A 57,076-nucleotide genomic window follows, 5' to 3' on the forward strand; every position below is an offset into this window, starting at 1 on the left:
TGCAGGACTTCATGCCGGTCACCGGCGACGACCAGGTCGAGGAGTCCCGCCACCGGCTGATCCGGCGCGTGGTCTGCGTCCGCGGCACCGTCCCGTTCCGTGTCCTGGTCGCCCCGCGCTTCGGATACGGCGCCGACCCGCATACCGTGCGCGACGACCAGGGCCGGATGCTCTTCGAGTCTCCCGGGCTGTCCCTCGCGCTCACCACCACCGTCCCGCTGGAGTGCGACGGCCGTGACGCGCGAGGCGAGTTCAAGCTCGTCGAGGGCGAGACCGCCGTGTTCGCCCTCGACCAGGCCGGCGACGAGGTCGCTCCGCGCGGCTGCGCCCACGCCGAGGCCGAGCAGGAGTTCAACGCGACCGTGGCCTACTGGCGCCGCTGGCTCGCCCAGTCCCGCTACCGGGGGCGCTGGCGCGAGATGGTCCACCGCTCCGCCCTGACCCTGAAGCTGCTCACCTACGCCCCCACCGGTGCCATCGTCGCCGCCCCCACCACCAGCCTGCCCGAACAGCTCGGCGGCGAGCGCAACTGGGACTACCGCTACGTCTGGGTGCGGGACGCCGCCTTCGCCGTCTACGCCCTGCTCCGCCTCGGCTTCACCGGCGAGGCGGAGGCGTTCATGCGGTTCCTGACCACGCACATCAGCCCCGGCGACGGAGCGGCCCGCGGCCCGCTCCAGGTCATGTACGGCATCGACGGCCGCACCCGGCTCCCCGAGCGCGAACTGCCCCACCTGGAGGGCTACCGCGGCTCCGCACCGGTGCGCGTCGGCAACGCCGCCGCCGGACAGCTCCAGCTCGACATCTACGGCGCGCTGATCGACTCCATCTACCTCTACGACAAGTGGGCCCAGCCCATCTCCAGCGCCCAGTGGGACGACGTGTGCCACCTGGTCGACTGGGTCTGCGACCACTGGGACCAGCCCGACGAGGGCGTGTGGGAGACCCGGGGCGGCCGCAAGAACTTCCTGTACTCCCGGCTGATGTGCTGGGTCGCCATCGAGCGCGCCATCCGGCTCGCCAACCGCCGCGGCCTGCCCGCCGACCACCGCCGCTGGCGTCAGGCCCGCGACGACATCTACCGCCGCATCATGGACCGGGGCTGGTCGGAGCGGCGCCGCGCCTTCGTCCAGCACGAGGCCGGCGACGTACTCGACGCCTCCGTGCTGATGATGCCGCTCGCCAAGTTCATCGCCCCCACCGACCCCAAGTGGCTCTCCACCCTGGACGTGCTCACCGAGGAGCTGGTCTCCGACTCCCTCGTCTACCGCTACGACCCCGGCGCCAGTCCCGACGGGCTGCGCGGCGACGAAGGCACCTTCTCCATCTGCTCGTTCTGGTACGTCGAGGCACTCGTGCGCGCGGGGCGCCTGGACGAAGCCCGCCTCGCCTTCGAGAAGATGCTCACCTACGCCAACCATCTCGGCCTCTACGCCGAGGAGATCGGCCGCACCGGAGAGCAACAGGGCAATTTCCCGCAGGCGTTCACCCACCTCTCCCTGATCAGCGCGGCCTTCAACCTGGACCGGGCGCTGGGATGAACCGGTTCTCCACCGACGCAAGTTGGTGGTGGACCGCCGACGTGACCCGCGCCGTGTCACCCGTCGCCAGCAGGTCCAGCAGCCCGCCCCGCAGCACCGCGAGCACCAGGGTCCGCTCCAGGCGCGCCGCCTCGGAGTCCCGCAGCGCGGCGGGCTGCGCGCCCGCGAGCAGCGTCAGCCAGTCCTCCACCGTGGCCCGCGCGAAGCCGCCCCACGGGCCGTCCGGGTCGGTGAGGGAGCGGGCGTAGCTCTCCACCCACAGGGTCAGCAGACCCCGGTGGGCGTCGTCGCGCAGCCACCGCCACAGCTCCCGCGCGACCGGCCGCAGCCCGCCGGGGTCCTCCGGCGAGTCGCGCACGTCCACGATCCGCCGCAGCGCGGCCAGTTCGTCGGCCCGCGCCCGGGCGAGCAGGGCGCGGATCAGTCCGTCCTTGCTGCCGAAGAGATAGAGCAGCACCCGCGGACTGGACCCGATCGCCTCCGCGAGCGGGCGCAGGGACAGCTCCGCGAGGCCGCCGCGCAGCGCGTAGGCGTAGGCCGCCTCCAGCAGTTCCCGGCGGCGGGGGGAGGGGTCTGGCTCGGAGCGGCTCACGGGAGCTAGTCTACTGAAACAGTCGTTTCAGTGGCGCGGAAGGATACCGGGAGGACGCGATGGCGGAGCGTACGGCGGTCGTAAGGCCCCTGGGCCGGCCCGGCGACCTGGGCTGGGTCGTGATGGCCCACGGCGAGTTCTACGCCCGGGAGTTCGGCTGGGACACCGACTTCGAGGCACTGGTCTGCCGGATCGTCACCGACTACGCCGACGGCAAGGAACCCGGACCGCAGGCGGCCTGGATCGCGGAAGTGGACGGGCGGCGGGCGGGCTGTGTCTTCTGCGTGCGAGCGGACGACCGCACCGCCAAGCTGCGGCTGCTCCTCGTCGACCCGGCGGCCCGCGGGCTCGGCGTCGGCGCCCGGCTGGTCGAGGAGTGCCTGGACTTCGCCCGCGAGGCCGGGTACGAGGCGGTCACCCTGTGGACCAACGACGTCCTCGGCTCCGCCCGCCGCCTCTACCGGCGGCACGGCTTCGAGCTGACCGCCGAGGACCCGCACCACAGCTTCGGTCACGACCTGATCGGCCAGACCTGGCAGCGCCGCCTCCTCCCGTGAACGCCCCGGCCGTGTGTCACGGAAGCGGCTGCTCCGCCCAGATGATCTTGCCGGTGGGGGTGTACCGGGTGCCCCAGCGGTCCGCGATCTGCGCCACCAGGAAGAGACCCCGGCCGCCCTCGTCGGTGCTGGCCGCGTAGCGCAGATGCGGTGAGGTCGTCGTACCGTCGGAGACCTCGCAGATCAGCGAGCGGGCGAGCAGCAGCCGTACCCCGATGGGGCCGCGTCCGTAGCGGATGGCGTTGGTGACCAGTTCGCTCAGGATCAGCTCCGTGGTGAACGTCAGCTCCTCCAGGTTCCAGTCCGCGAGCTGCCGGGTCACCTTGGCCCGGATCTCCGAGACCGCCGCCGGATCGGCGGGCACCTCCCATTCGGCCACCCGGTCCTCGCCCAGCACCCGCGTCTCCGCCACGATGAGCGCCACGTCGTCGGCGGGGCGCACCGGCAGCCGGTCGAGCACGACCCGGCAGGTGTCCTCCGGCGAGGCGTCCGGCGCGTGGCCGAGCGCGTCGCGCAGGAGGTCGAGACCCACGTCGATGTCACGGTCCCGGTCCTCCACCAGACCGTCGGTGTAGAGCACCAGACGACTGCCCTCGGGCAGTTCCAGCTCCGCCGTCTCGAAGGGCAGGCCGCCCAGACCCAGCGGGGGACCGGCGGGCACGTCCGGGAACTCCACCCGGCCGTCCGGGTAGACCACCGCCGGCGGCAGATGTCCGGCGCGCGCGATGGTGCAGCGCCGGGACACCGGGTCGTACACCGCGTACAGACAGGTCGCCCCGGTCACCGCCGCCGCGCCGTCCGCCGGGGTCTCGTCCTGGTCGATCCGGCCCACCAGTTCGTCCAGGAGACCGAGGAGTTCGTCGGGCGGCAGGTCGAGCGAGGAGAAGTTGTGCACCGCCGTGCGCAGCCGGCCCATGGTCGCCGCCGCGTGCAGCCCGTGCCCGACCACGTCACCGACGACGAGCGCGACCCGGGCGCCCGGCAGCGGCAGCACGTCGAACCAGTCGCCGCCCACCCCGGACTGCGCGGGCAGATAGCGGTAGGCGATGTCCAGGGCGTCCTGCGCGGGCAGCGAGCGGGGCAGCAGGCTGCGCTGGAGGGTCACCGCCATGCTGTGCTCGCGCGTGTAGCGGCGGGCGTTGTCGATGGACACCGCCGCCCGCGCCACCAGCTCCTCGGCGAGGGTGACGTCCTCGGCGTCGAAGGGCTGCGGCTTCTCCGAGCGCCAGAAGTTGGCCACCCCGAGGATCAGGTTGCCCGTCCTGAGCGGCACCGTGATCAGCGAGTGGATGCCGTACTCGACGATCTCCCCGGTGCGCTCGAAGTCCTGCGCGTGCCAGCCCGGCGCGTCCCGCAGGTCCGGCTCCAGCACCGACTGTCCCGTGGCGAGGCTGCGGGCCTGCGGCGAGGTCGGCACGAACCGGATGCGCTCGTCCAGCGGATACAGGGGGGCGTCCTTGCGGATGCCGCTGTACGCCGCCCGGCGCAGGTCGGTGCCGGGCTTCGGCTCCTCGCCGTTCAGCACCGCGTCGAACAGGTCCACCGTCACGAAGTCCGCGAACCGGGGCACCGCCAGCTCCGCCAGCTCCTGCGCCGTACGGCTCACGTCCAGGCTGGTGCCGATGCCCACTCCGGCGTCGTACAGCATGTTCAGCCGCTCGCGGGCCACCTCCGCCCGGCCGGAGAGGGCGCGCAGCTCGGTGGAGTCGCGCAGCGTGGTGACGCTGCCGGGCGGGCCGCCCTCCAGATCGGTGGGGCGCTGGTTGATCGCGACCAGCTTGTCCTTGACCAGGTGCACCTCGTCCGTCGCGACCCGGCCGGAGGCGAGGAGACCGGCCGTCTCGTCGTCCAGGCCGAGATCGAGGACGCTGCGCATCTCGGCGTCGTCGGGCAGGTCGAGGAGGCGGTGCGCCTCGTCGTTGGCGAGCAGCAGCCGGCCGTCGCCGCCGACGATCAGCACACCCTCCCGGACGGCGTGCAGCACCGCGTCGTGATGCTCGTACATCCGGGTCATCTCGTAGGGGCCGAGGCCGTGCGTCTGCCGCAGGAGCCGTCTGCTGACCAGTGCGGTGCCCGCCGTGGCCAGCGCGAGCGCGGCCGCGGCCGCCGCGAGCAGCAACGGCACCTGCTGGTCCGCCGCCCCGCCGACGTGCGCGGTGGTGATGCCCGCGGACACCAGCCCGATCACCTTGCCGCCGGAGTCCCGCACCGGCACCACGACCTGCACCAGCGGGCCTATGGTCCCGTTCAGGTGCTCGACGACCGTGCCGCCGTTCACCGCGGGGCCGATGGTGCCGACGAACTTCTTGCCGATGCGGTCCCGGTTGGGATGGGTGTAACGGATGCCGGCGGTGTTCATCACGACGATGAAGTCCACGTGGGACGCCTTGCGCGCGGCCTCCGCGCTCGGCTGGAGCGCCGCCGTCGGGTCCGGGGTGCGCAGCGCCGCCGCCGTGCCCGGGGCGTTGGCGAACGACCCGGCGGCGGCGAGGGAACGGTTGCGCGCCTCCAGATCGCTGTCGTGCCGCACCTGGAGCACCTGTGCCACCACGGCCGCGACGACCAGCAGCAGCACGATCACGACCTGGAGGATGAACACCTGCCCCGCGACACTGCGCGCGGACATCGCCGCCCGCAGCACGCCGGGCTGGGAGCCGGGCCCTGACGCACCGTCCGGCCGGTGCGCGCCGAAGGGCGCACGCGGATGCCCGAACGAACGGGGCGTCCGCGTGTCGGGCCGGCCGGGCAGTCGCACCATGTGCCCATGTCTACACTGCCCGGCCCCATCAGGCGAGACCGTCACAGTCGGTGGCGGCCGGCGCACTACGAGGACCGCCGCGCCGACCCGTCCGGACGCCCCCGCCGCGTCTTCACGGCGGGAACCTCGACGGGTTCCTCCGTAAGGGGGCGCGGGGGCCGCATGGAGCGCAGGGCGAGGAGCAGTACGCCGATGTCGTCCAGATAGACGGGATCGGGCAGCAGGTCGGTCGGCAGCAGCAGATAGACGACCGCGCCCCAGAACACCCAGCGCGGCCCGGTGGGCAGCCCCGCCCGCCGCAGCCCGCGCCGGGTCCGCACCAGCCGCACCAGCAGCACGACCGCGACGGCCAGCACCCCGGCCGCCACGACGGCGGCCACCAGCAGCAGGATCGTGGTGGAATCCATACGGTCTCCCTCCCCTCGTCGCCCCGGGCCGCGCCGCCGCCCGGGACCGTACGTCTTCCCTCTGCCCGCCGCGCGCCGCCCTACGGCACCGGTGGCCCGATCACTCCGGCCGGTCCGCCTCGCCGCCGGTCGACGACGCCTCCGGGGCGGCCCCGGACCTCGCGCTCTTCGGGCTGAACCTCAGCCGCTCGAAGGTCCGCGTGAGCTGCTGCAACGGCGAACCCGTCCGGACGTCCGCCCGCTGCTGGTGCGGCAGCCCGAGGGGCGCGAGCTCGCGGTAGGCGGCCAGCGCCTCGTGGGCCTCCTCGGCGGCCTGCCGGTACAGATCCCGCGACTTGGTCATCGCCTCCAGCGCCTCGGCGTACCGCGTCACCCGCTGCCGCTCGCGCTCCAGCTCCTCCTGGAGGGTCATCAGCGTCCAGTGGTCCCGCAGATCCGTCAGGGCCTGACCGAGACCCCGGGGCAGCGGTCGCGGGAGCGCCACGAAACGCCGCAGCGCCGCGACCAGTTCGGTCGGCTCGGAGCCGTCCAGGAACACGCTGCGCACGCTGAAGTCGCCGCTGTCGTAGTCCTTCGGCGCCGGGTCCGGGGGCAGCAGCACGGCACCGCCGCGCGGCACCTGGACCCCGAGGTCCTTCAGGGCCCAGTTCACCCCGCGGAACTGCTGGGGGCTCGCCCGGTGCTCCACGACGCGGTGCCGCAGACCCGCCGGAAGGAGCCCGGCCAGCGGCAGGCGGCCGCGCTCGTCCGGGGTCATCGCCTCGTGCACGACCAGGTTGACGCACCAGGCGTCCTTGGCCGCTTCCCGCAGCCTGCGCCGCATCTCCTTGTCGTCCGCCGGAAGCGGGTTGACCTGCCGGAAACGCACGCCCGCCACGGTGGGGTGGTGGTCCCAGCCGCTGTCCTGCGGGGCGCCGCCCTCGGGCCAGAACAGGGTGGCGGGCGACGGCCACGACTCGTCCCACGGCCGCTCCGCCTCCGCGACCAGCCGCCACTCGCGCCCCTCAGGGCGTCCCGTCCGGGGCAGCAGGGTCAGCCGGGCCCGCACGGTGACCGCGCCCCCGGCGCGCCAGCGGGCCTCGAAGACGTGCGGCGCGGACTCCTCGCCCCCGTGGGTGTCCCCGTCGCCGTCCCCGGGGACGGCCGGTTCGGCGAAGTCGTCTATGTCCCCGCTCTCCTTGCGCCGCCGCAGGGTGCGGCGCACGACCTCCTCGGGGGCGGGGCCGGTGTGACGGCCCCGCGCCGCCCAGAGGGTCTCGGGGACGGTGTCGCGGTCGGTGACGGAGTTCGACATGGGCCAATTCTGCTGATGGAGGCGGGTGCGTCCTCCAGTATCACCGCTCGGGTGCGCCGGGCGGCGGCCGGTCCCCTCGACGGCGCGTCGCCCGTTCGGACGCCGCCCGCTCCCTCCACGCGGGAGCACGCGGTACGACGCGCCGAGGCCCCCGGGAACCGGCTCGCGGTCCCCGGGGGCCTCGGTCTTCGGTCGGTACGGCGCCGGGTTCCGACGCCTCGTCCCTCGCGGGCCGTGCGCCGACGTGCCCTGCGCCTCGCGTCTTACGCGCCGCTCTCGCGGAGCATGTCCTCGCGCTCGACGAGCTTCACGCGGGCGCGGCCCTGCGGCTCACCGAGCGCGCGCTCGGCGGCGTCCAGCTTGTACCAGCCCTCCCAGGTGGTGAAGCGGACGCCCCGCTCGGCCAGGAACGCCTCGACGGCCTCCGGCTCGGGCGTGGCCGGCGTCTGCAGACGGCCGCCCGCGTAGTCCTCCAGCAGGTTGGCCACCGTCTCGTTGGCGTCGCCCTTGGTGTGGCCGATGAGGCCGACCGGGCCGCGCCGGATCCAGCCGGTGACGTACGTGGACTGAAGGTGGTTGCCGCTCTCCTCGATGACGCGGCCGCCCGCGTCCGGGACGGTGCCCGTCTCCAGGTCCCAGGGCAGCTTGGGCAGCTTCTCGGAGAGGTAGCCGACCGCGCGGTAGACCGCGGTGACGTCCCAGTCCTTGAACTCGCCGGTGCCCTTGACGTTGCCGGTGCCGTCGAGGGCGGTGCGCTCGGTGCGCAGGCCGACGACCTTGCCGTCCTCGCCGAGTATCTCCGCGGGGGACTCGAAGAAGTGCAGGAAGAGCTTGTGGGGGCGGTCGCCGACGTCGCGGATCGCCCAGTTCTCCAGGGTCTTGGCGACCATGTCGGACTGCTTGTTGCCGCGCCGGGTCTCGATGGAGCCCGCGTCGTAGTCGATGTCCTCGGGGTCGACGATGACCTCGATGTTCGGGGAGTGGTCCAGCTCGCGCAGTTCCATCGGGCTGAACTTCGCCTGCGCCGGGCCACGGCGGCCGAAGACGTGGATCTCCAGGGCCTTGTTGGCCTTCAGACCGTCGTAGACGTTCTGCGGGATCTCCGTCGGCAGCAGCTCGTCCGCCGTCTTGGCGAGGATGCGGGCGACGTCCAGGGCGACGTTGCCGACGCCGAGCACGGCGACCTTCTCGGCCTCCAGCGGCCAGGTGCGGGGCACGTCCGGGTGGCCGTCGTACCAGGACACGAAGTCGGCCGCGCCGTAGGAGCCGTCCAGGTCGATGCCGGGGATCGACATCTCGCGGTCGGCCATCGCGCCGGTGGAGAAGATCACCGCGTCGTAGAAGGCGCGCAGGTCGTCCAGGCTGAGGTCGGTCGGGTAGTCGACGTTGCCGAAGAGGCGGATCTGCGGCTTGTCGAGCACCTGGTGCAGGGCCGTGATGATGCCCTTGATGCGCGGGTGGTCCGGCGCCACGCCGTACCGGATCAGGCCGAACGGGGCGGGCATCCGCTCGAAGATGTCGATGGACACGCCGGGGTCGGCGGCCGTCTCGGACTTCAGCAGGGCGTCGGCGGCGTAGATCCCGGCGGGGCCGGCTCCGACGATGGCTACCCGCAGGGGGCGCGGCATGATCAGGTTCCCTTCGAGCGTGGACAGGCGACTCGATCAGGAAGCCTAAGCTGAGGCAGCCCTAAGTTAGTACACGGGTCCGGTCTATGGACTCATAAGGCTGTCTTATGGGGCGATAGGTCGGGTTATGGGGCCAGATGTGGGTTCTGGCCCCATGTGTGCCGGGTGGTCCTGGTCGGGCGGTTCCGTGTGGGTCGCCCGGGGCAGGGCGCCTTGGGGGTGGGGTGCCGTGCTCGGGTCCGGTGGATCAGGCGGGGCGGATCACGCGGTGGATGGCGGCCTCGCCCGCGCCGTAGATCGACTCCTCGCGGATGAGGGCGCCGGGGCCGGGCGCGTGGATCATCGTGCCGTTGCCGACGTAGAGACCCACGTGCCGGTCGTCCTCGAAGAACAGTACGAGGTCACCGGGCTGGATCGCGGCCAGGGTCACCGGACTGCCCCCGAGCGCCTGCTCCGCCGCGGCACGCGGCAGCGCGACCCCGGCCGCCCGCCACGCCCCCTGCGTCAGGCTGGAGCAGTCGTAGGAGTCCGGCCCGGTCGCTCCCCAGACGCACGGCTTCCCGAGCTGCGTCCGCGCGAAGGCGATGGCCTTGGCGGCGCGGACCGCGTGCGCGGACTCCCCGGCGGCGGGGGTGGCGGGTGCGGCGGTCGCGAAGCCGGTGGTGGCTTGGGCGGGCGGGGGAGTGGACGCGGGGGGCTGCTGAGGGTAGGCGGGGGCGGTGGCTGCGGAGGGCATGGTGGGGGTGGGCTGGGGGGCGGCCTGTGGGGCAGCGGCGGGCGTGGGTGCGGTCGGCGGGGCCGTGGCGGTTGCCTGGGCCTGCGGGGGCGGGAAGGTGAACGAACCGGTCTGGTACGCGGCGGGGGGCGCGGCCGGGGGTGCCGCGGGGGTGCCCATCTGCGACGTCGCCGGGTCGGCCATGGGCATCGCACCCGGGTTCGCCGCCGGGTACGCGCCGGTCGTACCGGCCTGGAGCGTCGCCGGATCGACGGCGGGGAAGCCGCTCGCGCCGCCCGCCTGCCGCATCTCGGCGGCGGCGGTGGCGAACTGGCCCGTGGCGCCCGCCTGGAGCATCCCCGGGTCCGCAGGGAAGGTGCCGGTCTGCTGGGGCGAGGCCGGGACAGCGGCAGGGAACGCTTGGGCGCTCGCGGCCTGCGTGGAGTCGGCGCGGGGCTGCTGCGGCATCGCGGCCGCAACTCCCGGGAACGAGCCCGAATCTCCCGCCTGAGGGTCGGCGGTCGCGGCCGACGGGAACGTGCCCGTGCCGCCCTGCTGGGGCATCCCTTGAGCAACTCCCGGGAAGATTCCGGTGCTTGCGGGCTGCGCCGGGTACGCCCCGGTGGCGCCGACTCCGGCGAAGGCTCCCGTGTTCGCGGCCTGCACCGAGCCGGTGTCGGCCGCCGGGTACGCACCCGTGCCGCCCTGCTGGAGCATCGCGGCCCCAACTCCCGGGTAGAACCCCGTGTCTGCGGCCTGGGGGGCGCTGGCGGGAGCCGTCGGAAACGCGCCGGTGTTCTCCGCCTGAGCCGTCGCCGGGTCGACGACGGGGAACGCACCCGTGCCGCCCTGCTGGAGCATCGCGGCCCCAACTCCCGGGTAGAACCCCGTGTCTGCGGCCTGGGGGGCGCTGGCGGGAGCCGTCGGAAACGCGCCGGTGTTCCCCGCCTGAGCCGTCGCCGGGTCGACGACCGGGAACGCACCCGTGCCACCCCCCTGGAACATCCCCGGGTCAACCGCCGGGAAGCCGCCCGTACTCGCGGCCTGGAACGCGCCCGTGTCCCCGACCGGGAACGCCCCCGTGGCTCCGCCGGGCACCGCGTCCGTACCCGGAGCCGCCGCGGGGGACGGCGTCGGCGGGAAGTAGGCGAGCGACCCCGTGTCCGTGACCGCGTCCGGGACGGCCGCGTACGCCGCCCACGCGCCGGTGTCGGTGACGGGCGCGGCGGCCGGAGCGGCGGCCTGAGGTGCGGCCGCCCACTGCTGGGGCTGCTGCCACTGTCCCGTGGCCTGCGACTGGCCCCCGGGCCGGGGGTGAGCCGGGGCCGCGGGCTGAGCGGGTCGAGCAGCCTGGACCGGTGGCCGCTCGGGCCGCGCGGAAGGCGTCGTCGGCGGCACGGGGTGCCGGGTGAGGAGCTGGTTGGCGGAGGCGAGCTTGTCCTGGTACTCGGACTTGGCCTCCGTGCCGGGCGGCGTGGCGGGCAGCCCGCCGGCCGCGCGCACCGCGGCCTCCTGTGCGACGGCCGGGGCGGGACCGGCGGGCGGCGCGGCGAGCGCGGCGCCGGCGGGCGCGCCGTACGCCATCGGCTCCGGCGGCCCCGCGGTCATGGCAGGCAGCGGGATGAGGCCGCTCGTCTCGGTCATACCCGGTCCGGCGAAGCCCGGCGGGGTGGGCGCGGGGAAGGCGGCCTGCGCGGGCGGGAGCTGAGCGGCGGAGGACCCCGCCTCCAGGGCCGCCGGGGGCCGCGCGCCCGGGAGCGCCGGCGCGGGGCCGCCGGCCGGCAGCTCAGGCGTCGCGCGCCCCCCGGAGGGCCCGGCGCCGAGTGCCGGCGGGGAGGGGGCGGTGAGTTCGGGGGCGTAGTCGGTGCGGCCGCCCGAGGTGATCTCCGGCATCCGGTCCGGCGGTAGCGCGGCCGGGACCGTCGGGCCCAGTTTCGCGCGGGCCACGTCGAACCACTGCTGGGCGAGGGCGTCCAGGGCCGGATCGGAACCGCCGCCCCGCTGCTTGGCCAGCGGCACTCCCCGCTTACGGCTGGCCGCCGCCATCGCGCGGGTGGCGTTGAAGTTGCCGGTGTCGTTCTCGGCCCGGGCGTAGAGGGAGTCGATCCGCTTCCGCACCTCTTCGGGGTTCTCCGATGCCATGCGAGACGCGCTCCTTCCTCGCCCCGCGGGGCAATCGGGCCGGCGCGCCCGCGAGTCGGTCGAAACCCCCGCTCCGGGCGCCGCGGAGGGCTCACGGGGTGGGGAGCCGGGCGGCCTTGGCGTCAACCTAGCCAACTTGTGTCACTCGTGTGAAGGTCGTCGGGTGGAATGTCCGATACGTATTTGTGATGTTCACGGCAGTGTTCGAGAGGGAAAAGGACCGGACCCCCGGCGAGCTGGTGTCCTGCGCCCCGAGAGGTGTCGCACGGCGAGGTTGTCACGCCTCATGTGACCCTTTTTTCTTATGAGTTCGTCCTGAATCCCCGGGCCCGTTGAACACATCCGCACCGCCCCGCGTATGGGGTCCGGGGCAACTCATGCCCTCGACCGAGCACGCCCCGACCGACCACGACACGCAGGGGAACGACCTTGGAACCCAACAGGCGCAGACGCCCGACCGGCGCACGACGCGTGACCTTCGCCGCCATGGCGCTGATGCTCGGCGGGGGTGGCCTCGTCGCGGCGAACGTCTACGCCTCGGCCTCCGAAGGCGGCTGGGGCGGGCAGGGCCCGGAGGCGACCGGGCAGGTCAAGTCCGCCGGCATGGCCACGATCGACTGTCCCGACGTGGGCACCCAGCTGACGAAGGTGCCGGAGGCGGCCCGCGCGGACGTGGACCGCGAACTCGCCACGCTGGACCAGCAGATCGCCGCCGCCTACCAGCAACTCCAGCAGTCGGCACCGGAGATACGCCAGGACCCGGCCGCCGCCGACGGCCCGATCATGAACCCGCTGAAGGACAAGCGGAAGGCGACCCTGGACCGCGTGGCGGACGCCATCGGCCGCGCCGGGGACCGCCCCGAGGGACTCGACGCGCTCGCCGCCTGCACCCTGCGCCCCGCCCAGAGCGCCCCGGGCGACAGCGCCTCGGCCGAGAGCACGCCTCCCGCCGACACTCAGCCCCCCGCCGGCAACGGCCAGAGCGCCGCCCCCGGCCAGGGCGGCAACGGACCCGTCGCGGCGGACTACGCCGACATCAAGTCCGTACAGCCCAACGTGCCGAACCCGGCCAAGGGCGCGGACGCCTCCACCGGCTCCTTCACCTCCGAGTGCGGTGTCAACGCGAACGGCCTGCGCAACTCCGACAACGTCATCGTGGCCCCCGGTGTCTCCAACGGCGCCCACCACTTCCACGACTACGTCGGCAACCAGTCCAACACCGCCTTCGCCGGTGACGACGACCTCGCCAAGGCCGACACCTCCTGCGTCGACAAGGGTGACAAGTCCACCTACTACTGGCCGGTGGTGCGGTTGCAGAACGGCAAGCAGGAGAAGGACGCGGGCGCCCCGGGCGGCGGCACCGAGGGCAACGCGGGCGAGATCGTCACGCCCAAGCAGGTGACCATCACCTTCGTGGGCAACCCGCGCGGCAAGGTCACCGCGATGCCGCGGCTGCTGCGCATCATCACCGGCGACGCCAAGTCCTTCGTCAACGGCCCCGCCAACGCCAACGCCTCCTGGAGCTGCACCGGATTCGAGGACCGGCAGCTCAAGGACAAGTACCCGCTGTGCCCCTCCGGTTCGGACGTGGTGCGCACCTTCCGCTTCCAGAGCTGCTGGGACGGCCGCAACACCGACAGCGCCAACCACCGTACGCACGTGGCCTTCGAGGGCCAGGACGGCGCCTGCCCCCAGGGCTTCGAGCCCATCCCGCAGCTGGTGCAGCGGATCGTCTACGACGTGGACGCACCGAGCCTGGACGACGGTGGCAAGACGGTGCCGTTGTACGCGGTGGACTCCTTCCCCGAGCAGCAGCACAAGCCCGTCACCGACCACGGCGACTTCATCAACGTCTTCGACGAGAGCCTGATGGGCCAGATGGTCGACTGCATCAACTCGGGGCGCACGTGCGGCCCCCGCGGCGACGACGGCGGTGACCAGGGCGGCGACAACGGCGGCGCGACGGCGAACCCGGGCGACGGCGGCAACGGCGGCGACCAGGGCGCCGGCGGCAAGAACGGCGACGACAAGGGCACCGCCGCGCCGTCCGAGGGCGGCAAGCCCGGCGACACCGCGACCGCGAGCAGCCCGGCCGAGCTGCCGAGGACCGACGCGACCGTCACGCCGACCGGCGGCACCAAGCACGACGGCCACGGCAAGGGAGGCAAGCAGGAGGAGCCCGGCGGCACCGCCGGTCCGACCGGGACGACCAAGCCGGCCCAGGCCCCGAAGGCGGACCGCACCACGGCCCCCGCCGAGCGCACCACCGCCCCCTCCGGCAAGGGCACCGAGCCCGCCGGGGCCACCCCCTCCGTCTCGGCCACCGACGCCACGGGCGCGGCAGCCGTCCCGCAGACCACGCCGCCGCCCGCCACCGGCACCGAGCCGCAGACGTCCGGCGGCAGCCTCGCGGAGACCGGCGCGCAGCTCTGGCCCGCCGCGATCGGTGTCCTGCTGGCGGCCTCCGGTCTGGTGATGTTCCTCCGGGCCCGGCGCCTGCGCTACTGACCCGGAACGGACAGGGCGGCGGCGGCGCGCGGGCGACGAGCCCCGCACCGCCGCCGCCGTCGTCTCAGCCGTCGCCCCGCCGGCAGTACAGGAACACCTGCGGCTCGGGGCCGCCGTCCGGATGCGCGGGCGTGAACACCACGTTCTCCTCCGCCAGCACCGACAGTCCCGCATCGGCCGCCAGCCGGGCGAAGTCCTCGGCCGCGAAGCTCGTCACCCGCACCGGCTGGCCCATGAACGTCACGTCCACGCCCTCCACGTCGACCGGCACCGTCGCCAGCACGGCGAGTCCGCCCGGCCGGAGCGCGGCCGCCAGCTTTCCCACCACGGCCCTCTGTTCGGCGCGCGTCATCTGGAGCAGCGAGAAGTACGCGCACACCGCGTCGAACGACCCCACGGCGAGCGGCAGTTCACGGATGTCCGCGAGCCGGAACTCGGCCTCCGGCACCTGCCGCGCGGCCAACTCCACCATCACGGGCGAGACGTCGACGCCGAGCACCCGGTGCCCCGCGTCCGCGAGGACCCGCGCGGTCGGCCTGCCCGTCCCGCTGCCCACGTCCAGCACCCGGCTGCCGGGTTTCAGCCGCTCCACCAGCCAGCCCAGCGAGGCGAGATGGGACGCGGAGGTGGCGAACGCCTCCTCGTAGGCGAGACCCAGCGCGTCGAACACGACCGCTGCCGGTGCCCGCTGTTCTTCCTCGGCCAAGACGGCTCCTCCCGTATCCCGTTCGACTGCCCGGCATCGTCGCACCCCGGCCGGTGCGCCACAACGACCCCGTTTGCGGCTCCCGGTGCCCGCAGGGCACGCTTCCAGGCGTGCCTACCTTGCTGATCGTCCACCACACCCCCTCGCCGAACTGCCAGGAGCTGTACGAGGCCGTGCTCTCCGGCGCGCAGACGCCCGAGATCGAGGGCGTCCGCGTCGTACGGCGCGCCGCCCTCGCGGCGACCGCCTCCGACGTGCTGGCGGCCGACGGCTATCTCCTCGGCACCCCCGCCAACCTCGGCTACCTGTCCGGCGCCCTGAAGCACTTCTTCGACCAGGTCTACTACCCCTGCCTGGACGCCACCCGAAGCCGCCCCTTCGGCGCCTGGATCCACGGTGGCAGCGACGTGACCGGCGCCCTCCGCGGCCTCGACGCGATCACCACCGGCCTGGGCTGGCGCCGCGTCGCCGAGACCGTGACCGTCACCGGCACCCCCGCGAAGACCGACACGGAGTCCTGCTGGGAGCTGGGCGCCACCGTGGCCGCCTCCCTGTCAGCCGAGGTCTGACCGGACGGCCCCGCCACCGCCCCGGTTAACCCGTTCGAGTGGTCGGCCGAAGCGGATACGGCGCGCCTCCCGCACCGGCCGGACGCCCCCTCGGCCGACCCGCCCGAGCGCCCTGCGGGCCCGGTCCCGCGCGGGCCCGACGGGACTTCCGGCGGCGCCCCCGCCGCCCCCGTCACCGTCTCACCCGCCACCCGGACGGAAGTGCGGGCACGCAGACGCTGGCCGACGATGAGACCGAGGCCGTCTCCAGGGCCTGTCGTACACAGTCGAACCGAGGGAGCGTCGGATGCGAGCGGACGGCCACGCACCCGGACGGCCCATCAAGGGCGGACAGCACGACGACGCACGCGAGACGGCGGAACTGCTGCGGCGCGCCGCGCGCGAGGTGCTCGACGCCGCCGAGGGCATACGCGCGGTGGCCGCGCGCACCACGGCCGCGCTCTCCGCGCCGGCCCCCGCGGGACCGCGCCGCCGCCGTACCCGGCTCTCCCCGGCCGCCCGCGCCGCCCTGCTGAGGGCCCTGACGGACCGCTGGGGCCTCGGCGCCCCGCCCGCCCGCGACGCGCGGGGCCTCGCCCGCGTGCTCGGCGCGGGCGCCGCCGCTCTCGGCGGGGAGAACCTGGCCGCCAGGGTGGCCGTCACCGCGCTGCGGCTGCGCACCGCCGCTCTCCTCACCGGCCACCCCGAACTCTCCCGCGAACCCGGCGTACGCAGACTCCGCCGCGCCCTCACCGCGCCTCGCGACCGCGACGCCGTACGCACCCTGCGCGGGCTGTTCCGCACCCCGGACGCCCAGCGCTCCCTGGCCGGACTCACCGCCCTGATGACCGAACTGCTCTCCGTGCGAGCCCTGTTGGACGCCGAACCGGCGGACCGCGCGGGCGACCCCGAGGGCGGACCGGCGGGCGGACCCGGTGACGCGGCGGCCGAGGGCACCGCGCTCACCGGCCAGGAACGGCAGACCATCGCCACCGAGGGCTCCTTCCTCGGCTTCCTGCGCAACATCGAGACGCTGTCCTGCGCCGGACGCGTCCTCGTCCAGAACGTGCGCGGCCCCGACGGCGTCGTCCGCTACGTCGTCCAGGCCCCCGGCACCGCGCCGGGCCGCCCCCGCGACGACGCGCCCCCCGACGTGCTCGGCGCCTGGCAGGAGCAGTTCACCCCCGGCTCGCCCTACACCCGCGCCCTGCTGCCCGCCATCGAGGACCACGGCATCCCCCGCGGCGCCGACCTCGCCCTGATCGGCCACGGCGAGGGCGGCACCGCGCTGCTCAACCTCGCCCAGGACCCCGAGTTCTGCGCCACCTACCGGGTCACCCACGTCATCGCCGTCGGCTCCCCGCCGCACCGCGGCAAACCCGCCGACCCGCGCACCTGGGTCGCCCGCGTCACCGACGAACACGACATCGTGCCCGCCCCCGAGGGCCGGGGCGGCGCCGCCGAGGCGCACCCGAACCGCTACGAAGCCGAATTCACCGGTACGGCAAGGGAGTTCCCCCGCTCCCACACGCTGCGCGGCTATCTGGAGCATCTGCGCACCACCGCCCCCGCCGTACGCGAGGACATCGACCGCGCGCTCGCGCCGTACCGGGGACCCGTCGTGCGCACCCAGGCGTACCGCCTCAAGAACCGCGCCCACCCGCCGGACGGCCACCCCTTCCTCACCCTGCCCACCACGTCCCTCGCCACCACCCGGGGTCCGGTCTCCCTGCCGGTGCGCTACCACGACTCCTCCTCGGCCCACCTGTGCTTCCCGGCCGACGCCGAGGCCGTACGCGCGCTGCTGCCCCACGTCGCCTGGATGCGGCCGAGCACACCGGCACGGCGGGCGCTCGCGGTGCTCTCCCTGTACGAACACCGCAGCTCCACCATCGGCCCCTACACCGAGGTCGTCCTGTCGGTGCTGGTCGACGACCTGTGGCGGCCCCGCCCCCTCGACCTCGCCACCGACCTGCTGCGCCGCGCCGACCTGCGCCGCACCGGCCGGTACGTCCTCTCGCTCGCCGTCACCAGCGAGGAGGCCCAGGTCGTCGCGCGGGAGATCTGGGGACTGCCCGCACTGCTCGCCCCCGCCGAGGCCGACCTGATGAACCGTCACATCCGGTTCTCCGCACCGGACATCGGTGTCGCCGTCGACGGCCGGCTCGGTCCCGGCATTCGCTGCCCCGAGGCCGACTGGGTCCTCTACGGCAGGCGCGGCGAGAGCACCGTCCGCACCCTGGTCCGCACCAGCGGCCGCCCCCGGCTGCACCTCGGCGCGGGCGTGCGGCTGAGCCTGGACACCTCCGCCGCCCAGCCCATGTCCGGGCAACTGCGCAAGCTCGGCGCCGACGGAGCGCGACCGCTGTTCGTGCTGTCCTGCCCGCAGTCCATGGTCCACCGCAGTGCCGGGGCGGTGCTGCCGCGCTGAGACCGCCCCGCACGACCGAGACCGCGACCGACCCCACGCGACCGGGAGCAGCCATGGTGACCGAGTCCCCCCGTACGACGCCGCGCGCCGCCGAACTCCTCGACCGTGCAGCCGGGTTGCGCGCCGACGCCGAGCTGATGGACGGCTACGCCCGCCGCCTCGTCGCCACCGCCAAGTCGCTGGCCGCCTGCCCCGCCACCCCGGCCCACACCCGTCCCGCGCTGACCCGCCAGGCGGCGGCCTGCCGCCGGAGCGCCCGCCAACTGCGCGCCGCGGCCGCCATGTTGCTCACCTCGCACCCGGGGACGGACCCCGTGCCGCTCGGCCGCACGGGACGGTCGAGCGGGCGCGCCGGCCAGTCGAGCGGCCCGGCGGGACGGCCGTCCGCCGCCGTACCCGGTTCGTACGACGGCATCGGCTGAGCCACGCCGCGTTCGCGCATACGGGTGGTAGCGGACCCGGTCCTCGGCCGAACGAGTGTGGCGCGGCGGGCCGGGCGCCACGGGTCCGCATAATCACGGCACATGCAGCTCGTGAAATCAGGTGACATGAACCGGCGTCCCCCCGTGGCCGTCACCGGACTCGGACTGGTCACGCCGGCCGGGATCGGCAGGGAGGCGGCCTGGGAGGGGCTGTGCGCCGGGCTCTCCACGGCGGCCCCCGACCCGGGCCTCGACGGGCTGCCGGTGGCGTTCTCCTGCCGGGTGCCCGAGCTGGACGCGGCGGGGCTCCTCGGCCACCGGCTCAGCCGCCGCCTCGACCGCTTCACCACCTTCGCGCTGCTCGCCGCGCGCGAGGCCGTGGCCGACGCCGGGGTCGGCGCCGACGGCTGGGAGGCCGCCCGGGTCGGCGTCGTCATGGGGGTGGGCACCGGCTCCATGCAGGGCTGGCAGGCAGAGTTCGACCGGCTCGCGGACCAGGTGCCCGACCGGGTCTCCCCGCTCGCGCTGCCGCGCAGCGTGCCCAACATGGCGGCCGCCGAGATCGCCCTCGACCTAGGCGTCACCGGCCCCAACATGGTCGTCAGCACCGCCTGCGCCTCCGGCACCAGCGCGATCGGGCTCGCCCGCGACTGGCTGCTGTCCGGCGCCTGCGACCTGGTCCTCGCCGGGGGCAGCGAGTCGGCCCGGCTCCCCATGACCGCCGCCTGCTTCGCCCAGATGCGCGCGCTGTCCCGCCGTGCGGACGCCCCGCACGAGGCGTCCCGCCCCTTCGACCGCGACCGCGACGGATTCGTCCTCGGCGAGGGCGCCGCCGTCCTCGTCCTGGAGCGCACCGAGGACGCCCGCACCCGGGGTGGTCGCCCCGCCGCCTACGTCTCCGGGTTCGGCGCCTCCTGCGACGCCCACCACTTCACCGCCCCGCACCCCGGCGGCGACGGAGCCGCCCGCGCCATCCGGGGCGCCCTCGCGGACGCGGGCCTCGCCCCCGAGGACGTCGACCACGTCAACGCCCACGGCACCTCCACCCCCCAGGGCGACCTCGCCGAACACAACGCCCTGCACCAGGTGTTCCGCAGGCCGCCGCCCGTCACCGCCGTCAAGGGCACCATCGGCCACGCCATCGGCGGCGCGGGCGCCATCGAGGCCGCCTGCACGGTCCTCACCCTGCGCCACCAGCTCATCCCGCCCACCGCCAACCTCCACACCCTGGACCCGGCGATCGACCTCGACGTCGTCGCCAAGGCGCCCCGCGCGCACGAGATGCGGGCGGCCCTCAGCAGCTCGTTCGGCTTCGGCGGCCAGAACGCGGTGCTGGCGTTCACGGCCGCCGACTGAGCGGGTTCGTCGTCCCCGGCCGGGAAGTTCACCGGAAAGGGACACGCCAACCGGGAACCGGGGAGCGACATTCACGCTCTTACGGTCCGTCAACGGCCGGGAACGGCCCGGCCGCGTAGAAAACGGGTGAATCAGGCACATGTCCATCCGCAACCGCATGACACCGCTGACCACCGTCGCCCTCGGCGCGGGCCTCGTCCTGGCCGCCGTTACCCCGGCCCTGGCGGGCACCGCCCACACCGCGGCGCACGCCGCCACCACTGCCGCCGCCCGCCCCGCCGCGGTCACGACCGCCCAGGGCGACCCCCGCAACGTCACCCAGCGCGTCGCCGACTTCTACGGCGCCTACATCGACGCCGTCTGGGACGGCGAGGACCCGGCGAGCGCCACCGACGCCAAGGCCCTCCGCGGCTTCTACCTCACGGCTTCCGCCCGCAAGAAGGTCACCGTCTGGGAGCACGAGAACCACGCCGACGGCATCCTCTTCGCCCAGAACACCCCCGTGAAGTGGAAGGCCGCCTACACCGGCTCGGGGATGGGCCACGCCACCACCCGCGTCACGCTGACGTGGAGCGACGGCAAGCACCCCGAGGTCACCCGGATCGACGTCCAGTCGGACCTGACGACCCGCAAGATCACGGACCTGAGGCAGGTGCGCTGAGGGCCGCGGGGTCAGCCCGCGGCCAGGACGGCGCGTTCCCGGGCGCTGCGGACGGCCTCGGCGAGACCGCTCAGGTCGTAGGGACCGCGGTACACCCGGCCGTTGACGAAGAAGGTCGGAGTCCCCGCGACCCCGCTGAGGTCGGCCGACTCGACGTCCTCGGCCACCCGGGCGGCGCCCGCGTGGGTGCGCAGGTCCCGTGCGAAGCGGGCGGTGTCAAGGCCCAGCTCCTCGGCGTACCGCAGCAGGTCGGAGACGCGCAGGGCGCCCTGGTGCGCGAGCAGGACGTCGTGCATGGGCCAGAAGGCGTCCTGGCGGGCCGCCGCCTCCGCGGCCTCGGCGGCCAGCTGGGCATGGGGATGCACGTCGTTGAGCGGCAGATGGCGCCACACGTAGCTGACGTCGTCGACGCCCGCGAGCAGGTCGCGCAGCGCGGGTTCGGCCTGGCCGCAGTACGGGCACTCGAAGTCGCCGTACTCCACCACGGTCACCGGGGCGTCCAGCGGGCCGCGCACGTGGTCGCGGTCCGGGTCCACGGGCACCGCGAGGTCGGTGATGGTCTCGGCCGTCCCCAGCAGCGCCCGGGAGCGGACGGTGGGCGGCAGCGCGTGCACGGCACCGGTGACCAGCCAGGTCAGCACGAGGGAGACCGGCACGGTGGCGAGGACGCCGACCTTCGCCTGGGTCAGCTCCTCGCCGGTGAAGGCGAGTGTGGCGATCAGCAGGGAGACGGTGAAGCCGACCCCGGCCGCCGTGCCGCCCGCGAGGACCGACCCCCAGCCGACCGGAGGGCGCAGCCGGCCACGGCTCACCCGCGTGGTGACGAACTCGGCCGCGAAGACACCCAGCGGCTTGCCCACCACGTAGGCGATCAGGATGCCGAGGGTGACCGGTGAGCCGAGGCTCTCCAGGAGCCCCGGCCGGCTCACGTGGATGCCGGCGTTGGCGAGGGCGAACAGGGGCACGATCACATAGCTCGTCCACGGGTGGAAGAGCTGCTGGAGCCGCTCGTTCGGCGAGATGGCGGCGGCCAGCCCCTGGCGCAGATGCCGCTCCAGCTCGGGTGTGGGCTGCTCCCGGAAGAGCCGGAACAGCCCGGTGGCCCGCTCCAGTTCGCTGCGCGAGGCGGGATAGGCGTAGGTGAGCAGCCCGAACGCCAGCCCGGTGACGACGGGATCGATGCCCGATTCCAGCAGCGCCACCCAGACACAGGCCGCCGCCACCGCGTAGACCACGCCGTTCCTCACGCCCGCCCTGCGCAGCAGCAGCGCCACCGCGAAGACGACGGCGGCGGCGAGGAGCGCGGGCCAGGAGACGCTGCCGCTGTAGGCGAAGGCGATGACCGCGAGCGCGACGAAGTCGTCGACCACGGACACCGTCAGCAGAAAGGTGCGCAGCGCCGACGGCAGGCGCCTGCCCATCAGAGCCAGCGTCCCGAGGGCGAACGCGGTGTCCGTGGACATCGCCGCGCCCCACCCGTGACCGGCGCCGTCGTGGCGGGTGAAGGCCAGGAAGATCAGGACGGGGACGAGCATCCCGGTGAGCCCGGCGGCCAGAGGCAGTGCGAACCGGCGGCGCTCGCGCAGCTCGCCCATGTCGAACTCGCGGCGCGCCTCCAGGCCGACCACGAAGAAGAACAGAGCCATCAGACCGCTGTTGATCCAGCCGCGCAGGTCAAGGCCGAGCTCGGCGGAGCCCGCGCTGACCGACAGCCGCGTCGTCCAGGCTTCTTCGTAGACACCCGGCGCGAAGCCGGCCCACACCAGCGCGGCGAGCACGGCCGCCACCAGCACCAGCCCGCTGCCGGTCTCCGTGCGCAGGAAGTCCCGCAGCGGGGTGTGCAGGGATTTCGAGCAGGCGGTCTGCCCGGTGCCCGGAGGCGTGATGGCGGTCATCGTTGCGGTGCCCATGCGTGGAGGTGCCGGGGGTGGTCGCCCGGCGTCCGGTGTACGGCGACCAGGGCCGCGTCGTCGCCGAGACGGCCGCCGACATGGGCCAGGAGGTCGCGGCGCAGGTGGTGCATCAGGGCCTCCGGGGTGTCGTCGGTCCAGCGGGCGACGCGGTCGACCAGGGGGTAGAAGCGGCCCCGGGTGTCGCGGGCCTCGATGACACCGTCCGTGTAGAGGAGCAGGGTGTCGCCGGGGGCGAGGGCGAACGCGTCCACAGTGTGCTCGGCGTCGCCGTGGACACCGAGGGGCGGGGAGGGGTGCAGGCTCGGGACGGTGACGTGGCGGCCGGGGCTCAGCAACAGCGGGGGCGGGTGGCCGCAACTGGTCATCAGCGTGATCGCGTCTCCCTCCGGGATCTCCACCAGCAGCGCCGTCGCGAACCGCTCGCCCGCCTCCTCCGGGGTGTCCAGCTCGTCGGCGTACCGTGTGATGCTCCGGTCCAGCGCGGTCGCCAGCTCCCCGAGCGGCATGTGCCGGTGCGCGCTCTCGCGGAACGCCCCCAGCAGCAGCGCTGCCTCCCCGATCGCCGGAAGCCCCTTGCCCCGTACGTCCCCGATCAGCACCCGCACCCCGCGCTCGCACGGCGTCACCGCGTACAGGTCACCGCCGATCTGCGCCTCGTCCTCGGCCGCGAGATACAGCGACGCTATCCGCAACGCCCCGATCTGCTCCGGCAACGGCCACATCAGCACGTGCTGAGCCGCCTCGGCCACACTGCGGACCTGCGCGAGCTGAGCCTTCCGCCGCTCGCGCACGACGCTGTAGACGACGAGGATCACGCACAGCACCGCCAGCGTGACGAGCTGCACGACGTGGTTCGTGGTGCCGATACCGCCGTGCTGATACCCGATGAGCACCTGCGCGGCGAGCGCCAGCGCCCCCACGAACGCGGTGGTCCGGGGCCCGGCCAGCGACGGAGTGAGCGCCGGAGCGATCACGAGTGCCGGACCCAGATGGATGTCCGTCGGCACCCGCAGATCCACCACCGTGATCACCACGATCAGCGCGATCGGCAACAGCAACAGCGCATGTGCCGAACGCAACGACCACCGCGGCCCCGCGGCCCACCCTCCCGACCTCATTCCCCCAGAGTGCGCCAGAACCCGCCCCCCGGCACGTCGTCACCCGCCGCCCGAGGGGCCCTCACCTGGCCCGACCGCCGAGGGGCGAGCGGTCGTCGGTCAGCGGTTCACCGCGCGCATTCCCTCCTCGTCGTACCGCTCGCCCGAGACCTCGGGGAGTTCCGCGTCGATGCGGGAGAGGTCTTCCGGGGTGAGCTCGATGTCGACGGCGGCCGCGTTCTGCTCGAGGTAGGAGCGGCGCTTGGTGCCGGGGATGGGGACGATGAAGTCGCCCTGGGCGAGGACCCAGGCGAGGGCGAGTTGGGCGGGGGTGACGTCCTTCTCCTCCGCGATCTCCTTGACCTTGGCGGCCAGGCGGAGGTTCGCGGCGAGGTGCGCGTCGGTGAAGCGGGGGTTCTGGCGGCGCCAGTCGTCGGCATCCAGCTCGTCGGGGGAGGAGAAGCGGCCGGCGAGGAAGCCGCGGCCGAGAGGGGAGTACGCGACGAAGCCGATGCCCAGCTCGCGGCAGGCCGGCAGCACCTCCGCCTCCACGTCCCGGGACCACAGGGAGTACTCGCTCTGCACCGCCGTGATCGGGTGGACGGCGTTGGCCCGGCGCAGCGTCTCCGCGCTCGCCTCGCTCAGTCCGATGTGCCCGATCGTGCCGTCCGCGACCAGTTCGGCCAGCGCGCCCACCGTCTCCTCGATGGGGACGTTCGGGTCGACCCGGTGCTGGTAGTACAGGTCGATGTGGTCGGTGCCGAGGCGCTCCAGGGAGCCGCGCACCGAGCTGTGGACGTGCTCGGCCGAGCCGTCCTGGGGGCCGACGGAGGACATGTCGCCGGGTACGGCGTCGTCCATCCGGAAGTTGAACTTCGTCGCGAGCACATACTCGTCGCGGTGGCCCCGGATCGCCTCGCCGACCAGGGACTCGTTGGTCAGCGGCCCGTACATCTGGGCGGTGTCGAGGAAGTCGATGCCCAGTTCCCGGGCGCGGTGGATGGTGGCGATGCCCTCCTTCTCGTCGGCCGTGCCGTAGAACGCGGACATTCCCATACATCCGAGACCGATACTCGAAACCGTCAGGTCCCGCAGGTTGCGCTTGCGCATCGTCCAGCCCTTCCGCAGTCGATCATGGCCACCCGTACGGCACGAGCCCCCTCCTCCATCTAGCGACGGATCCGCCCGCCCGGCATCCCGTGAGGGGGACACCGGGCGGGCGGCGGGCCGTACCGCGCCGTGTGGTCACGACGCTAGGTGCTGGAGCGCACTCCAGCGCAAGTCAGCCGTTCAGACGCACCGGCAGCTCGAAGAGGTCGTTCTGGGTGACCACCGGCTTGTTGCGCAGCTCGGCGGCCGGAACGGCGAGGTCCAGGTGCGGGAAGCGGGAGTACAGCGCGGGCAGCGCCACGCCCGCCTCCAGGCGGGAGAGCGCCGCGCCGGGGCACACGTGCGGGCCGTGGCCGAAGGAGATGTGCCGGTTCTTCGTCTCGCGCGTGACGTCGAACTCCCCGGCGCTCGGCCCGTGCGCCCGCTCGTCGCGGCCGATCGCGCCGTACGACACGATGAGCGCGTCCCCGGCCGGGATGACCTTGTCGCCGACCGGTACGTCCTCGGTGGCGAAGCGGATCAGCACATGCGAGGTCGGGGTGGACCAGCGCAGGGTCTCCTCGACGACCGCCGACCAGTCGGCCTCCCCGGACAGGACCAGGGCACGCTGGTCGGGGTGGGTGGAGAGGTTGACCACCGCGTTGACGATCAGCGAGATCGTGGTCTCGTGACCGGCGGCCACCATGAGCTGGAGGGTGGAGACGATCTCCTCGTCGGTGAGGTGGTCGCCGTCCGCCGAGGCGCGGATCAGCGCGCTGGTGAGGTCGTCGCCCGGCTCCGCCCGCTTGGCCGCCACGGTCGCCGCCATGATCCCGGCCAGCTCGGTGAGGGTCGCGAGGACCTCGGCGGGCGGGGTCTGGGTGGAGAAGAACTTCTCGAACAGCACCTTCAGGCGCGGGAGTTCGGCGGCGTCGATGCCCATGAGGTCGGCCACCACGAACATCGGCAGCGGGTAGGCGAACGCGGCCTTCAGATCCACCGTCTCGTCACCGGCGGGCAGCGCGTCCAGGAGGTCCTGGGTGAGCTTCTCGATCCGCTCGCGCATCAGCTCCACCCGGCGCGGGGTGAGCGCCTGCGCCACCAGAGTGCGCATCCTGCGGTGGTCGGCGCCGTCCACGGTGAGCATCGAGCGGCCCGGGTTGGCCAGACCGATCAGCGGCCAGTCGGCCGGGATCTCGCCGCGCCGCCAGGCGCTCCACACGTTGATGTCCTTCACCAGGCGCGGGTCGTTGAGCAGCGCCTTCGCCTCGGCGTGGTGCGTGACCGCCCACACCGGCACGCCGCCGGGCAGCTCCACGGCGGCGAGCGGACCGGCCGCGCGCAGGGCCGCGCTCTCGCCGTCCAGGTCGGTGACGAAGGGATCGAGGGGAATCGGGGACGTCGCGGTACCGGTCGTCATCGGGACATGCCTCCCAGGGCAGTGGTCGGAGTACTGCGCGTCGCGCCGGGGACGGCCCCGGACCCGGCCGGAGCGGTGAACTCCGGCCGGGGTGACGCGAAATCAGAGGGCGGGTACGGGCGTGAACCGGACGGGCAGCTCGGTCAGCCCGCGCAGCCAGGGCGAGGGGCGGCGGCTCAGGGACTCGGCGGGCACCGCCAGATCGATGTCGGGCAGCCGGTCGAGGACGACCTCGATGCCCGTGCGCGCGATCACCTCGGCGATCTCCTGCGCCGGGAACGGACAGCGGTGCTCGCCGTGCCCGAAGGAGAAGTGCGCGTTGTTGCCACCGGTCAGGGCCGAGGCGTCGGTGCGCACCTGGGGATCGGAGTTGGCGCCCTGGAGACCGAGCAGCAGCAGATCGCCCGCCCGGATGCGACGGCCGCCCAGATGGGTGTCGCGGGCCGCCCAGCGCCCGGCCACGTTCTGGGTCGGGGTGTCCTCCCAGAGCACCTCGTTCATCGCCTCGGCGACGCTGTTGCGGCCGCCGAACAGCGAGGCGGCGAACCGCTCGTCGGTCAGCATCAGCCGCAGCGAGTTGCCGATCCAGTCGGCGGTCGGCTGGTGACCCGCCGCCATCATGACCATCAGGTCCTGGACCAGCTCCTCCTCGGTGAATCCGCTGCCGTCGGCGAGCATGTGGGAGACGACGTCGTCGGCGGGCTCCTTGGCCCGCTCGGCCACCAACCGGGCCATGGAGGACGCCAGATGGGCCTGACCCGACAGCGCCCGCTCCCGGCCGTCGATCATGTCGTTGAGCGCGGTGACGAGCCCCGGCCCCTCCTCGTCCGGGAAGCCGTACAGATGTGCCAGCACCCGTACGGGCAGCAGCCCGGCGTACTGGCCCACCAGGTCCGCCTCGCCCGAGGAGCACAGCGCGTCGATCAGCTCGTCCGCGAACCGCTCTGCCTGGCCCCGCAGTTCGAAGGGGTCCACCGACTCGAGGGCGTTGCTCACCATCGCCGCGCGCTGGCGGTGCCGTTCGCCGACGGTGTACAGGATCGAGGGCTGGCGGTGGCCGATCATGGGCAGCAGCGGCCAGTCGTCCGGCACGTTCTCCCACTGGTTCCACAGCTCGGAGTCGCGGCTGAACAGCACCGGATCGCCGGTGACCTGATGCAGCTCGCGGTAGCCGAGGACCAGCCAGGCGGGCAGGTCGCCGTCGAGCAGCACCGGCACCACGGAGCCGTGGTCGCGGCGCATCTCCCGGTACAGCCGGGCCGGTTCGGTCTGGAACCGGGGACCCCCGAGGGGTACGGCGTCGGCCATCACACCGCCTCCGGGGTCAACGGGCCCGCGGCCACGGCGTATCGGCTGCGCACATGCTCGACCAGGGTGATCAGGACCCGCTTGGCCGACTCACGGTCCCGGGCGTCGCAGTCGATCAGCGGGACGTCCGGATCGAGGTCCAGGGCGGCGCGCACCTCCTCGGAGGCGTGCACCGGGCCGCCGAAGTCGTTGCAGGCCACGATGAACGGTGTGCCGTGGTGTTCGAGGCGGTCGATGGCGTACCAGGAGTCGTCGATGCGCCGGGTGTCCACCAGCACCACCGCGCCGAGAGTGCCCGAGAACAGCCGGTCCCACAGGAACCAGAACCGCTCCTGTCCCGGTGCCCCGAACAGGTACAGCACGTTGCGCGCGTCCAGGGTGATGCGGCCGAAGTCGAAGGCGACGGTCGTCGCGGACTTGCCGCGCACCTGCTCGATGTCGTCCACCGACGCACCGGCCTGCGTCATCGTCTCCTCGGTGTTGAGGGGACGGATCTCGCTGACCGAGCGGACCAGGGTGGTCTTGCCGACGCCGAAGCCGCCCACGACGACGATCTTCAGACCGTTGTCGGCGGAGGCACCCAACGGGGTGCGCGCGTCAGAGATTGCGGAGTCCAACGAGCACCTGCTCCAGGATGTCGGGGTCGGTGATGGCCGGCCGGTGCGGATGGCGTGCGCTGACGCGCCCCTGGTCCAGCAGGTCGCCGAGCAGCACCTTGGTGATGCCGACGGGCAGCCGCAGCTCGGCCGCGATCTCGACGACCGAGGTGGGGAACTCGGTCATCCGCAGGATCGCGACCAGCTCCGACTGCATACCGGGCGTGGGCGCCGACTCGGCGACGACCAGCGTGACCAGGTCGAACGGGTTGTCGGGAGCGGGGCCGACGCGGCCGTGCGTGATCGTGTAGAGACGGTCCGGGGCGTCGTCCCTGCCGGGACGGCTCATGAGGAACGGGGCGGAGCGGTCAGGTGCTCACCGATCTGCTCCACCAGCTCGCTCATGGTGTGCCCCACGACGCCGGGGTCGGCGTCGTCGCTGGTGATCACCGCCAGATGGGCGCCCGAGCCCGCCTCGACGATGAACAGCACACCGCCGTAGAACTCGGTCATCGCCGAGCGCACCCCGCCGCTGCCGTCCCCGAACTCCACGGACGCGCCCTGCGACAGGGACTGGATGCCCGCGGCGATCGCGGCGAGCTGGTCGGCCTGGTCGACGGACAGCTCGGGCGAGCGGCACAGCTTCAGCCCGTCCCGGGACAGCACGAGCGCGTGCCGCGCACCCGGAGTCCTCTCCAGGAGCCCTTCCAGGAGCCAGGTCAGCTTGTCGTCGGCGGTGGTCGGGCCGGTCATGAAGTGGGGCCTTCCGGGTGCGTGGGGTGGTGCTCGGACGAGGAGGAAGAGGCGGCGGATGTGGTGCCGCCGTGGTGTTCGGTACGGGGGGCGGCCGCGTCGGCGTGCCCGGCGGCGGGGGCGTCGCCGGAGGCGTCCGCCGGGTGGCGGTGGGCCGGGGCGTCGCCGCTGTCGCCAGGAGTGCCGGCCGTGCCGTCCGCGGTGGCGCGGGTACGGGTACGGCGGGCGAGGCCGCCGGTGTGGCCGTGAGCGGGGGTGCGCTCCGCGCGGGCGGGAGCGGTCGCGTCCGGCTCCGCGGGTGCGTCGGCGGGGCGCGGGCGGGACTCGGCCGAGGGTTCGGGGGACGTGTCCCGCGAGCGGGTCCCGGCCGGGGCGTGCGGCGTGCCGTCGCTGCGGGAGCCGTCCGGCGCGGTGCCGGGGGCGGTCGCGGTGGTGCGGGCCGCCTCGGCGCCGGCGCCAGGGCCGGTGTCCGGCCCGGTCGGGCCCGACGGCTCGGCCGGGGTGTCCTTCCCCGGCCCGCCGGACGGCCGGACCGCCTTGCGGAAGCTCGTGAAGCGGGCCGCGCGGGCCTTGGCCTGTTCCGCGTCGGGAGCCGGGGCCGGGTTCGCGGAGCGGGTCGCGCGGGAGCGTTCGGCCTCCGCCAGGGTGCGGCCCCGGCGGCGGCGGGGGAGCGAGTCCGACTCCTCCGGCTCGGCGTCGACCGGCGCCGGCAGAGCCGTCGGCGGCACCCGCTCCGGCGGGACCGGGCTCGTCAGGATGTCCTGCGGGACCAGCATCAGCACACCCGTGCCGCCGCGCGCCGAGGGCCGGAACGAGATCTTGAGACCGTGCTTGTGGGACAGCCGGCCCACCACCGCGAGCCCGAGCCGGGTGCCGGTGAGGCCGCCGAGCCCGGACACGTCACCGGTGACCGCCTTCTCCGCGCGGCGCAACTGCACGTCGCCCATCACCAGGCCGCTGTCCTCCACGGACACGATGACCCCGGCCGGGACCTCCTCCACGTACACGTGGACCTCGGCGGTCGGCGGCGAGAAGTTCGTCGCGTTGTCGAGGAGTTCGGCGAGCGCGTGCATCACGCCCTCCGCCGCGTGCCCGGCGACGGCGGCATCGCTGGTGGAGTGCACCCGCACCCGCCGGTAGCCGCCGATGCGTCCCATCGCACCGCGCAGGATGGACTCCATCGCGATCGGTCGCGCCCAACGACGGCCCGAACGCGCCCCGGTGAGCACGGCGACGGAGTCGGCGAGACGCCCCGCCTGGGCCGTGCGGTGGTCGAGGTGGAGCAGATCGGTGAGCACGTCCTCGTCGGTGTGCCGTTCCTCCATCGCCCGCAGGTCGGCCAGCGTGGCTGTGGCGAGGGCCTGCATACGGGCCGCCGCGTTGGAGGTCGCGGAGACCGCCGCCGCCCGCTCGCGCCGCGCCTGGTCCAACTGCGTCCGGACAGAATCCAGTTCGGAGCGCAGCTCGTCGAGCGAACCGGCGCCCTCCCGCTCAAGGCGCTGCCGTTCCTCCTTGAACTCAACTCGTTGGGCGGCGAGTTCGTTGATGAGCCGCTGCTGTTCCCGGCGCGCGTCCTCCGTCTGCCGGTCGCGTTGCTGGGTGAGCCGGGCGATGTCCCCGGCCGCGCCCTCCAGTCGGCGGCGCAGCAGGCGCCCGGTGTGGACGCCGTACGCGGCGCTCGCCACGGCGGCCGAGAGCAGGACCGCGGCCGGAATCCCGCACCACAGCAGCGCGTTGCGCGCCGGGTCCGGCGCGATCGCCACCGCCACGGCGAGCGCGAGCGCCGAGAGGGCGGCGGTCGCGGCGAGCGCGGCGGCGAGCGCGCGGAGGGAGGAACGGTCGCCTGATTGCGTGGGCGCGGTCATCGGTCCGGTGTGGTCCTCGCGGCAGATGGCAGATGGAAGAAAGGGAACAAGGAGGGAACGGGGGGCGAACGGCAGACCTGCTCGGGTCGGCTGACGGAAAAACGGCTGTCTCGGTGAACCGGCGGTCACTATACGAGAGTTGATGATCAAAGTGGAAAGAAAGCAGCGGCAGTCCATGAAGTGGACGTGCAAATCCGTGCGTTGGTCGTGAACCGGGCGCCCGGGACCGTATCCGCATACGACACGGAACGCCGGACGCCCCCGGGCCGCGCGAGGTTGAGACCCCGGCGCCCGTTTCTTGTCACGCACTCGCCCCCGCCGAAGATCTTGACGACCGGCCTCCGGCTCGCTGAACTGTGACCGCCGTCCCGCACCCGGGCACGGCCGGGGGAGGGGGAGACGTGCGGGTCGGGGCAGCCGGGAGCGACAGGACATCGCGTCCCACGAACACCGGCGGGCACACCCCCGCGATCCGCCCCGCGCTCGCACGGCTCGCCCGGGGCGCCGGACGCGTGCTGCGGGGCGAGTGGCACGCCATCGTCGTCGACCCGGTGCGCAGACTCGCCCACCGGGGGCTCTCGGGGCTCCTGCTGGCGTTCGTCGCCGCCCTGGGGGTCATCTTCTTCCACGACCTTGCCCAGCACCCGGCCGGTGCCACCTGGGTGCGCCGCCTCGGCGGCGTCACCGCCGACCTGCCCCTGTGGCTGTCCCTGCTGCGCACCCCCGTCTCGCTCTACGTCCCCGCGCTCGACCTCCCGGTCTGGGCGGGCATCACCCAGCTCTTCCTCGCCTTCGCGCTCGCCGAACTCGTCCTCGGCCGCGCCCGCACCCTCTTCATCAGCTACGCCACCACCCTGGCGGGCACCCTCACCGCCCGCGCGATGATCGCGCTCGGTCCGGACGGCTGGTGGGGTCTCGGGCTGCCGCCCGAGGCGGGGCAGGTCCTCGACACCGGTCCCTCGGCGGCGGTCGTCGGCCTGTTCACCTATCTGGCGGTGGTCCGCCGGGCGCCCGTGGTTTTCACTCTGACAGGCGGATCGATGGTGTGGGAGTCCATCGCCGTCCCCAACCTCGCCGGCCGCGAACACCTGATCGCCGTGGGCGCCGCCGTCGTCCTGGGCGTCCTGCACACCCACGGCGCCCGGCTGCGCCACCTCCTGCGATCCCTGTCCACGCGCCGCACCCGGCCCCCGGCGGTGCGGCGCGACACCTCCCCCACCCCCGCTCCGGCCCCTCCGCCGCCCCCTCCCGCGCCCGCACGCGCGGTCACGCCCGCAGGGTCACGTCAATGTGACGGTTTTCGCACCTCGACCCGGGCGGGCACCCCCTAGTGTTTCGGCGAGATACCGGGGCAGGGCTTGGCTGACACGATGGTGTACGTCGCCGGCAGGCTGAAGGGAATCCGAGATGTTCCGCAAGGTGCTGGTCGCCAACCGGGGAGAGATCGCGATCCGGGCGTTCCGCGCGGCGTTCGAGCAGGGCGCCCGCACGGTCGCCGTGTTCCCGCACGAGGACCGCAACTCGCTGCACCGGCTCAAGGCCGACGAGGCGTACGAGATCGGGGAACAGGGGCACCCCGTGCGGGCCTATCTCTCCGTCGACGAGATCGTGGCCGCCGCCCACCGGGCCGGAGCCGACGCCGTCTACCCCGGCTACGGCTTCCTCTCGGAGAACCCCGAGCTGGCCCGCGCCTGCGAGGAGGCGGGCATCACCTTCGTCGGCCCGAGCGCCGCCACCCTCGAACTGACTGGCAACAAGGCGCGCGCGGTCGCCGCCGCCCGCGCCGCCGGAGTTCCCGTCCTCGCCTCCTCCGCGCCCTCCAACGACGTGGACGAACTGGTGCGCGCCGCGGGCGAGATCGGCTTCCCCGTCTTCGTGAAGGCGGTCGCGGGCGGCGGCGGCCGGGGTATGCGCCGGGTCGAGGACCCCGCCCAGTTGCGCGAGTCCATCGAGGCCGCCTCCCGCGAGGCCGCCTCCGCCTTCGGCGACCCGACCGTCTTCCTGGAGAAGGCTGTCGTGGACCCCCGCCACATCGAGGTGCAGATCCTCGCCGACGGCGAGGGCAACGTCATCCACCTCTACGAGCGCGACTGTTCCGTCCAGCGCCGCCACCAGAAGGTCATCGAACTCGCCCCCGCGCCCAACCTCGACCCCGAGCTGCGTGACCGCATCTGCGCCGACGCCGTGCGCTTCGCCCGCGAGATCGGCTACCGCAACGCGGGCACCGTGGAGTTCCTGCTCGACCGCGACGGCAACCACGTCTTCATCGAGATGAACCCGCGCATCCAGGTCGAGCACACGGTGACCGAGGAGGTCACCGACGTCGACCTGGTCCAGGCCCAGTTGCGCATCGCCGCCGGGGAGAGCCTGGCCGACCTCGGTCTCTCCCAGGACCGGATCACCCTGCGCGGCGCGGCCCTGCAGTGCCGCATCACCACCGAGGATCCCGCCAACGGCTTCCGCCCCGACACCGGCCGGATCAGCGCCTACCGCTCGCCGGGCGGCTCCGGTATCCGGCTCGACGGCGGAACCACCCACGCCGGCACTGAGATCAGCGCCCACTTCGACTCCATGCTGGTCAAACTCACCTGCCGGGGAAGGGACTTCCCCACCGCCGTCAGCCGCGCCCGGCGCGCGGTGGCCGAGTTCCGCATCCGGGGCGTGGCCACCAACATCCCGTTCCTGCAAGCGGTCCTGGACGACCCCGACTTCCGCGCCGGACGGGTCACCACCTCGTTCATCGAGGAACGTCCGCAGCTCCTGACGGCACGTCACTCCGCCGACCGGGGCAGCAAGCTGCTCACCTACCTCGCCGATGTCACCGTCAACAGGCCGCACGGCGAGCGTCCCGACCTGCCCGACCCGGTCACCAAGCTGCCGCAGGTCCCCGCAGGCGAACCCCCGGCCGGGTCGCGGCAGTTGCTGGTCGACCTCGGACCCGAGGGCTTCGCCCGCCATCTGCGCGAGTCGCGCACCCTCGGCGTCACCGACACCACCTTCCGCGACGCCCACCAGTCGCTGCTCGCCACCCGGGTGCGCACCAAGGACCTCCTCGCCGCCGCGCCGGTCGTCGCGCACACCCTGCCGCAGTTGCTCTCCGTGGAGTGCTGGGGCGGCGCGACCTACGACGTGGCGCTGCGCTTCCTCGCCGAGGACCCCTGGGAGCGGCTCGCCGCGCTGCGCGAGGCCATGCCCAACCTCTGCCTCCAGATGCTGCTGCGCGGCCGCAACACCGTGGGCTACACGCCGTACCCCACCGAGGTCACCGACGCCTTCGTGCAGGAGGCCGCCGCCACCGGCATCGACATCTTCCGCATCTTCGACGCGCTCAACGACGTGGACCAGATGCGCCCCGCCATCGAGGCCGTCCGAGAGACCGGAACCGCCGTCGCCGAGGTCGCCCTCTGCTACACCGCCGACCTCAGCGACCCCGCCGAGCGGCTCTACACCCTCGACTACTACCTCCGTCTCGCGGAGCGCATCGTCGAGGCGGGGGCCCACGTCCTGGCGATCAAGGACATGGCGGGTCTGCTGCGCGCGCCCGCCGCGACCAGGCTGGTCACCGCACTGCGCGCGGAGTTCGGCCTCCCCGTGCATCTGCACACGCACGACACCGCCGGTGGCCAGCTCGCCACCTACCTCGCCGCGATCCAGGCGGGCGTCGACGCGGTGGACGGCGCGGTCGCCTCCATGGCCGGGACGACCTCGCAGCCCTCCCTCTCGGCGCTGGTCGCCGCGACCGACCACTCCGAGCGGCCCACCGGGCTCGACCTCGCGGCCGTCGAGGAACTGGAGCCGTACTGGGAGAGCGTGCGCAAGATCTACGCCCCCTTCGAGGCGGGCCTCGCCTCCCCGACCGGGCGCGTCTACCATCACGAGATCCCCGGCGGCCAGCTCTCCAACCTGCGCACCCAGGCGGTCGCGCTCGGCCTCGGGGACCGCTTCGAGGAGATCGAGGCGATGTACGCGGCCGCCGACCGCATCCTCGGCCGGCTGGTCAAGGTCACCCCGTCCTCCAAGGTCGTCGGCGACCTCGCCCTGCATCTGGTCGGTGCCGGAGTGTCACCGGAGGACTTCGAGGAGACCCCGGACCGCTTCGACATCCCCGACTCGGTGATCGGCTTCCTGCGCGGCGAGCTGGGCACCCCGCCCGGCGGCTGGCCGGAGCCCTTCCGCACCAAGGCCCTGCGCGGGCGGGCCGAGCCCAAGCCGGTGCCCGAGCTGTCCGCCGAGGATCGCGAGGGGCTGGCCAAGGACCGCAGGCCCACCCTCAACCGGCTGCTCTTCCCCGGGCCGACCCGCGAGTTCGACACCCACCGCCAGACCTACGGCGACACCGGCGTTCTGGACAGCAAGTCCTTCTTCTACGGGCTGCGCCCCGCCAAGGAGTACGCCGTCGACCTGGAGCCCGGGGTCCGGCTGCTGATCGAGCTGCAGGCGGTCGGCGAGGCCGACGAGCGCGGGATGCGTACCGTGATGTCCTCGCTCAACGGCCAGTTGCGCCCCATCCGGGTCCGCGACCGCGCGGCCTCCACGGACGTGCCGGTGACCGAGAAGGCGGACCGGGCGAACCCGGGCCATGTGGCGGCGCCGTTCGCGGGAGTGGTGACGCTCGCCGCGGCCGAGGGCGACGAGGTGGAGGCGGGGGCGACCATCGCCACCATCGAGGCGATGAAGATGGAGGCCGCCATCACCGCGCCGAAGGCCGGCCGGATCGCCCGGCTCGCCATCAACCGCATTCAGCAGGTGGAGGGCGGCGACCTGCTGGCCGAGATCGTCTGACCCGGCCGGTCGCCGCCCTCCTGCCGAAGGCTCCGGGAGTCCTGCCACCGCTCCCGGGGCCCGCCGCCCTCAGTCCCAGAGCGGGTACGTCACGACCTGCTTGAACCCGTCGGGGCGCGCGTCCTTGTAGGTCAGGGTCATCCGGGTGAAGTGCTGCACCCCCGGGTCCTTCTTCCACTCGGCCGGGCGGTCGAGCCGTACGGTCACCGGATAGGACCGGAAGGTGCCCCGGGCGCAGTACGGGTCGCAGTTGTTGACCCAGTTCACGCCCTCGGCGATCGCCTTGCCGTCGTTCCACTTCGTCCAGTGCAGGCCCATCAGACGGCTGTTTCCGTCGCCGCAGGCCAGGATGAAGTCCGCCGGACGCACGTCGCGCTGCCACGTGCAGTCGACCAGGACGGGCCGGGCGGCGGCGGTGTGCGCGGCGGAATCCGGGGGGCTGGCCGAGGCCGTGGTCATGGCCGCCGTGAGCAGTGCCCCCGCCGCCAGGGTGACCGCCGTTCCCATCAGTGATCCGCGCATGGCCGCTCCCACCTGTAGTGCCGTGTCCGACCGTGTGCGCACCGACGCTACGACCCTTCGCTCAAATGCACCAGTTGCGCAGGTCACACCGTATGTCCGGATGTGAGGCGGGTCATGGAGCGACCCTCCGGAGGGGTGGGAACCGGCTCCGGAAGGCCCTGGATCAGCCGTGGGACACGGTCAGCCCGTAGAAACCGACCTTCGCGCCGTTGGTCGTGCTGTCGGAGGAGGACTGGTTGTAGGACCCGGCCTTGAAGTACTGCCGGTACGGCGAGAACGAGGAGGGGATGCCGTAGCGGGTGGTGGTGCCGTTGACGGTCAGCTCGATGGTGTTCCCGCCGGTCACGGCGATGGTGTAGGTCCAGGTCTTGCCGAGGGGGACGTGACCGACCGGGTGCGTGGTCTGGCCGCCGGAGGGGGAGTCCTCGGTGCCGAGCACGATGTCGCCGCCTGCCCGGTAGTACAGCTCGACCAGCGGCTTGGTGGAGGAGCCGCCCGAGCCCAGGTGGATCTGGCCGACGCACACGTTCTTGGTCACCGAGACCACGCGCAGGGTCGCGCTGAGCCGGTGCGTACCGCCGAGCGCCCAGTCGGCGGCGCTTCCGTCACGGTTCATCTCGCGCAGCTCGGAGCGCGCGTAGTGGGAGTTGGGCGTGGTGACGCCCTTCTCGGGCGCCCAGAAGATCATCGCGCCGTCGCGGGTGTCGGTGTAGAAGTACGCGTCCTGGTAGCCGTTCGCGCCGCGCAGCCGGGACGAGGAGATCGTGGTGGGGGAGCCGGGGGAGCCGACCGGCTCCTGGAGCTGCCAGACGGACAGGTCGAAGTTGCCGCCGGGCGCGACATGGGGGTCGGCCGCCTGGGCGCTGCCGCCGAACACGCCGAGCGTGAGGGCGAGTGCGGTGGCGGTCGCCGCCGCGAGAAGCCGGGGACGGGTCATGTGGGGGGTCCTCCCGTCGGACCGGACGCGCCCGGAGTTCAAGAATGTGAACTCCGGGCGCATCCATGGACGTTGACGACCCGGAACGTAAAGGTTCGGACCATCACCGTCAAGAGGTCAGCCGGCGGTCAGCAGGAACCCTCGTCCTGCCAGGGACCCCAGTCCGAGCCGTTGGGCGTCTCGTTCTGGGTCCACCACTTGGCCTTCCAGTTGTGCCCGTTGTACGAGACCTCGTCCCCGCTGACGTACACGGCCGACGAACTCCAGGCGCCCTTGCAGGAGTTGCCCGGGTTCGGCGGAGTGGGCGTCGGGGTCGGGGTCGGCGTGTTGCCGGGCGGGGTGGCCCCCGCGAACTTCACCGAGAACCTGGCGAACTCCCAGGCGCTCTGGGCCACGCTGGAGCAGGACCCGGAGGTGCGGCCGCCGTTGTCGGCGGGGGAGCACTGGCGATCCCGGTTCAAACTCCAAAATGTGTAGCGGTCCATATGGTGGCTGGTCGCGAAGTCCAGCACCGTCTGGAAGTCCGCCTGGGAGAAGTACTCCCCGGCGTCGCTGCGGCCGTTCATCCCGGAGAAGCCCTCGTGCGCGTACGCCGTGGCCTCGTTCCACCCGAAGGTGGACTGCAGGATGCCGTTGAACTTGGTCAGCGCGTCGGTCTGGCTCGCCGCGCCGTTGAAGCCGCCGTCGAAGGGCATGATGGAGAAGTTGTTCGGAGTGAACCCCTGCGACTTCGCCTCCAGCAGCATCTGCTTGCCGAACCAGCCGGTGCCGTCCGCCGTGCCGGGAGTGGTCACGGAGACGTACAGGCCGGGGTTGTTCTGCTGGAGGATCTTGGCGGCGCCGATCTCGTTCTTGATGGCCGCGGTGTTCTCGTACTCCGGCTCCTCCAGGTCGAAGTCGATCGCATGCAGCCCGTACTTGGTGACGACCTGCTGGTACGCGGCCGCCGTGCTCGCCGCGTCGGAACAGGTCTGGCCCAGCTTGGTGCCGCCGTACCCGCCGATGGAGACGGAGACGTCACCTCCCTTGGACCGGATGGTGTTGATCACCGACTGGACGGCGGTGTCGGAGGAGAGCGACGAGGTGCCGCCCCAGGTGGGGGTGCAGCCGCCGCCGTTGGGCGCCAGGACGAAGGCCAACTGGAAGGCCTTGAGCCCGGTGGCGTCCATGATCGCGGCCGCGTCCGGCGGATCGTTGTCCTCCGGCATCAGGTACGGGGCCGCCGCGTACCAGCGGTTGTCGAGGGCGCTGGGTGCACCCGAGGCGCTGCCCGCGGCGAGAGCGGTGGTACCGGCGGCGGCCAGTCCGACCGCGGCGGCCGCGCCCAGACAAGCGCGAAGACGTCCCACTACGTGCCTCCATGGGGGGTGGGGGATGGGGAAGCCCCCAGCCTCTTGGCGTGGCGCCCCCTTGGTCTAGTCCAATGGGCACACTTGGACTGGACCAAACGAAGTCTTTACCCGTGCGGAGGATTGACGTCCGCTCTGTGCAGGACAGTTGGCGAACCGGCCGATCTGCGCGGAACCGTGGCGGAGTGTCGGCCGACTGAGGCACCCTTGACAGGTGCGTACTGTTTCGCGACGTTTGAGCGTCGGCGCAGGGCGGGGGGACGGCGAAAAGATGAGCGGCAACAGGGGTGGGGTGCGCCATGCGGCGCCCGGGGCGGCGGCGCCGGAAGGGCGGTCGATCTGAGGTGGAGATCACCATCCACAGACCCGGCGACCTGACCTCCGCGCTGCGCGGAGCCTGGCACCGGGCGATGGACGAGTCGCCCGAGTACGCCAACCCGTTCCTGGCACCCGAGTTCGCCATCGGGGTCGGCCGTCATCGCGGCGGGGTCCGCGTCGCGGTGCTGCGGGAGGGCGGCGAGCCGGTCGGCTTCCTGCCGTACGAGCGCGGGCCGTTGGGGACGGGACGGGCCATCGGCCTCGGACTCTCCGACTGCCAGGCGCTGGTGCACCGGCCCGGCGTCACCTGGGACACCGGCGAGCTGCTGAGGGCCTGCGGGCTCAGCCTCTTCGAGTTCGACCATCTCGTCCAGGAGCAGCGGCCGTTCGCGCCGTACGTCACCGGCACGTTCGCCTCCCCGGTGATCGACGTGAAGCCCGGCGACGGCACCTATGCCGAGTGGCTGCGCGCCACCTATCCGGGGCTCGCCAAGACCACGCTGAAGAAGGAGCGCAGGCTCGGCCGGGACATCGGCGAGGTCCGTTTCGTCTTCGACGAGCGCGACCCGAAGGTGCTGCGCACGCTCATGCGGTGGAAGTCCGCGCAGTACCGCCGCACGGGCCGGATGGACCGGTTCTCCCGGCCGTGGATCGTCGATCTGACGGACCATCTCTTCCACGTCCGGGCCGAGCATTTCACCGGCGTCCTGTCCGTGCTGTACGCCGGCGACCGCCCGGTGGCCGCCCACTTCGGACCCCGCTCCAGTACCGTCCTGGCCGCCTGGTTCACCGCCTACGACCCCGAACTGCACTACTACTCGCCGGGGTTGATGATGCATCTGCGCACCGCCGAGGGCGCCGCGCGCGGCGGGGTGACCCTGGTGGACCTCGGGCGTGGCGACAAGGAGTACAAGGACTGGCTCAAGACCCGCGAACTGCGGGTGGGTGAGGGCTTCGCCGCCCGGCCGCATCCGGTCGCGCTCGCGCAGCGCATGTGGCGCCGCCCGGTGCGGGGTCTGCGCAACACGGTGCTGGCCCATCCCCGGCTGCGCGAACCCGCGGACAGGCTGCTGAGGACGGTGGGCGAACTGCGCACCCAGGGGCGCCCGCGCCGCTGAACCGACCTACCCAGCAAGGAAGTTGACGACCGGCCGGACCGCCTCGCGTGGTCCGGCCGGTCCCGTCGTGGTGTGAACGGCCCGTGTGTGTGAACGCCCCTGTTGCGTAAAGGATTTGAGTTCCGAAGGCTTGCCGCCCGTTTGGTTCATCCCTTAAATCAAAACATGAACTAAGTGGGGAGGCCGGTGTTCCGGCCCCCGAGCCGCAGGAGCCGCAGCATGAGACTGAGATCCCTGGGTGCAGTGTTCGCCGTCACGGCGGCCCTGCTCGCCCTGCCCGCCGCCCATCCCTCGGCCGGCGCGGCCGAGACCCCCCTCTCGCAGGGCCGCACGACCACCGCCTCCTCCGAGGAGAACGCCGGAACCCCGGCAGCCGCCGCCGTGGACGGCGACAGCTCCACCCGCTGGTCCTCCGCCGCGACCGACGACCAGTGGCTGCGCGTCGACCTCGGCGCCAGTGCGAGCGTGACCAGCGTGGTCCTGAACTGGGAGGCCGCCTACGGCAAGGACTACAAGCTCCAGATCTCCGACAACGGCACCACCTGGACCGACCTGAAGTCCGTCACCGGCTCCGACGGGGGAACCGACACCGTCGACGTCTCCGGACAGGGCCGCTACGTCCGGATGCTCGGCGTCCACCGGGCCACCCAATGGGGCTACTCCCTCTGGGAGTTCCAGGTCTTCGGCACCTCCGGCGGCGGCCAGACAGCCTGCGGCACCGCCAACGCCGCGCAGGGCAGGCCCGCCACCTCCTCCTCCACCGAGAGCGCGGACTTCCCCGCCTCCGCCGCCGTCGACGGCAACAACGCCACCCGCTGGTCCAGCCAGGCGTCCGACCCGCAGTGGCTCCAGGTCGACCTGGGCTCGGTCAAGGACCTGTGCGGGGTCGACCTGCGCTGGGAGGCCGCGTACGGCAAGGACTTCCGTATCGAGTCGTCCACCGACGGCCAGAGCTGGAGCACGCTGAAGTCCGTCACCGGCGCGAGCGGCGGCAACGCCTCCTACACCGTGAGCGGATCGGGGCGCTACGTCCGCGTCTACGGCACCGCGCGCGGCACGGCCTACGGCTACTCGCTGTGGGAGTTCGCCGTGCACACCGGCACCACCGGCACCCCGCCGGTCCAGGGCGGCGGCGACCTCGGCCCCAACGTCATCGTCGTCGACCCCTCGACATCGAACCTCCAGCAGAAGTTCGACGACGTCTTCTCCCGTCAGGAGTCGAACCAGTTCGGTTCCGGCCGCTACCAGTTCCTGCTGAAGCCCGGCACCTACAACAACATCAACGCCCAACTCGGCTTCTACACCTCGATCTCCGGCCTCGGGATGAACCCCGACGACACCCAGATCAACGGCGACATCACCGTGGACGCGGGCTGGTTCAACGGCAACGCCACGCAGAACTTCTGGCGTTCGGCGGAGAACCTCGCCATCCGCCCGGTCAGCGGTGACGACCGGTGGGCCGTCGCGCAGGCCGCGCCGTTCCGCCGCATCCACGTCCAGGGCGGCCTCAACCTCGCCCCGAACGGCTACGGCTGGGCCTCCGGCGGCTACATCGCCGACTCGAAGATCGACGGCACCGTGGGCCCGTACTCCCAGCAGCAGTGGTACACCCGCGACAGCTCGGTGGGCGGCTGGACCAACGGCGTCTGGAACATGACCTTCACCGGCGTCCAGGGCGCGCCCGCGACCAACTTCGACAGCGGCCCGTACACCACGCTGGACAACACCCCCGTCTCCCGCGAGAAGCCGTTCCTCTACCTCGACGGCAGCACCTACAAGGTGTTCGTCCCCGCCAAGCGCACCAACGCACGGGGCGTGTCCTGGCCGGCCAACGCGGGCAGCTCGATCCCGCTCGACCAGTTCTACGTCGTCAAGCCCGGCGCGACCGCCGCCACCATCAACGCGGCCCTCGCCCAGGGCCTCAACCTCCTGTTCACGCCGGGTGTCTACCACCTCGACCAGACCATCGAGGTCAACCGCGCCAACACCGTGGTCCTCGGGCTCGGCCTCGCCACCATCGTCCCCGACAACGGCATCGACGCGATGCACGTCGCCGACGTGGACGGCGTGAAGCTCGCCGGGTTCCTCATCGACGCGGGCCCGGTCAACTCCGACACCCTGCTGCGGATCGGCACCCCCGGCTCCACCGCCGACCACTCCGCCAACCCCACCACCATGCAGGACGTGTTCGTGCGCATCGGCGGCGCGGGCCCCGGCCTCGCCACCAACTCGGTCGTGGTCAACAGCAACAACGTCATCATCGACCACACCTGGCTGTGGCGCGCCGACCACGGCAGCGGCGTCGGCTGGGACACCAACCGCGCCGACTACGGCCTGCGCGTCAACGGCAACGACGTACTCGCCACCGGGCTGTTCGTCGAGCACTACAACAAGTACGACGTGTACTGGGCCGGCGAGCGCGGCCGCACGATCTTCTTCCAGAACGAGAAGGCGTACGACGTGCCCAACGCGGCCGCCGTCACGCACGACGGCATCGTGGGCTACGCGGCCTACAAGGTCGCCGACTCGGTCACCACGCACGAGGCCTGGGGGCTGGGGAGTTACTGCAACTTCACCTCCGACCCCTCGATCGTCCAGGCCCACGGCTTCCAGGTGCCGACGGGCGCGGGCATCAAGCTGCACGACCTGCTGGTGATCTCCCTCGGCGGCAAGGGGCAGTACGCCCACGTCGTCAACAACACCGGCGCGCCCACCTCGGGCTCGGACACCGTCCCCTCCAAGGTGACCCGGTTCCCGTAGCCACGCACCGCACTGCGCCGTCCGCGTACGCCGCCTAGGGTGACGTACGCGGACGGCCCCGTGCCGGACCCGCCGACGGCCCCCGGTCCTGGTGGCCCCGGGAAGGCCGGACGTACACGGCAACAGCCGTACCGACCGGCCGACTTCACCCACGGGACGGCGCCCGCCGCCGTCCCGGTCCCGGCGGTTTCCGGCCCGGGGGCCCGGGCGTTCTCCCCGCCCCGCAGCGCCTCGTCCGGCCGCCGTACCGCCCCGTCCCTAACGGAGTAGCAGCGCGGGCGCGCCGGGGGAGTTGCCGTTGTGATGGAAGGGTCCTGATCTCGACCAGTGAGGCACCTCATGCGTATGCGCAGCATTGCCACAACGGCCCTTCTCGCGGGCTCCCTTGCCCTCGCCGGCACCACGGCGGCCCACGCGGCGGACCCCGACCCGACGACCGGCGTCGCGGTCGGCAGCCCCGGTGTCGCCTCCGGCAACGTCATCCAGGTACCGATCGAGATCCCGGTCAACCTGTGCGGCAACTCGATCGACGTCGTCGGTCTGCTGAACCCGGCGTTCGGCAACGCCTGCGTCAACTCCTGACGCCCACCGTGAGCCGGCTCCCCGCCCGGGGAGCCGGCTCACGGCTGTCCGCCCTCAGTCCGGGCGGCGGAAGAGCGCGGTCCACAGGAACGGCAGCCCCAGCACGTCCGCGCCCTCGTCCTGCTCCCGCATGGGCCGCAGCTCCACCTCCGTGAGGTCCTGGAAGATCCAGCGCAACGACTCCGCCGTGTACGCGAGCCCACCGTGCAGCCTGCCGTCCCGGTACAGCTCCGCGTCGGACACCTCCGAGCCCATGTGCCCGACGGCGAAACAGGTGAGCGCGAAGTGTCCGCCGGGCGCGAGGACCCGGTCCAGGAGCTGGAGGTAGCTCACGCGGCGGTGCGGCGGCAGATGGTGGAAACAGCCGGAGTCGTAGACCAGCCCGTACGGACCACCGAGGGTCTCACGGGTCAGCTCGAAGGCGTCACCGCGGTGGAAGCGCAGCTTCACGCCGGTCTCCCGGGCCCGCTCCTCGCCCCAGGCCACGGCCGTCGGGGACAGGTCGACGGCGTCCACCTCGAAGCCCCGCGCGGCCAGGTGCAGCGCGTTGCGGCCCGGCCCGCAGCCCAGATCCAGGGCGCGGCACGGCTCGATCAGGCCCGCGTCCAGGTGGGCGACCAGGTTCTCGTCGGGCTTGGCGGGGAAGAACGGCACCGGCCGGGACCGGTCGCCGTAGAACGAGTCCCACCAGGAGGCCGCACCGTCCGTCCAGCGGTCGGCGTCCGGCGCGAACAGGCCGTCGAGCAGCCTGAGCACGTCCTCCGTGGTGCGTATGTTCCGGTCCATCCGGTCCCCGCCCTTCCTCGGCCGGGCGGCGTCGAAGGCGCGCCGCCCGGCGGAACGGTAGTGCGACCGGTGGCCGACCGCCAGCGGGTATTCCGCCGCTGGTCAGGCGTCGGACGGGACCGGCTCGGGGTCGGGCCGGGGAGCCGGGGACTCGGGGCGGTGACCGCGCAGGAGGAGACGCCGCGCGGGGCGTTCCACGGCTTCGTAGAGGAGCCACGACAGGCCCAGGGACAGGGCGAAGGCGGCCGCGGTGACACCGAGCCCGGCGACCGGGCCGAAGCGCGGCTTGTCGCCGAGCACGGTGATGCCCGCACGCAGGACCAGCAGATGGATCATGTAGAACGCGAAGGACAGCTCCCCGAGCCGGACCAGCCGGCGGCGCCGCCACAGCGAGGGCAGACCGCGCAGGTCCGCGAGGGCCGCCGCAGGGATCAGGGTGACGAAGCCGGCCAGGGTGCACGCGGTCCCCGTGTAGCCGCCCCGGATCTGCGGGACGAGGAAGTAACCGAGCAGCGCCAGCGCCAGCGACGCCTCCAGACCGGGGCCGCGCCAGCGCCCGAGCATCACCAGCCGCGCGGTGACCGCGCCGAGGACGAACTCGGGCAGCCGGGCCGGCGGCAGCGAGTACAGCGGCTGGTGCAGCCAGTGGTGCGAGTCGGCCCGCGCCAGTACCAGCACCGCCAGCACCGCGAGCGCGCCCAGGACCACCGCGCCCCGCGCGCTCAGCCGCCGCAGCACCAGGAACAGCGCGGGGAAGGCGGCGTAGAAGAACGCCTCGCAGGCGAGCGACCAGCTCACCGGGTTCAGCGTCTGCCACCAGGGCTGCCACCACGAGTGCACCAGCAGCACGTTGGCCGCCGCCTGCCCGGGGCGCGGCCGGGGCAGTCCGCTCAGCGTGTACGCCATCACGAACGCGACGACGAGGGTGACCAGGTGCACCGGGTAGACCCGGGCGACGCGCCGCCGCCAGAAGCCGAGCGCCCGGTCGCCGGGGCGGGCCGACCACATGAGGACGAAGCCGGACAGCACGAAGAAGAACGACACCCCGGTCGCCCCCGGCCCGAACGCCCACGCCACCAGGCGGCCCGGCTGCCCGCCGAAGTAGCCGAAGTTGTTCACGTGCAGTCCGAAGACCAGCAGGGCCGCCATCCACCGCAGCCCGGTGAGCGAGGGCAGGGAGGATCTGGGGGCGGCCGAGGGGGAGGCGGCGGCCGTGGCCGAGCCGGTCCGGTCGGGCGGCGTCCGGGACGTCCGGGTCGTCGCCGTGCTCATCCGATCACCTGCCGCTGGAGGTTCGCGTGGGGCATGAAGGGGAGCGTTGCCCCGTCCGTGCCCCTCATTCACATCACGCGGGGAACATCACACTGCTGCCGAACGAGACAGTCGCCGCCATGCCACGGATGGCCCGCCCGCCACACCCGAACGAGTGAGGGCGGGGCGGTTTCGGAAAGCGGTTGCGATGGGCAGGGTGAGGCGCGTGAGGCGACACTCGATACGTGAGGCGCGTCACTCCGTGCGGGGGACCTCCCGGCCCGCCGGTCCCGGCGCCCCGGACACGCGGACCCATGATGCGGGGGCCGGGCGCCGTTCGCCGTGGACGGGCCGGTGGCGTTCGCCGGAAGCCACGAGATCAGACTTGGATGACTCGTTTTCTTGAATCTTTCGTGTTTATGGAGGTAGGTTCGGTGCCATGACCGCATCCCAGCCTCCGACCACCGCCGCGGAGCTGCGCGGTGCGGGCCTGCGCGTGACGGCGGCCCGCGTCGCGCTGCTGGACGCCGTCCGTGACGGCGACCACCTCGGCGTCGAGGCCATCGCCGACAAGGTCCGCGACCGCGTCGGCCACATCTCCCTGCAAGCCGTCTACGACGCCCTGCACGCGCTCACCGCGGCAGGGCTCATACGCCGCATCGAACCGGCCGGCAGTCCCGCCCGGTTCGAGGGCCGCGTCGGCGACAACCACCACCACGCCGTCTGCCGGTCGTGCGGTGTCGTCGTCGACGTCGACTGCGCGGTGGGCCACGCACCGTGTCTCACCGCGTCCGACGACCGGGGCTTCGTCATCGACGAGGCCGAGGTCGTCTACTGGGGCACCTGTCCCGACTGTTCCACCGGTCGTACGGCCTGAGCGCCGCGTCCCGTCCGTTTCGGAAGGATTGACATGCCCGACAACAAAGAAGCGATCGTCACTGACCCGAAGGACGAGGGAACCGGCGGCTGCCCCGTGGCCCACGGCGCCACCTCCCTGCACCCCGCCCTCGGCAGCGGCAACGACCGCTGGTGGCCCAAGCAGCTCAACCTGAAGGTCCTTGCCAAGAACCCGCCCGTGGCCAACCCGCTGGGCGAGGAATTCGACTACGCCGAGGCCTTCCTGAGCCTGGACCTGCCCGCGGTGAAGCGGGACATCGCCGAGGTGCTGACCACCTCGCAGGACTGGTGGCCCGCCGACTTCGGCCACTACGGCCCGTTCATCATCCGCATGGCCTGGCACAGCGCCGGTACCTACCGCACCCTCGACGGCCGTGGTGGCGGCGGCAGCGGTCAGCAGCGCTTCGCCCCGCTGAACAGCTGGCCGGACAACGCCAACCTGGACAAGGCCCGCCGTCTGCTGTGGCCGGTGAAGAAGAAGTACGGCAAGAACCTCTCCTGGGCCGACCTGATCATCCTCTCCGGCAACGTCGCGCTGGAGACCATGGGCTTCAAGACCTTCGGCTTCGGCGGCGGCCGCGTCGACGCCTGGGAGCCGGACGCAGACGTGTACTGGGGCCCGGAGACCACCTGGCTCGGCGACGAGCGCTACACCGGCGACCGTGAGCTCGACAAGCCCCTCGCTGCCGTCCAGATGGGTCTGATCTACGTCAACCCCGAGGGCCCCAACGGCAACCCGGACCCGGTCGCCGCGGCCCGCGACATCCGCGAGACGTTCAGCCGCATGGCGATGAACGACGAGGAGACCGTCGCCCTGATCGCGGGCGGCCACACCTTCGGCAAGACCCACGGCGCGGGCCCGGCGAGCGACGTCGGCCCCGACCCGATGGACGCGCCGATGGAGCAGCAGGGCCTCGGCTGGAAGAGCAGCTACGGCACCGGCAAGGGTCCCGACGCCATCACCTCCGGCCTCGAGGTCACCTGGAACTCCACGCCGATCACCTGGGACGAGAACTTCTTCGCCACCCTGTTCGGCTACGAGTGGGAGCTGACCGAGAGCCCGGCCGGCGCCCACCAGTGGAAGCCGAAGGACGGCGCGGGCGAGGGCACCGTGCCCAGCGCCTTCGACCCGAACAAGAAGATCGCGCCGAACATGCTCACGACGGACCTGTCGCTGCGCTTCGACCCGATCTACGAGCCGATCTCCCGCCGGTTCTACGAGAACCCCGAGGAGTTCGCGGACGCCTTCGCCCGCGCCTGGTACAAGCTGACCCACCGCGACATGGGCCCGAAGTCCCTGCTCCTCGGCCCCGAGGTCCCCGAGGAGACGCTGCTGTGGCAGGACCCGCTGCCGGAGCCGGTCGGACAGCCGATCGACGCGTCCGACGCCACCGCGCTCAAGGGCAAGATCCTCGACACCGGTCTCACCGTGCAGCAGCTCGTCGGTGCCGCCTGGGCCTCCGCGTCCACCTTCCGCGGCAGTGACAAGCGCGGCGGCGCCGACGGCGCCCGCGTCCGTCTGGAGCCGCAGCGCGGCTGGGAGGTCAACGACCCCGACCAGCTCGCCCTGGTGCTGCGCACCCTGGAGGGCGTCCAGCAGGAGTTCAACGCCTCCGCCGGCGGCAAGCACGTCTCCCTGGCCGACCTGATCGTCCTCGGCGGCGACGCCGCGGTGGAGCAGGCCGCCAAGGACGGCGGGTTCCCCGTCGAGGTGCCCTTCACCCCGGGCCGGGTGGACGCCTCCCAGGAGCAGACCGACGTCGAGTCCTTCGAGGCGCTCAAGCCCGCCGCCGACGGCTTCCGCAACTACGTCGGCAAGGGCAGCAACCCCGGCCGCGCAGAGTACATGCTGGTCGACCGGGCCAACCTGCTCACCCTGAGCGCTCCGGAGATGACCGTCCTCATCGGCGGTCTGCGCGCCCTCGGCGCCACCTACCAGGGCTCCAAGCTCGGTGTCCTCACCGACCGCCCGGGCACGCTGACGAACGACTTCTTCGTCAACCTGCTCGACCTGGGCACCACGTGGAGCTCCACCGGTGACGACCAGGCCACCTTCGAGGGCCGCGACGCGGCCACCGGCCAGGTCAAGTGGACCGGCACCCGTGCCGACCTGGTCTTCGGCTCCAACGCCGAACTGCGCGCCGTCGCCGAGGTGTACGCCAGCGACGACGCCAAGGAGAAGTTCGTCAAGGACTTCGTCGCCGCATGGCACAAGGTCATGAACCTCGGCCGGTTCGACCTCGCCTGACCGGTACCCCGCCCGCGCCCGGGACCGGCCCTCACGGGTCGGGCCCGGGCGCCTTCGCGTGCCCCCACCTGCGCATACGAGGGTTTTTCCGCCCCCGACTGCGCCCACGCGGGCCCGGGTGCACGATGGTGGTGAAGACGCCTTCGGGCCGGGACTCCGCCACGCGGCCGTGAGCAGGCGAGAGGAGGCGGCGGCCGATGACTCGCATTCCATGGACGCCCCCGGTCACCCGGGTCCGCCTGTGGCGCTGGCGGCGCAACCCGCTGCGGCGGCGCAGCGATCTGGCCGAGGGCTGGGTCATCCTTCTCACCTGGGTCCTCGCCGTCCTCGGCGGGGTGCTCGCCGGCTGGGCGGCCGGACAGACCGTGGACGCCTCGCTCGCCGCCCGCCGCGCCCAGGTGCACACCGTCTCCGCCGTGCTCACCGCGGACGCGGCGCGGACCGTCTCCGAGGGCAGCGGCTACGAGGGCGACCACGTGTGGGCCACCGTCCGCTGGACCGACCCCGACGGCTCCGTGCACACCGGACGCGCCAAGGTACGGCCGGGGACCTCGGCGGGCACCGCCACCACCGTGTGGACCGACGGCACCGGCCGGACCGTGCCCCCGCCCGCCTCCACCGCCGAGGCCGCCCTCCAGACCGTGCTCACCGGACTCCTCGTCGCCCAGGTCAGCGGTACGGCCGTGTGGGCCGGGGGCAGGCTGCTGCGCGGCTCGCTGGTGCGGCGGCAGCTCTCCGAGTGGGACAAGGAGTGGAAGCGCGTCGGGCCGGAGTGGCGCAAGCTCAGCGGAGGCCGGGGCTGACCGGTCGCCGCCGGGCGACCACGGTGTCCCCCCGCCCTCAGCCGCGCAGCGCCTCGAACGCCTCCCGCGCGGCGACCCCGATCGCGCAGTCGATGTCCGGCGCGAGGGCCGCCCGCCGGTCCGCGCGGGTCAGCGCCACCACCGCCACCCGGGCACCGGAGTCCGCCTCCACCACCCCGATCTCGTGCCGCAGATGCAGGAACGTGCCGGTCTTCCCGCTGAACCGCAGGGAATCCGCGCGCAGTTCACCACCCATCCGCTGGGTGAACACCTGATGCCCCATCAGCTGCCGTAGCTCGGCGGTGGCACCGGGTACGGAGATCCGGTCGAGCCACACCCGCTCCAGCAGATCCACCAGGGCCGAGGCCGTCCCCGCGCTGGCCCGCGCCGGATCGAGCGTCTCGATGGTGTGCCGCCCGGTCCGCTCGTCGCGCACGGCCAGCTCCAGCGCGAGCGAGAAGTCGTTCCCGGACGCGCCCGCCGCGCACGCGTACATGTGGCTCATCCGGTGCCGCACCCGGAGCTCCGGGCACCCCCACTCCCGCAGCCGTGCGGCCACCTCCGCGACCGGTACCAGGTCGAACAGCAGGTCGGCGGCGGCGTTGTCGCTCACCGAGAGCATCAGGAGCAGCAGATCACCGACGGCCACCGTGGCCGGATGCCGGAAGGCCGCGAGTCCGGTCGGGCCGACGGCGCCGGCTGCCGGGGTGTACGTCACCGGGCGGGCCGGGTCGAGTTCGCCGGCCGCGATCCGGTCCAGGACCACCAGCGCGAGGGGCACCTTCACCACCGAGGCGAGCGGCAGCGAGGTGTCGGCGTCGAAGCCGAGCTGCTCGCCCGAGTCGAGGTCGCGGGCGAGGAACGAGCCGCGCACCCCGAGCGCGTCCCAGTCGCGGGCGACAGCCTCCGCGACGTCCAGCAGACGCCCGTCCGAAGCGGTGAACGCGGGCCGGTACGGCGCCTCGGCACTCATCCGCCGACCACCGGTTGTGCGGCAGCCCGGTGGCCGGCGGCCGTACCGCGCCGCACCGCCCCCACCGTGGCCGCCAGAAGCCTCGCCAGCCAGTCGGGCACTCCGCCCCGCTCGCTCGCGCGCAGGTCGTACCCCCGGTGCAGCGAGAGGTCCGCCAGCGGGGCCCAACTCGCCCCGTGCCGCGCCGCGAACGGCTCCGCGCACAGCAGCGTCGCCCGCCCCGCCAGCGTCTCGGCCAGCGCGGTGGCGGCCGGACCGGCGCCGGCGACCAGCCGCTCCGGCAGCCCGGCACGGGCCACCGCACGCGTCAACCGGTCGCGGAGATCCGGTACTTCGTCCTCGGCCAGGGTGAGAAGAGGGAGGGCGGCCGTCCGCGCGGCGCCGGGCTTCCGGCGCGGTCGCAGATCCTCCAGATGCACCACGCGCCGCTCCCGCCCCGGAGCCGAGGCCAGCCCCAACGGCACCCGGAGCGGCGCCCGTTCGGGGGCGACCCGGGCGAGGGCGTAGGTGAGCGAGCCGTCGGCTATTCCGAACTCCCTTTCCCGAGGCGTGAGTTCGCGCACCGAGAGCGGCATCCCGTGCTCGGCGCCCGCCCGGATCACCCGGGCCAGGGCCACCGGGGCGCAGTCCGGCGGCACCCCGACCGCGCGCACCCGGCCCGCCCGTGCCGAGCGTGCGGCGCCCTCGAGACGTTCGGCCCGCTCCAGCACGTCCCGCGCGTACGGCAGCAATGACATGCCGAGGTCCGTGACGGTCACCTGCCGTCGCGACCGGTCGAAGAGCTGCCCCCCGAAGTGCGCCTCCAGGGACTTGATGCGGCGGCTCAGCAGCGGCTGGGCGATCCCGAGCCGGTCGGCCGCCCGCGAGAAGCTCGACTCGTCGGCGGTCGCCGCGTAGGCCGCGAGGTGGGCGAGGAGATCCATTCAGGCGTCATATCAAAAAGACATGCGGGCTTCAAAGTTCCCTCTTGGACATGGGTGGCGCGCGGCTGTTTCGCTGTCCTCCCGTCGGTGATCCACGAATGCCGACGGCCGACTCCTACGGACGATCCGGGAGGACCTCGCCATGCCCCGCACCAGCCCCCTGCCCCGCCGCCGCCTGCTCCGGGCGGGCGGCGCCCTCGCCGCTGCCGCCGCGCACACCCCCACGGTGACCGCACGCGCCGCCGCGGACTCCGCGCCCGACGACGTGACCGCTCAACTGCGCTCGCTGGAGCGGGAGTACGACGCCCGCCTCGGCGTCTACGCCCGCAACACGCGCACCGGCAGGAACGTGACGTACCGCGCGGGGGAGCCGTTCGCGATGTGCTCGCTGTTCAAGGCGTTCGCGGCGGCGGCCGTACTGCGCGATCACTTTGGACCCGCGGGCCGCGGCGGCCGCTCCGGGCTCGACGAGGTGATCCATTTCCCGCCCGCCGACATCCTGTCCAACTCCGAGCACAGCAGCGACTTCCTGGAGACGGGCATCCCGGTGCGCGACGCGTGCGCGCTCGCCATCCAGTACAGCGACAACACGGCGGGCAACCTGATGCTGCGCCGCATCGGCGGGCCGGCCGGGCTCACCCGGTTCTTCCGCTCCCTCGGCGACGAGGCGAGCAGGCTGGACCGCTGGGAGACCGACCTCAACAGCGCGATCCCCGGTGACCCGCGCGACACCACGACCCCGTCCGCCCTCGGGCGGAGCCTGGAGCGTCTGACCCTGGGACGCGCGCTCTCCGGCGCCGACCGGTGGCAGCTCGTCGCCTGGCTGAGGGGCAACACCACCAGCGCCAAGCGGTTCCGCGCGGGGCTGCCCGACGGCTGGACGCTCGCGGACAAGACGGGAACCGGCTCCTACGCCAGCGCCCACGATCTCGGGGTCGCCTGGACCACGCGCGGCACCCCCGTCGTGCTCGCCGTGCTCACCACGAAGGCGGAGCGGGACGCGCCCGTGGACGAGTCGCTGATCGAGCGCACCGCCCGCCTCCTCGCGCAGACCGTCGCACCCGGCGAGTAACCCTCGGCGAGAGGAGATCCGGCGGTGTCCGTGTCCGGGGATGACGGGACATGTCGACCGTCCCAACTCCCGGATACCGGGCCCGATGCCGACATTCTCCATCCGTGCTGAGCTGCGAAGTCAGTCCGGTTGAGCTTCGACGGTGACGAACTCGTGGGAAATTGACGGGAGTTGTAAAGCCGACAAGACTCTGGCTATCTTCGCTTGGCCTCGGGCGAGCGAAGCGACGCGACCGCCGTGCGCCGACGCCGGTGTGCCGCGTCCGCCACCTCCCACACCTGCCGAATGGACAGAGGCTCACCTTGTCACGCTCTCAACCAGCCAGGTCCCTCGCCGCGGTCGCGGCCACCTTCCTCGCGGCGGCTGCCGCCCCCCTGATCGGGGCGGGCTCGGCCCACGCCTCCGACGGCGCCGGATGCCAGTCCGCCACCGTCCAGTACCGCCTGGTCGACGCGGACGGCAAGACCGTCGGCGCGGACTGGACCTCGCAGGGCGGTTTCCACCAGTGGGACACCGTCCCCGGCACCGTCGAGGTCCGCCTGGCTCCCGGCCAGAGCGTCGGCGAGGGCTGCAAGTACCCCGTCTCGCTGGCGGAGTACACCACGGAGGGCCCGAACTGGGCCTCCTCCGGCCGGCAGCAGATGGTCGACAAGGCCACCGTCTACCTGACCGGCAAGGACGTCGCGGGTCAGGACGACGCGGGCCGCACCTGGCAGAAGCTCAGCGTGAAGGCGCCCACCTGCTTCGGCCAGATAGACCTGTACGGCGACGACACCGCCTACGACGGCAAGGAGGGCGAGGGCCACGGCCAGTTGCCCGACGTGCGGACCGGCGTGCTCACCCCGTACCACCTGATCGCCGCGTGGAACGGCGGTGAGAAGCGCTGCGAGTCCACCACCCCGGAGTCGCCGTCCTCGCCCACCCCGTCGGCGTCGGCCCCGGCGTCCTCCGCGAGCCCGAAGCCGAGCGCACCGTCGGACAAGGGGACCACCCCGGCGCCGAAGCCCTCCGGCACGCCGTCGACCAGCTCGCACGTCCCGCCGCTGAACAGCTCCCCGTCGGCCGAGCCGAAGGCGTCGCCCAACGGTGGCGCCAAGCCGCCGCTGGCGGAGACCGGCGCGGGGTCGGTCGGCATGATCGCGGGCGGGGCCGCCCTGGTGCTGGCCCTCGGTGCCGGCACGGTCTACGTCAGCCGCACGCGCCGTTCCTGACGGCGCGCCACAGCGGGAGGGGGAGCCGTCGGCGGACGGCTCCCCCTCCTTCGTGTGACGGGCATGTGTGCAGGTCAGCGAGGGGTTACTGATCAGTTTCCCAATACCGGCAGTAACATGATCACCTTGACTTCGGGTGTTACCCGTCAGTCAAGTCGGCGCGGTCCGCGAGGCCGCGCCCTGCCCGGAGATGGCCATGTCTGCTGCCGACGAAGCATTCGAGAACGCGCGTTTCTCCTACGACCAGCATGTGCGCACGTGCCGCCAGTGCCACGCCGACGCCGCCCCCTGCGCGGTGGCCAAGCATCTGCTGCGCATCTACAACAACGCCCGCCGGGACCGTATGCGCGCGGGCGGCTCCTCCACGGCCTGACCTCGAATTCGCCCTCAGCGGAAGGGCGGCTCCTCCAGCAGTTCCAGCAGCGCGCGGCCGCCCAGTACGGCCGTCAGCGGGGTGGCCGAGGGGAAGACACCGCCCCAGGAACGGACCCGCCCCAGCACGCCCAGACGCCAGGCGATGCGTGCCGCGCGCCGTAGCTCCGCCGCCGTGTGTCCGTCGCCGGTCCACGGCTCCAGATAGGCGTCGCGCAGCCGGGGCAGCACCTCGGCGCCGTACCGCTGCTCCACCTGACGGCCCGGGACGCGCAGGCTGTTGAAGGGGTGGGAGACGACGGCGTCCCCCCAGTCGAAGAAGGTGTAGCGGCCAGGCTCCGGGCGGAACACCTGGCCCTCGTGCAGATCCGCGTGGTCCAGCGAGTCGGGGATGCCCAGGGCCGCCAACTCGGCGCACCAGTCGACCAGCCGGGGACGCAGTGCGGTGAGCCGGGCCCGGTCCGCGGGCTCCAGCGACCCGCTCGCGGCCAGCAACGCGTCGAAAAGGGTGGGCAGTTCGGTCGTCCGGATGCGTTGCACGCCGAGCCGTTCGATCGCGTCCGTGTGCGGGACCAGGGCGCGCTGCGTCGTGGCGTACTGCTGGAGCAGGTCCTCCCACGCGCGGGGTTCGACGGGCTCGGTCTCCAGCCCGGTACGCAACAGCGGGCCCCCGTGCGGCAGCAGCGACCAGCCGCGCCCGGCCTCGACGGCGAGCGGTCGCAGTACCCGGCCCGGTACCCAGTCGGCGAGGGCGGCGGTCAGCGGGGCTTCGAAACGGCTCGCCGGCGGGTTCGCCTTGAACCACACGGTGCCGTCCCCGTCCACGGGCACCCGCATCAGCAGCGACCACGGCCGTACGCGCGCGCTCGGCGTCCCGCTCGCCCGCAGTCCGTGCCCGGTCAGCCGCTCACCGACCCAGTCGAGTGCTTCCCGTCGCCAGTCCTCCTGATCCCAGGGTGTGACGGCGTCCGGGTAGGCGCCTCGGTCCACGTCGGTGGGTGTGTCCAGTCGCATCCGGCCATCCCACCAGCGAGGTCCGGTGGTGACCAGCGGTTTTCGCGGAGGAACCGGTCACGGCGCCGGATGCGCCGACCGTACGATCAGGTCCCGCAGCTCCTCCACCGCCCGCTCGCGGGCACCGGTCAGCTCCGGTGCCGCCACGGTGGCCGCCGTGACGGGGACGGGCCGCGGGCCGTTCGCCACCTGCCGGCGGATGGCGTCGATCATCTCGGGCAGCCGGCCCCACTCGCCGCCCACGACCACCAGGTCCGGATCGGTCAGGGCGACGGCCGCGCTCAGCACCCCTCCGACCGCCCGCGCGAGCGCGTCGCGCACCCGTACCGCGTCCGCCGTGCCGTCCCCGGTGACCGCCGCCCTCACCGCGTCCGCGTCGATGGCCGTCGAGTCGTCCCGGCGCAGCTCCAGCGCGGCGAACACCTCGGTCAGCGGCATCGCCGTGCCGTCCGGACCCGGTACGCACACATGGGCGATCTCGCCCGCGAGGCCCCGGTGGCCGCGCCGCACGGCGCCGTCCGTGACGACGGCGCAGCCGAGTCCCTCGCCGAGATGGACGTACACGAAGTCGTCCACCCCGGCCGCGCCGCCCGCCTGGCGTTCGGCACGGGCCGCCCAGTTGATGTCGTTGTCCACCTGGACGGGACCGGTCACGTGCGGGGCGAGGACGGCGGCCGGGTCCAGGTCGCCCACCAGGAACGGGGCGTCGGGGAGCCGGACCAGTCTGCCGCTGGCCCGGTCCACCGGGTCGGCGGCGCTGACCACCGCCGTGCGCGGGGTGCCCCGCTCGGACGTGGCGAGCTTCCCGGCGACCTCCGCCAGTGCGCGGGCGGCCCGGCGTTCGCCGGCGTTGCGGCCGAGATCCGCGCGGGCCCGGTCCACGGTGGCGCCGAGGGCGTCGACGGTCTCGCCGGTCACGCCGTACGGGGTGATGCTCACGACCAGCGCGGTGCCGAGTGCGGGGGCGAGGGCGTAGTACGAGCCCGCGCGGCCGCGTCCCGTCGTGCGCTCGCCGGTGTCCACGAGCAGCCCGGTCCCGGCCAGGCGCTGCACGCCGTCGGAGATGGTCGGCTTCGAGATGCCGGTCAGGGCGGAGATCTCCGCCCTGGTCAGACGCGGGTGCGCCATCAGCGCGCGCAGCACGTTCTCGTCGGTGAGCGCGCGGAGCATCTCCAGGGACGGCTTGGCGGGAGTCATGCCCCGCATCCTAGTAAGGGCTGTTGCCTAAACCTGCCGGGATGCCTAACGTGGGGATTGGTAAGGACTCCTGACTAAATCGTCGGACGGGAGCCCGTGCCGCAGTACGTCACCCACGCAGAGCCGTACCGAAGGAGCCGGGCGATGACGCTCGCCGCTGAACAGCAGCCCCAGACGGGGGAGTTGCCGCACTGGGAAACCGTGCCCGAGGATCTTCCCGCCGCGATCCGCACGATCAAGGCCGCGCTGCGCGCCCGTATCGAGGCGTCGGGCCGGACCGTCGAGGAGGTCTACGCCGTCGCCGAGCGGCGGGTCGCCGAGCGGGTCGCCGAGATCCGGGCGGCGCGCGAGGCGGGCGAGCCGGTCTGGCCCGTGATCGAGTACGCCGACATCGAGCACGGCACCGTGACCCCGGAGCAGCTCGCGGCCGTCGAGCGGCGCGGCTGTCTCGTGGTGCGTGGCCACTTCCCGCGCGAGCGGGCCCTGGCGTGGGACGCCGGGATCGTGGACTACGTCGAGGGGAACCGGTTCTTCGAGAACTACCGGGGCCCCGGCGACGACTTCTTCGGCAGCGTCGGCTCCCGCCCCGAGATCTACCCGGTCTACTGGTCCCCGGCCCAGATGGAGGCCCGGCAGAGCGACCGCATGGCCCGCGTCCAGTCCTTCCTCAACTCCTTCTGGAAGCACACCGCCGACGGGGTCCAGTGGTTCGACCCCGACCGCGACGCGCTCTACCCGGACCGCATCCGCCGCCGTCCGCCGGGCGCCGACTCCGCGGGCCTCGGCGCCCACTGCGACCCCGGCACCCTCGACCTGTGGATGACCGGCGCCTACCAGCGCGCCTTCCACCACCTCTTCGACGGCACGGTCGAGGAGTACGACCCCTGGAACCCGGCCCACCGCACGGCGGGACCGCAGTACCCCGGCTCGACGATGTGCTCGGCGTTCCGCACGTTCCAGGGCTGGACCGCGCTGTCCGACATGGACCACGACCAGGGCGTCCTGCACACCGTGCCGGTGCCCGAGGCCATGGCCCTGCTGATGCTCCGCCCGCTGCTCGCCGACGTTCCCGAGGACGACATGTGCGGGGTCACCGTCAACCAGGTCTTCCCCGCGAGCGAGAAGTGGCACCCCCTGCTCCTGGAAGCCCTCTCCGGCATCCCGGACGTGCGCGCCGGGGACTCCGTCTGGTGGCACTGCGACATGATCCACAGCGTGGCCCCCGTCCAGGACCAGCAGGGCTGGGGCAACGTCATGTACATCCCCGCCGCCCCCTGGTGCCCCCGCAACGAGGAGTACGCCGACTCGGTCCGCGCCGCCTTCCTCACCGGCTCCAGCCCCTCCGACTTCCCCGAGGAGCACTACGAGCGCACCTGGCCGGACCGGTTCGGCGCCGAGTCCCTGAACGAGACGGGCCGCCGGGGGCTGGGCCTGACGGAGACGCCGCGGGAGGAGGCCCCCACCGCGCCGTAGGGGAAGACCCTGAGCGCGACATGGGGGAGACCCGGAGCCCGTCACGGGGGCCGCGATCGTGCCCCCGCACGAGGCGGCGCCCCGGCCCGGCGGCCTAGCGTCCTGGCATGACACCGATCAGATCAGTGGCCACCGACATCCTCCGGGCCGCCGCCCTCCTTCCGGTCAGTGTGGGCCGCTC

At 73.0% G+C, this 57,076-nt stretch carries 46 protein-coding genes (2 of these 46 cut by a window edge); 21 read left to right on the forward strand and 25 right to left on the reverse strand.

The genetic code is table 11. The features are described from left to right. Positions 1-1,541: the 3' portion of a glycoside hydrolase family 15 protein gene (locus ACWEEU_RS06925; protein ID WP_385744888.1), read on the forward strand. The gene continues 301 nt to the left of window position 1, outside the view; the window shows 1,541 of its 1,842 coding nt (coding positions 302-1,842); the start codon falls outside the window, past its left edge; the stop codon is at positions 1,539-1,541. Here the strand turns inward: ACWEEU_RS06925 and ACWEEU_RS06930 are convergent. Further along, positions 1,516-2,133, reverse strand: coding sequence for a TetR/AcrR family transcriptional regulator (locus ACWEEU_RS06930; protein ID WP_451729346.1), 618 nt, complete (start codon positions 2,131-2,133; stop codon positions 1,516-1,518). The two genes, ACWEEU_RS06925 and ACWEEU_RS06930, sit on opposite strands and share 26 nt — an antisense overlap. Positions 2,134-2,192: 59 nt before the next feature. On the opposite strand from ACWEEU_RS06930, the gene ACWEEU_RS06935 reads away from it, so the two are divergent. Next, positions 2,193-2,690, forward strand: coding sequence for a GNAT family N-acetyltransferase (locus ACWEEU_RS06935; protein ID WP_451729349.1), 498 nt, complete (start codon positions 2,193-2,195; stop codon positions 2,688-2,690). A 16-nt stretch (positions 2,691-2,706) separates the two neighbouring features. Here ACWEEU_RS06935 and ACWEEU_RS06940 read toward each other — a convergent pair whose 3' ends face one another. The 5 genes from ACWEEU_RS06940 to ACWEEU_RS06960 all read right to left on the reverse strand — a co-directional run bounded on the left by ACWEEU_RS06940 (position 2,707) and on the right by ACWEEU_RS06960 (position 11,634). Beyond that, positions 2,707-5,448 carry a SpoIIE family protein phosphatase gene (locus tag ACWEEU_RS06940; RefSeq protein WP_385744882.1) on the reverse strand — a complete coding sequence of 914 codons (2,742 nt, stop codon included), beginning with the start codon at positions 5,446-5,448 and terminating at the stop codon, positions 2,707-2,709. A gap of 65 nt (positions 5,449-5,513) precedes the next feature. Beyond that, positions 5,514-5,855 carry a DUF1232 domain-containing protein gene (locus ACWEEU_RS06945; RefSeq protein WP_385744881.1) on the reverse strand — a complete coding sequence of 114 codons (342 nt, stop codon included), beginning with the start codon at positions 5,853-5,855 and terminating at the stop codon, positions 5,514-5,516. A gap of 100 nt (positions 5,856-5,955) precedes the next feature. Continuing rightward, complete coding sequence (locus ACWEEU_RS06950) at positions 5,956-7,149, reverse strand: hypothetical protein (protein WP_451729354.1); 1,194 nt, start codon at positions 7,147-7,149, stop codon at positions 5,956-5,958. Between the two features lie 263 nt (positions 7,150-7,412). Continuing rightward, positions 7,413-8,777: an FAD-dependent oxidoreductase gene (locus ACWEEU_RS06955; RefSeq protein WP_385744877.1), complete on the reverse strand. Its 1,365-nt coding sequence runs from the start codon at positions 8,775-8,777 to the stop codon at positions 7,413-7,415. A gap of 247 nt (positions 8,778-9,024) precedes the next feature. Further along, the gene (locus ACWEEU_RS06960) at positions 9,025-11,634 is read right to left on the reverse strand and encodes an NlpC/P60 family protein (protein ID WP_451729357.1); all 2,610 of its coding nucleotides are present in this window, start codon (positions 11,632-11,634) and stop codon (positions 9,025-9,027) included. 495 nt (positions 11,635-12,129) lie between these two features. Between ACWEEU_RS06960 and ACWEEU_RS06965 the strand changes: the two genes are divergently transcribed. Continuing rightward, on the forward strand, positions 12,130-14,142 hold the full coding sequence (locus ACWEEU_RS06965) for a DUF1996 domain-containing protein (RefSeq protein WP_451729776.1): 2,013 nt from the start codon (positions 12,130-12,132) through the stop codon (positions 14,140-14,142). A 64-nt stretch (positions 14,143-14,206) separates the two neighbouring features. Here the strand turns inward: ACWEEU_RS06965 and ACWEEU_RS06970 are convergent, their stop codons facing one another. Beyond that, positions 14,207-14,848 carry a class I SAM-dependent methyltransferase gene (locus tag ACWEEU_RS06970; RefSeq protein WP_451729360.1) on the reverse strand — a complete coding sequence of 214 codons (642 nt, stop codon included), beginning with the start codon at positions 14,846-14,848 and terminating at the stop codon, positions 14,207-14,209. Between the two features lie 110 nt (positions 14,849-14,958). On the opposite strand from ACWEEU_RS06970, the gene ACWEEU_RS06975 reads away from it, so the two are divergent. From ACWEEU_RS06975 to ACWEEU_RS06995, 5 genes are all read left to right on the forward strand, one after another. Further along, the gene (locus ACWEEU_RS06975; protein ID WP_451729363.1) at positions 14,959-15,417 is read left to right on the forward strand and encodes a flavodoxin family protein; all 459 of its coding nucleotides are present in this window, start codon (positions 14,959-14,961) and stop codon (positions 15,415-15,417) included. A gap of 286 nt (positions 15,418-15,703) precedes the next feature. Continuing rightward, a complete protein-coding gene (locus tag ACWEEU_RS06980) occupies positions 15,704-17,827 on the forward strand; it encodes an acetoacetate decarboxylase family protein (RefSeq protein WP_451729366.1) in 2,124 nt (707 codons plus the stop codon). A 53-nt stretch (positions 17,828-17,880) separates the two neighbouring features. Continuing rightward, positions 17,881-18,249, forward strand: a complete 369-nt coding sequence (locus ACWEEU_RS06985) for a hypothetical protein (RefSeq protein ID WP_385748119.1) — start codon at positions 17,881-17,883, stop codon at positions 18,247-18,249. Positions 18,250-18,375: 126 nt separating this feature from the next. Beyond that, the gene (locus ACWEEU_RS06990) at positions 18,376-19,605 is read left to right on the forward strand and encodes a beta-ketoacyl-[acyl-carrier-protein] synthase family protein (RefSeq protein ID WP_451729370.1); all 1,230 of its coding nucleotides are present in this window, start codon (positions 18,376-18,378) and stop codon (positions 19,603-19,605) included. Between the two features lie 139 nt (positions 19,606-19,744). Next, positions 19,745-20,266: a hypothetical protein gene (locus ACWEEU_RS06995; RefSeq protein ID WP_451729373.1), complete on the forward strand. Its 522-nt coding sequence runs from the start codon at positions 19,745-19,747 to the stop codon at positions 20,264-20,266. Positions 20,267-20,277: 11 nt separating this feature from the next. On the opposite strand, the gene nhaA is transcribed toward ACWEEU_RS06995, so the two are convergent. The 9 genes from nhaA to ACWEEU_RS07040 form a co-directional block, all read right to left on the reverse strand. Beyond that, positions 20,278-22,176: a Na+/H+ antiporter NhaA gene (nhaA, locus tag ACWEEU_RS07000; RefSeq protein WP_451729376.1), complete on the reverse strand. Its 1,899-nt coding sequence runs from the start codon at positions 22,174-22,176 to the stop codon at positions 20,278-20,280. Continuing rightward, positions 22,158-23,297: a PP2C family protein-serine/threonine phosphatase gene (locus ACWEEU_RS07005; protein ID WP_451729379.1), complete on the reverse strand. Its 1,140-nt coding sequence runs from the start codon at positions 23,295-23,297 to the stop codon at positions 22,158-22,160. Before ACWEEU_RS07005 ends, nhaA begins: the two co-directional genes overlap by 19 nt. Before the next feature lie 99 nt (positions 23,298-23,396). Next, positions 23,397-24,386, reverse strand: coding sequence for an aldo/keto reductase (locus ACWEEU_RS07010; protein ID WP_385748112.1), 990 nt, complete (start codon positions 24,384-24,386; stop codon positions 23,397-23,399). Between the two features lie 172 nt (positions 24,387-24,558). Next, complete coding sequence (locus tag ACWEEU_RS07015; RefSeq protein WP_385748110.1) at positions 24,559-25,785, reverse strand: cytochrome P450 family protein; 1,227 nt, start codon at positions 25,783-25,785, stop codon at positions 24,559-24,561. A gap of 102 nt (positions 25,786-25,887) precedes the next feature. Beyond that, positions 25,888-27,093, reverse strand: a complete 1,206-nt coding sequence (locus ACWEEU_RS07020; protein ID WP_385748108.1) for a cytochrome P450 — start codon at positions 27,091-27,093, stop codon at positions 25,888-25,890. Continuing rightward, a complete protein-coding gene (locus tag ACWEEU_RS07025; RefSeq protein ID WP_451729384.1) occupies positions 27,093-27,710 on the reverse strand; it encodes a GTP-binding protein in 618 nt (205 codons plus the stop codon). The genes ACWEEU_RS07020 and ACWEEU_RS07025 overlap by 1 nt, the downstream gene beginning before the upstream one ends. Then, complete coding sequence (locus ACWEEU_RS07030) at positions 27,691-28,038, reverse strand: DUF742 domain-containing protein (RefSeq protein ID WP_385748104.1); 348 nt, start codon at positions 28,036-28,038, stop codon at positions 27,691-27,693. Before ACWEEU_RS07030 ends, ACWEEU_RS07025 begins: the two co-directional genes overlap by 20 nt. After that, positions 28,035-28,442: a roadblock/LC7 domain-containing protein gene (locus ACWEEU_RS07035; RefSeq protein WP_199582433.1), complete on the reverse strand. Its 408-nt coding sequence runs from the start codon at positions 28,440-28,442 to the stop codon at positions 28,035-28,037. The genes ACWEEU_RS07030 and ACWEEU_RS07035 overlap by 4 nt, the downstream gene beginning before the upstream one ends. Next, positions 28,439-30,307 carry an ATP-binding protein gene (locus ACWEEU_RS07040; protein WP_451729389.1) on the reverse strand — a complete coding sequence of 623 codons (1,869 nt, stop codon included), beginning with the start codon at positions 30,305-30,307 and terminating at the stop codon, positions 28,439-28,441. Before ACWEEU_RS07040 ends, ACWEEU_RS07035 begins: the two co-directional genes overlap by 4 nt. Positions 30,308-30,777: 470 nt before the next feature. Here ACWEEU_RS07040 and ACWEEU_RS07045 point away from each other — a divergent pair, with 470 nt between their 5' ends. Together ACWEEU_RS07045 and ACWEEU_RS07050 are read left to right on the forward strand one after the other, a co-directional pair. Next, on the forward strand, positions 30,778-31,638 hold the full coding sequence (locus ACWEEU_RS07045; RefSeq protein ID WP_451729779.1) for a hypothetical protein: 861 nt from the start codon (positions 30,778-30,780) through the stop codon (positions 31,636-31,638). A 76-nt stretch (positions 31,639-31,714) separates the two neighbouring features. After that, a complete protein-coding gene (locus tag ACWEEU_RS07050) occupies positions 31,715-35,089 on the forward strand; it encodes a pyruvate carboxylase (RefSeq protein ID WP_451729392.1) in 3,375 nt (1,124 codons plus the stop codon). 69 nt (positions 35,090-35,158) lie between these two features. On the opposite strand, the gene ACWEEU_RS07055 is transcribed toward ACWEEU_RS07050, so the two are convergent. The 3 genes from ACWEEU_RS07055 to ACWEEU_RS07065 form a co-directional block, all read right to left on the reverse strand. Further along, positions 35,159-35,611 carry a hypothetical protein gene (locus ACWEEU_RS07055; RefSeq protein ID WP_385748098.1) on the reverse strand — a complete coding sequence of 151 codons (453 nt, stop codon included), beginning with the start codon at positions 35,609-35,611 and terminating at the stop codon, positions 35,159-35,161. 163 nt (positions 35,612-35,774) lie between these two features. After that, positions 35,775-36,548 carry a polysaccharide lyase family 7 protein gene (locus ACWEEU_RS07060; protein ID WP_451729395.1) on the reverse strand — a complete coding sequence of 258 codons (774 nt, stop codon included), beginning with the start codon at positions 36,546-36,548 and terminating at the stop codon, positions 35,775-35,777. 128 nt (positions 36,549-36,676) lie between these two features. Next, the gene (locus ACWEEU_RS07065; protein ID WP_451729398.1) at positions 36,677-37,897 is read right to left on the reverse strand and encodes a chitinase; all 1,221 of its coding nucleotides are present in this window, start codon (positions 37,895-37,897) and stop codon (positions 36,677-36,679) included. Between the two features lie 344 nt (positions 37,898-38,241). Here ACWEEU_RS07065 and ACWEEU_RS07070 point away from each other — a divergent pair, with 344 nt between their 5' ends. The 3 genes from ACWEEU_RS07070 to ACWEEU_RS07080 all read left to right on the forward strand — a co-directional run bounded on the left by ACWEEU_RS07070 (position 38,242) and on the right by ACWEEU_RS07080 (position 42,675). Then, the gene (locus ACWEEU_RS07070) at positions 38,242-39,333 is read left to right on the forward strand and encodes a GNAT family N-acetyltransferase (RefSeq protein ID WP_385748093.1); all 1,092 of its coding nucleotides are present in this window, start codon (positions 38,242-38,244) and stop codon (positions 39,331-39,333) included. 219 nt (positions 39,334-39,552) lie between these two features. After that, positions 39,553-42,093 (forward strand): discoidin domain-containing protein, encoded by a 2,541-nt coding sequence (locus ACWEEU_RS07075; protein WP_451729402.1) that lies wholly within the window; start codon positions 39,553-39,555, stop codon positions 42,091-42,093. A gap of 345 nt (positions 42,094-42,438) precedes the next feature. Further along, positions 42,439-42,675 (forward strand): chaplin, encoded by a 237-nt coding sequence (locus ACWEEU_RS07080; RefSeq protein WP_018548715.1) that lies wholly within the window; start codon positions 42,439-42,441, stop codon positions 42,673-42,675. Between the two features lie 54 nt (positions 42,676-42,729). Here the strand turns inward: ACWEEU_RS07080 and ACWEEU_RS07085 are convergent, their stop codons facing one another. Further along, positions 42,730-43,461 (reverse strand): class I SAM-dependent methyltransferase, encoded by a 732-nt coding sequence (locus ACWEEU_RS07085; RefSeq protein ID WP_451729407.1) that lies wholly within the window; start codon positions 43,459-43,461, stop codon positions 42,730-42,732. 102 nt (positions 43,462-43,563) lie between these two features. Next, positions 43,564-44,733, reverse strand: a complete 1,170-nt coding sequence (locus tag ACWEEU_RS07090) for an acyltransferase family protein (protein ID WP_451729410.1) — start codon at positions 44,731-44,733, stop codon at positions 43,564-43,566. 418 nt (positions 44,734-45,151) lie between these two features. Between ACWEEU_RS07090 and ACWEEU_RS07095 the strand changes: the two genes are divergently transcribed. From ACWEEU_RS07095 to ACWEEU_RS07105, 3 genes are all read left to right on the forward strand, one after another. Beyond that, positions 45,152-45,589: a Fur family transcriptional regulator gene (locus tag ACWEEU_RS07095; RefSeq protein WP_366805487.1), complete on the forward strand. Its 438-nt coding sequence runs from the start codon at positions 45,152-45,154 to the stop codon at positions 45,587-45,589. 33 nt (positions 45,590-45,622) lie between these two features. Next, positions 45,623-47,857, forward strand: a complete 2,235-nt coding sequence (gene katG / locus ACWEEU_RS07100; protein WP_385751274.1) for a catalase/peroxidase HPI — start codon at positions 45,623-45,625, stop codon at positions 47,855-47,857. Positions 47,858-48,054: 197 nt separating this feature from the next. After that, complete coding sequence (locus tag ACWEEU_RS07105; protein WP_385748506.1) at positions 48,055-48,660, forward strand: Rv1733c family protein; 606 nt, start codon at positions 48,055-48,057, stop codon at positions 48,658-48,660. A gap of 37 nt (positions 48,661-48,697) precedes the next feature. Here the strand turns inward: ACWEEU_RS07105 and ACWEEU_RS07110 are convergent, their stop codons facing one another. Together ACWEEU_RS07110 and ACWEEU_RS07115 are read right to left on the reverse strand one after the other, a co-directional pair. Then, positions 48,698-49,633 carry a serine hydrolase gene (locus ACWEEU_RS07110; RefSeq protein ID WP_451729415.1) on the reverse strand — a complete coding sequence of 312 codons (936 nt, stop codon included), beginning with the start codon at positions 49,631-49,633 and terminating at the stop codon, positions 48,698-48,700. Continuing rightward, positions 49,630-50,556 carry a LysR family transcriptional regulator gene (locus ACWEEU_RS07115; RefSeq protein ID WP_451729418.1) on the reverse strand — a complete coding sequence of 309 codons (927 nt, stop codon included), beginning with the start codon at positions 50,554-50,556 and terminating at the stop codon, positions 49,630-49,632. The genes ACWEEU_RS07110 and ACWEEU_RS07115 overlap by 4 nt, the downstream gene beginning before the upstream one ends. Positions 50,557-50,698: 142 nt before the next feature. Here ACWEEU_RS07115 and bla point away from each other — a divergent pair, with 142 nt between their 5' ends. The 3 genes from bla to ACWEEU_RS07130 all read left to right on the forward strand — a co-directional run bounded on the left by bla (position 50,699) and on the right by ACWEEU_RS07130 (position 53,212). Beyond that, positions 50,699-51,628, forward strand: coding sequence for a class A beta-lactamase (bla, locus tag ACWEEU_RS07120; RefSeq protein ID WP_451729421.1), 930 nt, complete (start codon positions 50,699-50,701; stop codon positions 51,626-51,628). Positions 51,629-51,930: 302 nt separating this feature from the next. Continuing rightward, on the forward strand, positions 51,931-52,839 hold the full coding sequence (locus ACWEEU_RS07125) for a hypothetical protein (protein ID WP_385748498.1): 909 nt from the start codon (positions 51,931-51,933) through the stop codon (positions 52,837-52,839). A 196-nt stretch (positions 52,840-53,035) separates the two neighbouring features. Beyond that, positions 53,036-53,212, forward strand: coding sequence for a hypothetical protein (locus tag ACWEEU_RS07130; RefSeq protein ID WP_385748495.1), 177 nt, complete (start codon positions 53,036-53,038; stop codon positions 53,210-53,212). A 14-nt stretch (positions 53,213-53,226) separates the two neighbouring features. On the opposite strand, the gene ACWEEU_RS07135 is transcribed toward ACWEEU_RS07130, so the two are convergent. Together ACWEEU_RS07135 and ACWEEU_RS07140 are read right to left on the reverse strand one after the other, a co-directional pair. Beyond that, positions 53,227-54,225 carry a phosphotransferase gene (locus ACWEEU_RS07135; RefSeq protein ID WP_451729426.1) on the reverse strand — a complete coding sequence of 333 codons (999 nt, stop codon included), beginning with the start codon at positions 54,223-54,225 and terminating at the stop codon, positions 53,227-53,229. A 57-nt stretch (positions 54,226-54,282) separates the two neighbouring features. Beyond that, entirely contained in the window at positions 54,283-55,422 is a 1,140-nt protein-coding gene (locus tag ACWEEU_RS07140; protein WP_385748490.1) for an ROK family transcriptional regulator, read from the reverse strand. Between the two features lie 144 nt (positions 55,423-55,566). On the opposite strand from ACWEEU_RS07140, the gene ACWEEU_RS07145 reads away from it, so the two are divergent. Both ACWEEU_RS07145 and ACWEEU_RS07150 read left to right on the forward strand, forming a co-directional pair. Then, entirely contained in the window at positions 55,567-56,895 is a 1,329-nt protein-coding gene (locus ACWEEU_RS07145; protein ID WP_451729429.1) for a DUF1479 domain-containing protein, read from the forward strand. A gap of 107 nt (positions 56,896-57,002) precedes the next feature. After that, positions 57,003-57,076 carry the start of a hypothetical protein gene (locus ACWEEU_RS07150; protein WP_385748487.1) on the forward strand. The gene runs 394 nt beyond the window's last position, so the window shows 74 of its 468 coding nt (coding positions 1-74); its start codon is at positions 57,003-57,005; the stop codon falls past the right edge of the window.

This window comes from Streptomyces sp. NPDC005004 (assembly GCF_053600675.1).

What these genes read in the sequence shown, in the direction of transcription:
- ACWEEU_RS07140 (WP_385748490.1), bottom strand. Translation starts at nt 55,422, where the DNA reads ATGACTCCCGCCAAGCCGTCCCTGGAGATGCTCCGCGCGCTCACCGAC.
- ACWEEU_RS07085 (WP_451729407.1), bottom strand. Translation starts at nt 43,461, where the DNA reads ATGGACCGGAACATACGCACCACGGAGGACGTGCTCAGGCTGCTCGAC.
- ACWEEU_RS06980 (WP_451729366.1), top strand. Translation starts at nt 15,704, where the DNA reads ATGCGAGCGGACGGCCACGCACCCGGACGGCCCATCAAGGGCGGACAG.
- ACWEEU_RS07145 (WP_451729429.1), top strand. Translation starts at nt 55,567, where the DNA reads ATGACGCTCGCCGCTGAACAGCAGCCCCAGACGGGGGAGTTGCCGCAC.
- ACWEEU_RS07040 (WP_451729389.1), bottom strand. Translation starts at nt 30,307, where the DNA reads ATGACCGCGCCCACGCAATCAGGCGACCGTTCCTCCCTCCGCGCGCTC.
- ACWEEU_RS06960 (WP_451729357.1), bottom strand. Translation starts at nt 11,634, where the DNA reads ATGGCATCGGAGAACCCCGAAGAGGTGCGGAAGCGGATCGACTCCCTC.
- ACWEEU_RS07050 (WP_451729392.1), top strand. Translation starts at nt 31,715, where the DNA reads ATGTTCCGCAAGGTGCTGGTCGCCAACCGGGGAGAGATCGCGATCCGG.
- ACWEEU_RS07090 (WP_451729410.1), bottom strand. Translation starts at nt 44,733, where the DNA reads ATGAGCACGGCGACGACCCGGACGTCCCGGACGCCGCCCGACCGGACC.
- ACWEEU_RS06965 (WP_451729776.1), top strand. Translation starts at nt 12,130, where the DNA reads ATGCTCGGCGGGGGTGGCCTCGTCGCGGCGAACGTCTACGCCTCGGCC.
- ACWEEU_RS07060 (WP_451729395.1), bottom strand. Translation starts at nt 36,548, where the DNA reads ATGACCCGTCCCCGGCTTCTCGCGGCGGCGACCGCCACCGCACTCGCC.
- ACWEEU_RS07115 (WP_451729418.1), bottom strand. Translation starts at nt 50,556, where the DNA reads ATGGATCTCCTCGCCCACCTCGCGGCCTACGCGGCGACCGCCGACGAG.
- katG (WP_385751274.1), top strand. Translation starts at nt 45,623, where the DNA reads ATGCCCGACAACAAAGAAGCGATCGTCACTGACCCGAAGGACGAGGGA.
- ACWEEU_RS07080 (WP_018548715.1), top strand. Translation starts at nt 42,439, where the DNA reads ATGCGCAGCATTGCCACAACGGCCCTTCTCGCGGGCTCCCTTGCCCTC.
- ACWEEU_RS07005 (WP_451729379.1), bottom strand. Translation starts at nt 23,297, where the DNA reads ATGAGGTCGGGAGGGTGGGCCGCGGGGCCGCGGTGGTCGTTGCGTTCG.
- ACWEEU_RS06995 (WP_451729373.1), top strand. Translation starts at nt 19,745, where the DNA reads ATGTCCATCCGCAACCGCATGACACCGCTGACCACCGTCGCCCTCGGC.
- ACWEEU_RS07010 (WP_385748112.1), bottom strand. Translation starts at nt 24,386, where the DNA reads ATGCGCAAGCGCAACCTGCGGGACCTGACGGTTTCGAGTATCGGTCTC.
- ACWEEU_RS07095 (WP_366805487.1), top strand. Translation starts at nt 45,152, where the DNA reads ATGACCGCATCCCAGCCTCCGACCACCGCCGCGGAGCTGCGCGGTGCG.
- ACWEEU_RS06950 (WP_451729354.1), bottom strand. Translation starts at nt 7,149, where the DNA reads ATGTCGAACTCCGTCACCGACCGCGACACCGTCCCCGAGACCCTCTGG.
- ACWEEU_RS07015 (WP_385748110.1), bottom strand. Translation starts at nt 25,785, where the DNA reads ATGACGACCGGTACCGCGACGTCCCCGATTCCCCTCGATCCCTTCGTC.
- ACWEEU_RS06945 (WP_385744881.1), bottom strand. Translation starts at nt 5,855, where the DNA reads ATGGATTCCACCACGATCCTGCTGCTGGTGGCCGCCGTCGTGGCGGCC.
- ACWEEU_RS07035 (WP_199582433.1), bottom strand. Translation starts at nt 28,442, where the DNA reads ATGACCGGCCCGACCACCGCCGACGACAAGCTGACCTGGCTCCTGGAA.
- bla (WP_451729421.1), top strand. Translation starts at nt 50,699, where the DNA reads ATGCCCCGCACCAGCCCCCTGCCCCGCCGCCGCCTGCTCCGGGCGGGC.
- ACWEEU_RS07130 (WP_385748495.1), top strand. Translation starts at nt 53,036, where the DNA reads ATGTCTGCTGCCGACGAAGCATTCGAGAACGCGCGTTTCTCCTACGAC.
- ACWEEU_RS06955 (WP_385744877.1), bottom strand. Translation starts at nt 8,777, where the DNA reads ATGCCGCGCCCCCTGCGGGTAGCCATCGTCGGAGCCGGCCCCGCCGGG.
- ACWEEU_RS06990 (WP_451729370.1), top strand. Translation starts at nt 18,376, where the DNA reads ATGAACCGGCGTCCCCCCGTGGCCGTCACCGGACTCGGACTGGTCACG.
- ACWEEU_RS07055 (WP_385748098.1), bottom strand. Translation starts at nt 35,611, where the DNA reads ATGCGCGGATCACTGATGGGAACGGCGGTCACCCTGGCGGCGGGGGCA.
- ACWEEU_RS06935 (WP_451729349.1), top strand. Translation starts at nt 2,193, where the DNA reads ATGGCGGAGCGTACGGCGGTCGTAAGGCCCCTGGGCCGGCCCGGCGAC.
- ACWEEU_RS07020 (WP_385748108.1), bottom strand. Translation starts at nt 27,093, where the DNA reads ATGGCCGACGCCGTACCCCTCGGGGGTCCCCGGTTCCAGACCGAACCG.
- ACWEEU_RS07135 (WP_451729426.1), bottom strand. Translation starts at nt 54,225, where the DNA reads ATGCGACTGGACACACCCACCGACGTGGACCGAGGCGCCTACCCGGAC.
- ACWEEU_RS07105 (WP_385748506.1), top strand. Translation starts at nt 48,055, where the DNA reads ATGACTCGCATTCCATGGACGCCCCCGGTCACCCGGGTCCGCCTGTGG.
- ACWEEU_RS06985 (WP_385748119.1), top strand. Translation starts at nt 17,881, where the DNA reads ATGGTGACCGAGTCCCCCCGTACGACGCCGCGCGCCGCCGAACTCCTC.
- nhaA (WP_451729376.1), bottom strand. Translation starts at nt 22,176, where the DNA reads ATGGGCACCGCAACGATGACCGCCATCACGCCTCCGGGCACCGGGCAG.
- ACWEEU_RS06940 (WP_385744882.1), bottom strand. Translation starts at nt 5,448, where the DNA reads ATGGTGCGACTGCCCGGCCGGCCCGACACGCGGACGCCCCGTTCGTTC.
- ACWEEU_RS07110 (WP_451729415.1), bottom strand. Translation starts at nt 49,633, where the DNA reads ATGAGTGCCGAGGCGCCGTACCGGCCCGCGTTCACCGCTTCGGACGGG.
- ACWEEU_RS07075 (WP_451729402.1), top strand. Translation starts at nt 39,553, where the DNA reads ATGAGACTGAGATCCCTGGGTGCAGTGTTCGCCGTCACGGCGGCCCTG.
- ACWEEU_RS07030 (WP_385748104.1), bottom strand. Translation starts at nt 28,038, where the DNA reads ATGAGCCGTCCCGGCAGGGACGACGCCCCGGACCGTCTCTACACGATC.